The organism is Streptomyces sp. NPDC030838 (assembly GCF_055572035.1).
The window spans coordinates 114,345-171,726 of sequence record NZ_JBVIED010000017.1 but is presented as its reverse complement, the minus strand read 5'-3'; the positions used below and the strand labels follow the sequence as shown (position 1 = coordinate 171,726).

Annotated in this window: 47 protein-coding genes, 1 pseudogene and 1 riboswitch (2 of these 49 only partly in view); of the genes and pseudogenes, 28 read left to right on the top strand and 20 right to left on the bottom strand. The window is 72.4% G+C overall.

What is annotated here, in order from left to right; genetic code table 11:
* A protein-coding gene (locus ACZ42A_RS33955; RefSeq protein WP_468531158.1) for an nSTAND1 domain-containing NTPase crosses the window boundary here: on the bottom strand, positions 1 to 3,722 show its 5' portion. Its footprint begins 625 nt before the window's first position; the window shows 3,722 of its 4,347 coding nt (coding positions 1-3,722); it begins with the start codon at positions 3,720 to 3,722; its stop codon lies off the left edge, out of view.
* Between the two features lie 178 nt (positions 3,723 to 3,900).
* Positions 3,901 to 4,043: riboswitch (cobalamin riboswitch) on the top strand.
* Positions 4,044 to 4,145: 102 nt separating this feature from the next.
* Between ACZ42A_RS33955 and ACZ42A_RS33950 the strand changes: the two genes are divergently transcribed.
* The 7 genes from ACZ42A_RS33950 to cobI are packed head-to-tail and all read left to right on the top strand — an operon-like array spanning position 4,146 to position 14,909.
* On the top strand, positions 4,146 to 5,087 hold the full coding sequence (locus tag ACZ42A_RS33950) for a cobalamin biosynthesis protein (protein ID WP_468531157.1): 942 nt from the start codon (positions 4,146 to 4,148) through the stop codon (positions 5,085 to 5,087).
* Positions 5,084 to 6,592 (top strand): cobyric acid synthase, encoded by a 1,509-nt coding sequence (locus ACZ42A_RS33945; protein ID WP_468531156.1) that lies wholly within the window; start codon positions 5,084 to 5,086, stop codon positions 6,590 to 6,592. The genes ACZ42A_RS33950 and ACZ42A_RS33945 overlap by 4 nt, the downstream gene beginning before the upstream one ends.
* Positions 6,589 to 10,245, top strand: a complete 3,657-nt coding sequence (cobN, locus tag ACZ42A_RS33940) for a cobaltochelatase subunit CobN (protein ID WP_468531155.1) — start codon at positions 6,589 to 6,591, stop codon at positions 10,243 to 10,245. The genes ACZ42A_RS33945 and cobN overlap by 4 nt, the downstream gene beginning before the upstream one ends.
* Positions 10,242 to 12,230, top strand: coding sequence for a putative cobaltochelatase (locus ACZ42A_RS33935; protein ID WP_468531154.1), 1,989 nt, complete (start codon positions 10,242 to 10,244; stop codon positions 12,228 to 12,230). The genes cobN and ACZ42A_RS33935 overlap by 4 nt, the downstream gene beginning before the upstream one ends.
* On the top strand, positions 12,230 to 12,829 hold the full coding sequence (gene cobO, locus ACZ42A_RS33930; RefSeq protein ID WP_468531153.1) for a cob(I)yrinic acid a,c-diamide adenosyltransferase: 600 nt from the start codon (positions 12,230 to 12,232) through the stop codon (positions 12,827 to 12,829). The genes ACZ42A_RS33935 and cobO overlap by 1 nt, the downstream gene beginning before the upstream one ends.
* Entirely contained in the window at positions 12,826 to 14,181 is a 1,356-nt protein-coding gene (locus ACZ42A_RS33925; protein WP_468531223.1) for a cobyrinate a,c-diamide synthase, read from the top strand. Before cobO ends, ACZ42A_RS33925 begins: the two co-directional genes overlap by 4 nt.
* The gene (gene cobI / locus ACZ42A_RS33920) at positions 14,178 to 14,909 is read left to right on the top strand and encodes a precorrin-2 C(20)-methyltransferase (RefSeq protein ID WP_468531152.1); all 732 of its coding nucleotides are present in this window, start codon (positions 14,178 to 14,180) and stop codon (positions 14,907 to 14,909) included. The genes ACZ42A_RS33925 and cobI overlap by 4 nt, the downstream gene beginning before the upstream one ends.
* Positions 14,910 to 14,929: 20 nt before the next feature.
* Here the strand turns inward: cobI and ACZ42A_RS33915 are convergent, their stop codons facing one another.
* Positions 14,930 to 15,658, bottom strand: a complete 729-nt coding sequence (locus ACZ42A_RS33915; protein WP_468531151.1) for a ZIP family metal transporter — start codon at positions 15,656 to 15,658, stop codon at positions 14,930 to 14,932.
* Positions 15,659 to 15,752: 94 nt separating this feature from the next.
* Between ACZ42A_RS33915 and cobM the strand changes: the two genes are divergently transcribed.
* The 6 genes from cobM to cobC are packed head-to-tail and all read left to right on the top strand — an operon-like array spanning position 15,753 to position 22,097.
* Complete coding sequence (gene cobM, locus ACZ42A_RS33910; protein ID WP_468531150.1) at positions 15,753 to 16,571, top strand: precorrin-4 C(11)-methyltransferase; 819 nt, start codon at positions 15,753 to 15,755, stop codon at positions 16,569 to 16,571.
* Entirely contained in the window at positions 16,568 to 17,815 is a 1,248-nt protein-coding gene (gene cbiE / locus ACZ42A_RS33905) for a precorrin-6y C5,15-methyltransferase (decarboxylating) subunit CbiE (RefSeq protein WP_468531149.1), read from the top strand. Before cobM ends, cbiE begins: the two co-directional genes overlap by 4 nt.
* Positions 17,812 to 19,521: a precorrin-3B C(17)-methyltransferase gene (gene cobJ / locus ACZ42A_RS33900; RefSeq protein ID WP_468531148.1), complete on the top strand. Its 1,710-nt coding sequence runs from the start codon at positions 17,812 to 17,814 to the stop codon at positions 19,519 to 19,521. The genes cbiE and cobJ overlap by 4 nt, the downstream gene beginning before the upstream one ends.
* Positions 19,518 to 20,111 carry a precorrin-8X methylmutase gene (locus tag ACZ42A_RS33895; RefSeq protein WP_468531147.1) on the top strand — a complete coding sequence of 198 codons (594 nt, stop codon included), beginning with the start codon at positions 19,518 to 19,520 and terminating at the stop codon, positions 20,109 to 20,111. The genes cobJ and ACZ42A_RS33895 overlap by 4 nt, the downstream gene beginning before the upstream one ends.
* Positions 20,108 to 21,049, top strand: coding sequence for a sirohydrochlorin chelatase (locus ACZ42A_RS33890; RefSeq protein ID WP_468531146.1), 942 nt, complete (start codon positions 20,108 to 20,110; stop codon positions 21,047 to 21,049). The genes ACZ42A_RS33895 and ACZ42A_RS33890 overlap by 4 nt, the downstream gene beginning before the upstream one ends.
* Positions 21,039 to 22,097 carry an Rv2231c family pyridoxal phosphate-dependent protein CobC gene (gene cobC, locus ACZ42A_RS33885; RefSeq protein ID WP_468531145.1) on the top strand — a complete coding sequence of 353 codons (1,059 nt, stop codon included), beginning with the start codon at positions 21,039 to 21,041 and terminating at the stop codon, positions 22,095 to 22,097. Before ACZ42A_RS33890 ends, cobC begins: the two co-directional genes overlap by 11 nt.
* A 783-nt stretch (positions 22,098 to 22,880) precedes the next feature.
* Here the strand turns inward: cobC and ACZ42A_RS33880 are convergent.
* The 5 genes from ACZ42A_RS33880 to ACZ42A_RS33860 form a co-directional block, all read right to left on the bottom strand.
* Positions 22,881 to 23,774 carry an SCO1860 family LAETG-anchored protein gene (locus ACZ42A_RS33880; protein ID WP_468531144.1) on the bottom strand — a complete coding sequence of 298 codons (894 nt, stop codon included), beginning with the start codon at positions 23,772 to 23,774 and terminating at the stop codon, positions 22,881 to 22,883.
* 129 nt (positions 23,775 to 23,903) lie between these two features.
* Entirely contained in the window at positions 23,904 to 24,995 is a 1,092-nt protein-coding gene (locus ACZ42A_RS33875) for an amidohydrolase family protein (RefSeq protein ID WP_468531143.1), read from the bottom strand.
* A gap of 21 nt (positions 24,996 to 25,016) precedes the next feature.
* Positions 25,017 to 25,808 carry an amino acid ABC transporter ATP-binding protein gene (locus tag ACZ42A_RS33870; protein ID WP_468531142.1) on the bottom strand — a complete coding sequence of 264 codons (792 nt, stop codon included), beginning with the start codon at positions 25,806 to 25,808 and terminating at the stop codon, positions 25,017 to 25,019.
* On the bottom strand, positions 25,805 to 26,647 hold the full coding sequence (locus tag ACZ42A_RS33865) for an amino acid ABC transporter permease (protein WP_468531141.1): 843 nt from the start codon (positions 26,645 to 26,647) through the stop codon (positions 25,805 to 25,807). The genes ACZ42A_RS33870 and ACZ42A_RS33865 overlap by 4 nt, the downstream gene beginning before the upstream one ends.
* A complete protein-coding gene (locus ACZ42A_RS33860; RefSeq protein WP_468531140.1) occupies positions 26,644 to 27,489 on the bottom strand; it encodes a transporter substrate-binding domain-containing protein in 846 nt (281 codons plus the stop codon). Before ACZ42A_RS33860 ends, ACZ42A_RS33865 begins: the two co-directional genes overlap by 4 nt.
* Positions 27,490 to 27,697: 208 nt before the next feature.
* Here ACZ42A_RS33860 and ACZ42A_RS33855 point away from each other — a divergent pair, with 208 nt between their 5' ends.
* The 5 genes from ACZ42A_RS33855 to thpD all read left to right on the top strand — a co-directional run bounded on the left by ACZ42A_RS33855 (position 27,698) and on the right by thpD (position 32,327).
* A complete protein-coding gene (locus ACZ42A_RS33855) occupies positions 27,698 to 28,798 on the top strand; it encodes a pyridoxal-phosphate-dependent aminotransferase family protein (protein ID WP_468531139.1) in 1,101 nt (366 codons plus the stop codon).
* 378 nt (positions 28,799 to 29,176) lie between these two features.
* Positions 29,177 to 29,707, top strand: coding sequence for a diaminobutyrate acetyltransferase (ectA, locus tag ACZ42A_RS33850; protein WP_468531138.1), 531 nt, complete (start codon positions 29,177 to 29,179; stop codon positions 29,705 to 29,707).
* A 13-nt stretch (positions 29,708 to 29,720) separates the two neighbouring features.
* Positions 29,721 to 30,992 carry a diaminobutyrate--2-oxoglutarate transaminase gene (gene ectB, locus ACZ42A_RS33845; protein ID WP_468531137.1) on the top strand — a complete coding sequence of 424 codons (1,272 nt, stop codon included), beginning with the start codon at positions 29,721 to 29,723 and terminating at the stop codon, positions 30,990 to 30,992.
* A gap of 20 nt (positions 30,993 to 31,012) precedes the next feature.
* The gene (locus ACZ42A_RS33840; protein ID WP_468531136.1) at positions 31,013 to 31,417 is read left to right on the top strand and encodes an ectoine synthase; all 405 of its coding nucleotides are present in this window, start codon (positions 31,013 to 31,015) and stop codon (positions 31,415 to 31,417) included.
* A 7-nt stretch (positions 31,418 to 31,424) separates the two neighbouring features.
* Positions 31,425 to 32,327, top strand: a complete 903-nt coding sequence (gene thpD, locus ACZ42A_RS33835) for an ectoine hydroxylase (protein WP_468531135.1) — start codon at positions 31,425 to 31,427, stop codon at positions 32,325 to 32,327.
* Positions 32,328 to 32,410: 83 nt separating this feature from the next.
* Here thpD and ACZ42A_RS33830 read toward each other — a convergent pair whose 3' ends face one another.
* The 4 genes from ACZ42A_RS33830 to ACZ42A_RS33815 all read right to left on the bottom strand — a co-directional run bounded on the left by ACZ42A_RS33830 (position 32,411) and on the right by ACZ42A_RS33815 (position 36,554).
* A complete protein-coding gene (locus ACZ42A_RS33830; protein WP_468531134.1) occupies positions 32,411 to 33,475 on the bottom strand; it encodes an aminotransferase class V-fold PLP-dependent enzyme in 1,065 nt (354 codons plus the stop codon).
* Positions 33,476 to 33,589: 114 nt separating this feature from the next.
* A complete protein-coding gene (locus ACZ42A_RS33825; protein WP_468531222.1) occupies positions 33,590 to 34,306 on the bottom strand; it encodes a DsbA family oxidoreductase in 717 nt (238 codons plus the stop codon).
* A gap of 79 nt (positions 34,307 to 34,385) precedes the next feature.
* On the bottom strand, positions 34,386 to 34,880 hold the full coding sequence (locus tag ACZ42A_RS33820; protein WP_468531133.1) for a GNAT family N-acetyltransferase: 495 nt from the start codon (positions 34,878 to 34,880) through the stop codon (positions 34,386 to 34,388).
* Positions 34,881 to 35,024: 144 nt separating this feature from the next.
* Positions 35,025 to 36,554: an aldehyde dehydrogenase (NADP(+)) gene (locus tag ACZ42A_RS33815; protein ID WP_468531132.1), complete on the bottom strand. Its 1,530-nt coding sequence runs from the start codon at positions 36,552 to 36,554 to the stop codon at positions 35,025 to 35,027.
* A 147-nt stretch (positions 36,555 to 36,701) separates the two neighbouring features.
* Here ACZ42A_RS33815 and ACZ42A_RS33810 point away from each other — a divergent pair, with 147 nt between their 5' ends.
* The 6 genes from ACZ42A_RS33810 (at position 36,702) to ACZ42A_RS33785 (ending at position 42,529) form a co-directional block, all read left to right on the top strand.
* Complete coding sequence (locus ACZ42A_RS33810) at positions 36,702 to 37,475, top strand: IclR family transcriptional regulator (RefSeq protein WP_468531131.1); 774 nt, start codon at positions 36,702 to 36,704, stop codon at positions 37,473 to 37,475.
* A gap of 2 nt (positions 37,476 to 37,477) precedes the next feature.
* Positions 37,478 to 37,951: a GNAT family N-acetyltransferase gene (locus ACZ42A_RS33805; RefSeq protein ID WP_468531130.1), complete on the top strand. Its 474-nt coding sequence runs from the start codon at positions 37,478 to 37,480 to the stop codon at positions 37,949 to 37,951.
* Positions 37,952 to 38,028: 77 nt separating this feature from the next.
* On the top strand, positions 38,029 to 39,039 hold the full coding sequence (locus ACZ42A_RS33800) for a hypothetical protein (protein WP_468531129.1): 1,011 nt from the start codon (positions 38,029 to 38,031) through the stop codon (positions 39,037 to 39,039).
* Positions 39,036 to 40,286 (top strand): sensor histidine kinase, encoded by a 1,251-nt coding sequence (locus ACZ42A_RS33795; RefSeq protein WP_468531128.1) that lies wholly within the window; start codon positions 39,036 to 39,038, stop codon positions 40,284 to 40,286. The genes ACZ42A_RS33800 and ACZ42A_RS33795 overlap by 4 nt, the downstream gene beginning before the upstream one ends.
* Positions 40,283 to 40,960, top strand: a complete 678-nt coding sequence (locus ACZ42A_RS33790) for a response regulator transcription factor (RefSeq protein WP_468531127.1) — start codon at positions 40,283 to 40,285, stop codon at positions 40,958 to 40,960. Before ACZ42A_RS33795 ends, ACZ42A_RS33790 begins: the two co-directional genes overlap by 4 nt.
* A 117-nt stretch (positions 40,961 to 41,077) precedes the next feature.
* Entirely contained in the window at positions 41,078 to 42,529 is a 1,452-nt protein-coding gene (locus ACZ42A_RS33785; RefSeq protein WP_468531126.1) for a peptidoglycan D,D-transpeptidase FtsI family protein, read from the top strand.
* A gap of 56 nt (positions 42,530 to 42,585) precedes the next feature.
* Here ACZ42A_RS33785 and ACZ42A_RS33780 read toward each other — a convergent pair whose 3' ends face one another.
* Entirely contained in the window at positions 42,586 to 44,004 is a 1,419-nt protein-coding gene (locus tag ACZ42A_RS33780) for an NCS2 family permease (protein ID WP_468531125.1), read from the bottom strand.
* A gap of 214 nt (positions 44,005 to 44,218) precedes the next feature.
* On the opposite strand from ACZ42A_RS33780, the gene ACZ42A_RS33775 reads away from it, so the two are divergent.
* The 3 genes from ACZ42A_RS33775 (at position 44,219) to ACZ42A_RS33765 (ending at position 46,607) form a co-directional block, all read left to right on the top strand.
* Positions 44,219 to 44,785 carry a SigE family RNA polymerase sigma factor gene (locus ACZ42A_RS33775; RefSeq protein ID WP_468531124.1) on the top strand — a complete coding sequence of 189 codons (567 nt, stop codon included), beginning with the start codon at positions 44,219 to 44,221 and terminating at the stop codon, positions 44,783 to 44,785.
* Positions 44,782 to 45,660, top strand: a complete 879-nt coding sequence (locus ACZ42A_RS33770) for a hypothetical protein (protein WP_468531123.1) — start codon at positions 44,782 to 44,784, stop codon at positions 45,658 to 45,660. The genes ACZ42A_RS33775 and ACZ42A_RS33770 overlap by 4 nt, the downstream gene beginning before the upstream one ends.
* A 113-nt stretch (positions 45,661 to 45,773) precedes the next feature.
* Positions 45,774 to 46,607, top strand: coding sequence for a pectate lyase (locus ACZ42A_RS33765; protein WP_468531122.1), 834 nt, complete (start codon positions 45,774 to 45,776; stop codon positions 46,605 to 46,607).
* Positions 46,608 to 46,737: 130 nt separating this feature from the next.
* On the opposite strand, the pseudogene ACZ42A_RS33760 reads toward ACZ42A_RS33765, so the two are convergent.
* Positions 46,738 to 47,893: pseudogene (locus ACZ42A_RS33760) on the bottom strand (right-handed parallel beta-helix repeat-containing protein).
* Between the two features lie 199 nt (positions 47,894 to 48,092).
* On the opposite strand from ACZ42A_RS33760, the gene ACZ42A_RS33755 reads away from it, so the two are divergent.
* Positions 48,093 to 50,291: a glycoside hydrolase family 43 protein gene (locus tag ACZ42A_RS33755; RefSeq protein WP_468531121.1), complete on the top strand. Its 2,199-nt coding sequence runs from the start codon at positions 48,093 to 48,095 to the stop codon at positions 50,289 to 50,291.
* Position 50,292: 1 nt separating this feature from the next.
* Here ACZ42A_RS33755 and ACZ42A_RS33750 read toward each other — a convergent pair whose 3' ends face one another.
* From ACZ42A_RS33750 to ACZ42A_RS33720, 7 genes are all read right to left on the bottom strand, one after another.
* Positions 50,293 to 51,405 carry a right-handed parallel beta-helix repeat-containing protein gene (locus tag ACZ42A_RS33750; protein WP_468531120.1) on the bottom strand — a complete coding sequence of 371 codons (1,113 nt, stop codon included), beginning with the start codon at positions 51,403 to 51,405 and terminating at the stop codon, positions 50,293 to 50,295.
* 40 nt (positions 51,406 to 51,445) lie between these two features.
* Entirely contained in the window at positions 51,446 to 52,492 is a 1,047-nt protein-coding gene (locus ACZ42A_RS33745; RefSeq protein ID WP_468531119.1) for a dienelactone hydrolase family protein, read from the bottom strand.
* Entirely contained in the window at positions 52,485 to 53,759 is a 1,275-nt protein-coding gene (locus ACZ42A_RS33740) for a pectate lyase family protein (RefSeq protein WP_468531118.1), read from the bottom strand. Before ACZ42A_RS33740 ends, ACZ42A_RS33745 begins: the two co-directional genes overlap by 8 nt.
* Positions 53,752 to 54,777 (bottom strand): pectinesterase family protein, encoded by a 1,026-nt coding sequence (locus ACZ42A_RS33735; protein WP_468531117.1) that lies wholly within the window; start codon positions 54,775 to 54,777, stop codon positions 53,752 to 53,754. The genes ACZ42A_RS33740 and ACZ42A_RS33735 overlap by 8 nt, the downstream gene beginning before the upstream one ends.
* 2 nt (positions 54,778 to 54,779) lie before the next feature.
* Positions 54,780 to 55,913: a pectinesterase family protein gene (locus ACZ42A_RS33730; RefSeq protein ID WP_468531116.1), complete on the bottom strand. Its 1,134-nt coding sequence runs from the start codon at positions 55,911 to 55,913 to the stop codon at positions 54,780 to 54,782.
* 80 nt (positions 55,914 to 55,993) lie between these two features.
* Complete coding sequence (locus tag ACZ42A_RS33725; RefSeq protein WP_468531115.1) at positions 55,994 to 57,313, bottom strand: pectate lyase family protein; 1,320 nt, start codon at positions 57,311 to 57,313, stop codon at positions 55,994 to 55,996.
* Positions 57,314 to 57,352: 39 nt separating this feature from the next.
* Positions 57,353 to 57,382 carry the 3' end of a rhamnogalacturonan acetylesterase gene (locus tag ACZ42A_RS33720; protein ID WP_468531114.1) on the bottom strand. 774 nt of this gene lie beyond the right edge of the window, so only the last 30 of its 804 coding nucleotides appear in the window; the start codon falls outside the window, past its right edge; the stop codon is at positions 57,353 to 57,355.

Here is a 57,382-nt window from a genome sequence, read left to right as displayed (position 1 = left end):
CCTGAGGCCGTGTCGTAGACGATCAGCCGGTCCCAGGTCAGCACCACGACCTCGCTGCCGTAAAGGGGGGCGGCGAACAGGATGCCACCGGGGAAGCGCTCCGCGCGCTGCTGCGCCCCGCCGTCCACGCCACGGACCGACAGCAGCTCGTATTCGGATTCCCACAGGACGACACGGCGACTGTCCGTGGTGAAGAAGGCGGCCAGGTCGTCGTTGTCTACGCCTTCCCATTCCCGGAGACGGACGGGCTCCGCCGTCATCTCCTCGCCTCGTCGGCTCACGATGAGCCAGTGTCTGAACCGGTCTCGCTCGCCCGAGCGATCCGTGCGTGCGCGATATGCGCCGTCAGGGCTTCTCTCATAGGTGTCGTCGGACGACCACGCCTCGGGCTCCATCTCCAGCAACGGGAGGGTGTTCTGCCGAGTCGTCCGCAGCACCAGCAGCTCGGAACCGACGGCCACCAGCACCCGCGGCGCACCGCCCTTGCCCGGGAGAACGGCGACAGGCGTCACCCACCCCCCTCTGAAGTCGGCTGGGGTGCGGTATCGCCGGCCCGTTCGCAGCTCGGTGACCCAGAGCATGGAGGTCCCGTCCGTGCCGCTGTTCTCCACCCAGTACCGTCCGGTGGCGTCGACGTCGCTCCCCATCGCGGGGAAGACGGGGCCGGGGGCACCAGATCCAGTGAGGGGCTGGAGCACATGGCGTCCGTACTTCCGGTCGACGACGACACCCGAGCCTCCCAGCGCGAGATCCTCCGCGTGGCGGACCGTGCTCAGCGGCTTCCCGGTCTTCAGATCGCGCACGGTGGCGACGCCCGGCTCCGGATCGCCGGAGTTGGTCAGGTAGACGGCCTTCTCACCCTCACCGACCAGCGCGGCGTTGTCCGGGGCGTCTCCCCTCGCGCCGACCGTCAGGGCCTCACCGGTGCCGGTGTTCCAGACCTCGGCGGTCCATTCCTCCCCGCCCGAGAGATCGTGAGCCACTCTCAGCAGACGACCCCCACTGTCCGAGAAGTCGAGTGCCACGGTGTACGGCATGCCGCCGTCCGTCAGCGTCCGCACCGGTCGGCGCCGCCGCAGGTCGTGGACGTGTACCGCACCGTCATCCGTGGCGACGGCCAGCAGGCGCCCGTCGTCGCTGACGGCCAGGTCCTCGGGCACGCCGTCCGGAACGTGCACGTGCCACGACTGCGCCCTGCCGTGGAAGACACCGGTCCACACCCGCACATGGGTGACGTTGGACCTGCCCTCGGCCAGCGACACCACCGTGGAACCGTCGGCCGTCATGTCGAGACTCTCGAAGCGCTCCGAAGCCGGCCGCGGAAGCCCCCTGCCCACGGAGAAACCCCGGAAATAGGCGTCCAGCAAAGCCTGTCGTGCCTCCTTGCTCGGCGCGTTGTGCCAGGCGGCCAGAGCCATGCGTACGGAGGTCAGCGGGTGCGCCTCGGCAAGACGCTGCGCCTCTTCCGCCAAGTTACGGGAGGCCAGGACCCGCACGCGTTCCTCGACGGCCTGCCCGCCACGCCATGTCTGCACCGCCAGATACCCCGCCAGCAGCGCCAGAACGACCATCACCGCCGTCGCCGCCTGCCAGCGCCGCAGCGCGCGTTGCTGGTGCCGGCGGCTCAGTTCGACGTAGTCGCGTTCCGCCTGGGTGATGTCCGCGCGGCGGACCGGGTCCGCCAGTTGTTCCAGTGACGTGGCCAGCATCGTCCCCCGCAGCAGCGCGCCCGGCTCCTCCCCCGTCTCCTTCCAGTGGGCGAGTGCCTGGAGCAGCCGTTCCTGCCAGGCTCGGAAGTCGCGGGACGCCTCCAGCCACTCGCGCAGGCGGGGCCAGGCGCGGACGAGTTCCTCGTGGGCGAGGTCGACGATGGGGTCGTCGTCGGGGCCGTGGGTGATGCGGACGAAGCGGGTGTGGGTGGCCAGGGCCTCCGCGGCCGACCGGAGGTCGGGGGGCAGGGGTGCGAGGCGTACCGGCTTGCGGGTGAAGCCGCCCGCCTCGTCGGGGCGGGCGAGTTGGGTGAACAGGCGGCGCACCGGGGCTTCGCCGTGCGCCGCGATGACCTCGCCGACCCGCTGCTCGGCGTGGGCGGAGAGGGCGCCGGCGACGCCGCCCAGGGCCTCGTAGCCGGAGTGAGTGAGGCGTACGCCCTTCTCGTGCGCCCAGAGTTCCGTGAGGGCGAACTCCACCAGGGGGAGGTGGCCCGGCTCGTCCTCGGCGTCGTCGACGATGCGTTCGGCGAGGCCGGTTTCCAGAGTCAGGCCGGGGACGCGGGCCGCCGGGCCCTCGATGGCACGCAGCAGGCCCGATCGGCCGAGCGGCGCGACGACTTGGGCGCAGTCGCTGAGGACGCGAGCGGTGGCGGGGTCGGCCAGGTCGTCCAGGCAGGCGGAGCGCAGGGTGGCGAGGACGCGCAGCCGTCGCCCTTCCGCCGGGACCGAGACCATGCCGGCCATCAGGGCCAGCAGGGCCCGGGCGGTGGCGGGGTCGGCCGCGACCGTCTCCTCCAGCTGGTTGAGGAAGAAGACATGGCCCTGCGGGCCGCAGTGGTCGAGCAGGCGGCGGCCGAGTTCGGCGGGGGTCGGGCCGTCGGCGGAGTCCAGCAGGTCGGCCAACGCCAGCGCCACGCGTTCGTGTTCCACGGTGGTCAGTGCAGGGTGGCGAGCGGGTTCGGCCCCCCGGGGCGCGGGCACGGCGGCGGGGCCGGAATCAGCGCCGGGATCGAGCGACGACGCCGAGGTGGCGGCGGAATCAGCCTCGGGCGCCGACGCCGAGGCGGCCCCGGCATCAACCCCCGCCCCCAGCACCCCCACCACCGCCCTCGCCACCGTCAGCGACGCCCGCGTCCCGGGCAACGGACGGATCTCGGACACGGTGAACCCCTCGGCCCGCAGGCGCGGCAGCACCCCCGCCCGGACCAGCGACGTCTTGCCACTGCCCGACGGCCCCACCACCGGTACCACCAGGTGCCGTTCGACCGCGTCCAGGAGGCGGTGAGTCTCCTCCTCGCGGCCGAAGAAGTACTCGGCGTCCTCCTCGCGGAAGGCGTCGAGGCCTCGGTAGGGGCAGCGGCGCAGGCCTGGCCGGAGGTCCAGCAACGTGGCCGCCGGGATGAGATACGACGTCACCGCCGAGGCGCCGCGGTCGGTGGCGACGGTCATGCCGATGACCGCGCCCACCTCCTCGTCCCAGACCGGCGCTCCGCTGCAGCCGGGGCCGATGCGGTGGCCGGTGCTGCCGTCCGTCTCCATCGAGATCCAGCCCTGGCCCACCGCGCCGAGCAGCCGTCCGCCGATCCAGGCGCCGTGCTCGGCGGTGGCGGGGAAGCCGAGGATGCGGAAGCGGTGGTGCCAGACGTCGCCGGTGCCGGCGAGCGGGACCGCTCCGGCGGGTGCGCCTTCCGGCAGCCGCAGCAGGGCGATGTCCCCGCTGCCGTCCCCCGCCACCGGCCGCCAGGCCGTCACCGACGCCTCGTAGGTGACCGTGCCGGGCAGGAGCGGGAATTCCACGGTCACCGGTGACGTGGGCGGCGTCGGCGAACCAGCGTCCGTGCGCAGCGCGTCCGCGACGACATGCGCGCAGGTGGCCACCGTCCCGGGCGCCAGCAGGAACCCGGTCCCGACGCGGCGCCCATCGCCGCCGCACACCCGTACCACCGCCGCGCCGAGGCCCTCCGGGGAACGCGCCGCCGCCCCCGGTACGCCCGCTTCATCAATGCTCATACGTTTTCGCCGAGTTCCCCACACCTCGTAGCACTTCGCACGACGTATTGGAGGCGCCCCCCGCCTCCCCCGCAACCGGCTTCACGGAAGGCCACCCGCACGGGGAGGAGCGCGGGCCGGTGCCGGGCATGTGGGGTTCTGCACACTCCCCCCTCGCAGGTCAACGGCAAGTTGACGGCCGTTCCGACCGCGTGGTGGACTGCCGGAGCCATGTACGGCGGCAGGAGAGGAAGCCCGGTGTGAATCCGGCGCGGTCCCGCCACTGTGACCGGGGAAGGACAACCCCCGGGAGCCAGGAACTCTCACCGCCGGTCTCGTCGAACCAGGGCGCGGACACCCTGAGTGAGGACATAACGCGATGCTCGGCTGCCGATCGAGGAACTCCAGAAGGCTCCCCCCCGTCCCCACGGTCGGCTGAGTCCCATGCGTGCCGATCGCGTCTTCGCGTACGGCGCCGCCGCCGGTCTCCTCGGTGATCTGCTCCTCGGCGATCCGCGCCGCGGGCATCCGGTCGCCGCGTTCGGGCAGGCCGCGGCCGCCGTCGAACGTGTCCTGTACCGCGACCACCGGGGGCGGGGCGTCCTGCACGCCGTGGTGTGCGCCGGTGGCGCCATCACCCTGGGGGCCGTGGCCTCGCGGGTCGTACGGTCCTCCCCCGCCGCCTCCGTCACGCTGACCGGCGCCGCCACCTGGGCCGTCGTCGGCGGCACCTCGCTCGCGCGCGAGGCCACCGCCATCGGGCGGGCGCTGGAGGCGGGCGACATCGAGGCCGCCCGGGAGCGGCTGCCCCATCTGTGCGGGCGGGATCCGCAGGCGCTGGACGCCGACGGGATCGCCCGGGCCGTCGTCGAGTCCGTCGCCGAGAACACCTCCGACGCCGTCGTGGGCGCGCTCGTGTGGGGGGCCGTGGGGGGCGTGCCCGGCCTGCTCGGGTTCCGGGCCGTCAACACCCTCGACGCCATGGTCGGGCACAAGTCGCCCCGGTATCGGCGTTACGGGTGGGCGTCCGCCCGGCTCGACGACCTCGCCGGGTGGCCGGGGGCGCGGCTGACCGCCGTACTCGCCGCGCTCGCCGGTGACGATCCGCGCGGGGCCGTGCATGCCTGGCGGGCCGACGCCGCCAGGCATCCGAGCCCCAACGCCGGGCCCGTGGAGGCCTCGTTCGCGGGGGCGCTCGGGGTGCGGCTGGGCGGGACGCTGTCGTACGGGGGGCGCGTGGAGCACCGGCCCGTGCTGAACCAGGCGGGGCGCGCCGTCCACGTCAACGACATCCGACGGGCCGTACGGCTCTCCCGGCGCGTGAGCTGGCTCGCGCTCGGCGTGTGCGCGGGCGCACGCCTCATCAGGAAGGGGCGTAAGCGATGAACGGTGGTCTGCTCGTCGCCGGTACCACCTCCGACGCCGGCAAGAGCGTCGTCACCGCCGGGATCTGCCGGTGGCTGGTGCGACAGGGCGTCAAAGTCGCGCCGTTCAAGGCGCAGAACATGTCCCTCAACTCCTTTGTCACGCGCGAGGGTGCCGAGATCGGGCGGGCGCAGGCCATGCAGGCGCAGGCCTGCCGGGTCGAGCCGACCGCGCTGATGAACCCCGTGCTGCTCAAGCCGGGCGGCGAGCAGAGCAGCCAGGTCGTGCTGCTCGGCAAGCCGGTGGGCGAGCTGAGCGCGCGCGGGTATCACGGCGGGCGGCAGCAGAAGCTGCTCGGCACCGTGCTGGACTGTCTCGCCGAACTGCGGGGCACGTATGACGCGGTGATCTGTGAGGGGGCCGGTTCGCCCGCCGAGATCAATCTGCGGCGGACCGACATCGTCAACATGGGCATCGCGCGCAATGCCGGGCTGCCCGTGCTCGTCGTCGGCGACATCGACCGCGGCGGCGTCTTCGCGTCCTTCTTCGGGACGGTCGCCCTGCTGTCGCCGGAGGACCAGGAGCTGGTCGCCGGCTTCCTGGTCAACAAGTTCCGCGGTGACGTCTCCCTGCTGGCGCCCGGCCTCGACATGCTGAACGGGCTCACGGGGCGGCGGACGTACGGCGTGCTGCCGTTCCGGCACGGGCTCGGCATCGACGAGGAGGACGGCCTGCGGGTCTCCCTGCGCGGGACCGTGCGGGAGTCGAACGTCGCCCCGCCCGTCGGCGAGGACGTGCTGCGGGTCGCCGTCTGTGCCGTCCCCCTCATGTCCAACTTCACGGACGTGGACGCGCTCGCCGCCGAACCGGGCGTCGTGGTGCGGTTCGTGGACCGGCCCGAGGAACTGGCCGACGCCGACCTCGTGGTCATTCCGGGCACGCGCGGAACCGTGCGGGCGCTGGAGTGGCTGCGGGAGCGCGGGCTGGCGGACGCCATCGTCCGAAGGGCCGCGCAGGAAAGGCCCGTCCTCGGCATCTGCGGCGGCTTCCAGGTGCTCGGCGAGCACATCGAGGACGACGTCGAGAGCCGCCGGGGGCACGTCGACGGGCTCGGGATCCTGCCCGTGCGGGTGCGGTTCGCCCGCGAGAAGACCCTGACCCGGCCGGAGGGGGAAGCCCTCGGCGAGCGCGTCGAGGGCTACGAGATCCACCACGGCGTCGCCGACGTCCTTGGCGGGGAGCCCTTCCTGGACGGCTGCCGGGTCGGCCAGACCTGGGGCACCCACTGGCACGGCTCGCTGGAGTCGGACGGCTTCCGGCGCGCCTTCCTGCGCGAGGTGGCCGCCGCCGCTGGGCGCCGCTTCGTGCCGGCCGCCGACATCTCCTTCGCCGCGCTGCGCGAGGAACAGCTCGACCGGCTCGGCGACCTGATCGAACAGCACGCGGACACGGACGCGCTGTGGCGGCTCATCGAGTCCGGTGCGCCGCAAGGACTGCCTTTCATTCCCCCGGGAGCGCCCGCATGAGCACTGGCACTGTGTTGTTGTTGTCGACCGCCGACACCGATCTGCTGGCGGCCCGTGCCTCCGGCGCGCCCTACCGGATCGGCAACCCGACCCGCGTCGACGTCGCCGAGGAGCTTCCGGCGCTGATCGACGGCTCGGACATCGCCGTCGTACGGCTGCTCGGCGGCAAGCGCGCCTGGGAGGACGGGCTCGCCGCGCTGCGGGCGTCCGGCGTCCCGACCGTGCTGCTCGGCGGCGAGGCCGTGCCGGACGCGGAGCTGATGGCCGAGTCGTCGGTGCCCGCCGGTGTGGTGGCCGAGGCGCTGAAGTACCTGGTCGAGGGCGGCCCCGCCAACCTCACCGAACTCGCCCGGTTCCTGTCCGACACGGTGCTGCTGACCGGCGAGGGGTTCGCCGCGCCGCAGAAGATGCCGGAGTACGGCGTGCACGGCGAGCGTCCCCTGGTGGACGGCCGCCCGACCGTCGGCGTGCTCTTCTACCGGGCCCACGAACTGAGCGGCAACACCGCCTTCGTCGACACCCTCTGCGACGCGATCGAGGCCCGGGGCGCCAACGCCCTGCCCGTCTACTGCGGTTCGCTGCGCGGCGCGGACGCCGGGCTGTACGAGATCCTCCGGCAGACCGACGCCCTCGTCGCCACCGTCCTCGCCGCCGGCGGCACCCACGCCTCGCAGGCCTCCGCGGGCGGCGACGAGGAGGCCTGGGACATCGGCGCGCTCGCGGACCTGAACGTGCCCGTGCTGCAGGGGCTCTGCCTCACCTCCTCGCGCGCCGCCTGGGACGAGTCCGACGCCGCCCTCTCCCCCATGGACGCGGCCATGCAGGTCGCGATCCCCGAGTTCGACGGCCGTCTGATCACCGTGCCGTTCTCCTTCAAGGAGCAGGGCCCCGACGATGTGCCCGTGTACGTCGCCGACCCGGAGCGGGCCGCGCGCGTGGCCGGGATCGCCGTACGGCACGCGGGGCTGAAGCACAAGCCCAACGCGGACAAGAAGATCGCACTGGTCTTCACCGCGTACCCGACCAAGCACTCCCGGGTCGGCAACGCGGTCGGCCTCGACACACCGGCGTCGGCGGTGCGGGTGCTGGACGCGCTGCGGGACGCCGGGTACAGCCTCACGGAGTACCCCTCCGGCGGCGACGAGCTGATCCACCGGCTCATCGAGGCCGGCGGCCACGACGTGGAGTGGCTGACGGAGGAACAGCTGGCCGCCGCGCCCGCGCGCGTACCGCTCGCCGACTACCGGGCGTGGTTCGAGAAGCTGGACCCGGAGCTGCGGGAGGCCATGCGGGAGGCGTGGGGCGAGCCGCCGGGCTCCCTCTACGTCGACGGCGACGACATCGTGCTGGCGTCCCTGCGGTTCGGGAACGTCGTGGTCATGATCCAGCCGCCGCGCGGCTTCGGCGAGAACCCGATCGCGATCTACCACGATCCCGACATGCCGCCGTCCCACCACTACATGGCGGCCTACCGCTGGCTGGAGAACAGCTTCGGCGCCGACGCGATCGTGCACATGGGCAAGCACGGCACGATGGAGTGGCTGCCGGGCAAGGGGCTGGGGCTGAGCGGGGCCTGTGCTCCGGACGCGGTCCTCGGCGACCTCCCCCTGATCTACCCGTTCATCGTCAACGACCCCGGCGAGGGCACCCAGGCCAAGCGGCGCGGCCACGCGACGGTGGTGGACCACCTCGTCCCGCCGATGGCGCGCGCGGACACCTACGGTGACCTGGCCAAGCTGGAGCAGCTGCTCGACGAGTACGCGCTGGTCAGCGACCTGGACCCGGCTAAGGCGCCGGCCGTGCGGGCGCAGATCTGGACGCTGGTCAAGGCGGCCGAACTGCACCACGACCTGCATGTGGACGAGCAGCCGGACGACGACGAGTTCGACGAGTTCGTCATGCACATCGACGGCTATCTGTGCGAGATCAAGGACGTGCAGATCCGCGACGGCCTGCACATCCTCGGCGGCGGACCGGTGGGCGAGCCGCGCGTGAACCTGGTGCTGGCCGTGCTGCGGGCGTCCCAGGTGTGGGGCGGGCAGGCGAACGCGCTGCCGGGACTCCGGGCCTCGCTGGCGGCCCATTTCGGGCTGGTCGAGAAGGACCTGCTGGCCGAGCCGGGGGCGCCGGTGAAGGTGCCGGTGGAACTGACGGACCTGGTGGAGGGTCCGGCGCGGACGGCCTCCGACGCGATCGACCTGCTGGAGCAGCTGTGCCGGCGGATCGCGGAGGGGATGGAGGAGCGCGGCTGGGACGCCTCTCAGAGCACCGCTCTCCTGAGGAACGTACTCGGCACCGAACTGCCCGACGCGGTCGCCGTCTTGGAGTTCGCCTGCACGGAGGTCGTACCGCGGCTCGCCCGTACGACGGACGAGATCGGGCACATCCTCAAGGCGCTCGACGGCGGATACGTCCCGGCGGGCCCGTCCGGCTCCCCCACCCGCGGTCTGGTCAACGTCCTGCCGACCGGCCGCAACTTCTACTCGGTCGACCCGAAGGCGATCCCGTCCCGGCTGAGCTGGGAGGTCGGGCAGTCGCTGGCGGACTCGCTGGTGCAGCGCTACCTCGCCGACAACGGCGAGTACCCGAAGTCCGTCGGTCTGACGGTCTGGGGTACTTCGGCCATGCGGACCCAGGGCGACGACATCGCCGAGATCCTGGCGCTGCTGGGGTGTCGGCCCGTGTGGGACGAGGCGTCCCGGCGGGTCACCGGGTTCGAGATCATCGGCCTGGAGGAGCTGGGCCGGCCCCGCATCGACGTCACCGTCCGTATCTCCGGCTTCTTCCGGGACGCGTTCCCGCATGTGGTCGGCCTGATCGACGACGCGGTGCGGGCGGTGGCCGAGCTGGCCGAGCCCGCCGACGCCAACTACGTGCGGGCGCACGTGGACGAGGACACCGCCGAGCACGGCGACCGCCGGCGGGCCACGGCCCGGATCTTCGGATCGAAGCCGGGGGCTTACGGCGCGGGCCTGCTGCCCCTGATCGACGCCCGCAACTGGCGCTCGGACGCGGATCTCGCCGAGGTGTACGCCGTCTGGGGCGGTTACGCCTACGGGCGCGGGCTCGACGGGCGGGCGGCGCGCGGGGACATGGAGACGGCGTTCAGGCGGATCGCGGTCGCGGCGAAGAACGTGGACACGCGCGAGCACGACCTCGTCGACGCGGACGACTACTTCCAGTACCACGGCGGCATGGTCGCCATGGTCCGGCACCTGACGGGCGCCAACCCCGAGGCCTACGTGGGTGACTCGGCGACCCCGGACCAGGTGAAGACGCGCACGCTCGGCGAGGAGACCCACCGTGTCTTCCGCGCCCGGGTCGTCAACCCGCGCTGGATGGCGGCCATGCGCCGGCACGGCTACAAGGGCGCCTTCGAGATGGCGGCGACCGTCGACTACCTCTTCGGCTACGACGCCACCGCCGGGGTCGTGGACGACTGGATGTACGAGAAGCTGAGCGCGGAGTACGTCTTCGACCCGGAGAACCGGGACTTCATGAAGCAGTCCAACCCGTGGGCGCTGCGCGGCATCACCGAGCGGCTGCTGGAGGCGGCGGACCGGGGCCTGTGGGCCGAGCCGGACGCGGACACGCTGGAGCGGCTGCGCGCCACTTACCTGGAGCTCGAAGGCGACTTGGAGGGCGACCAGTGACGACTCCCTTCCCTTTCACGGCCGTTGTCGGCCAGGACGATCTGCGGCTCGCGCTGCTGCTGAACGCCGTGTCCCCGGCGGTCGGCGGCGTGCTGGTGCGCGGCGAGAAGGGCACCGCGAAGAGCACGGCGGTTCGTGCGCTGTCGGCGCTGCTGCCGGAGGTGGCCGTCGTTCCCGGGTGCCGGTTCTCGTGTGACCCGGCCTCCCCGGATCCCGGCTGCCCGGACGGGCCGCACGAGCCGGGAGCCGGGGCCGCGCGCCCCGCCCGCATGGTCGAGCTGCCCGTCGGCGCCTCCGAGGACCGGCTGGTCGGTGCGCTGGACATCGAGCGGGCGCTCGCGGAGGGCGTGAAGGCGTTCGAGCCCGGTCTGCTCGCCGACGCGCACCGGGGGATTCTGTACGTCGACGAGGTCAACCTCCTCCACGACCACCTGGTCGACCTGCTGCTGGACGCCGCCGCGATGGGCGCCTCGTACGTCGAGCGCGAGGGCGTCTCCGTGCGGCACGCCGCCCGCTTCCTGCTCGTCGGGACCATGAACCCGGAGGAGGGCGAGCTGCGGCCGCAGCTGCTCGACCGGTTCGGGCTGACCGTCGAGGTCGCCGCCTCCCGGGAGCCGGAGCAGCGGGTGGAGGTCGTGCGGCGGCGGCTCGCCTACGACGACGATCCCGCCGGGTTCGCCGCGCGCTGGGCCGACGAGGAGGCCGCCGTACGGCAGCGGATCGTCGCGGCGCGGGAGCTGCTGCCGCAGGTGCGGCTCGGTGACGGGGCGCTGCGGCAGATCGCGGCGACCTGTGCCGCGTTCGAGGTGGACGGCATGCGCGCCGACATCGTGATGGCGCGTACCGCGACGGCGCTGGCCGCGTGGGCGGGCCGCACCGACGTGCTCGCGGAGGATGTGCGGCAGGCGGCGCTGCTGGCGCTGCCGCATCGCAGGAGGCGCAACCCGTTCGACGCGCCCGGCCTTGACGAGGACAAGCTCGACGAGACGCTGGAGCAGTTCTCCGGCGAGAGCGACGATGATCCCGACCCCGGCCCCGACGGGCCCGGTGGCGGCGGTGGGGAGCCCGCTCCCGACAGCGGCCCGCAGGGCGGTGACACCGCCGCGCGTCCCGAGGCCGGGGAGGGCGGCGAGCCGCAACCGTCCGGCGCGGGTGAGCAGTCCGCCGTACGAGCCGCCGAGCCGTTTCGGACCAAGGTGCTGAGCGTCCCCGGCATCGGGGAGGGCGCCGCCGGGCGGCGGTCGCGGGCGCGGACCGAGCACGGGCGGACGACCGGGGCCCGGCGTCCGCAGGGCGCGCTGACCAAGCTGCACCTGGCGGCGACCGTGCAGGCGGCGGCCCCGCACCAGCGGGCGCGCGGCCGGTCCGGTCCGGGGCTGGTGATCCGCCGGGACGATCTGCGGCAGGCGAGCCGGGAGGGCCGCGAGGGCAATCTCGTGCTGTTCGTCGTCGACGCCTCCGGGTCGATGGCGGCGCGGCAGCGGATGAGCGCGGTGAAGGGCGCCGTGCTGTCGCTGCTGCTGGACGCCTACCAGCGGCGGGACAAGGTGGGGCTGGTGACCTTCCGGGGGTCGGCGGCCGAGGTCGCGCTGCCGCCGACCTCGTCCGTGGACGCCGCCGCGGCTCGGCTGGAGTCGCTGCCCACCGGTGGGCGGACTCCGCTCGCCGCCGGTCTGCTGAAGGCGCACGACGTGCTGCGGGTCGAGCGGCTGCGGGATGCCGCGCGCCGGCCGCTGGTCGTCGTGGTGACGGACGGGCGGGCCACCGGTGGCCCCGAGCCGGTCGCCCTCGCCTCCCGCGCGGCGCGGCTGTTCGCGGCCGACGGGGTCGCGTCGGTGGTCGTGGACTGCGAGTCGGGGCCGGTGCGGCTGGGGCTCGCGGGGCAGCTCGCGGGTGAGCTGGGCGGTACGGCGGTCACGCTGGACGAGCTGCGGGCCGAGTCGATCGCCGGTCTGGTGAAGGACGTACAGAGGAGGGCCGCGTAATGCCGCAGGGACAGCCGAGTGTCATTCCCGACGATGGTCTGACGACGCGTCAGCGGCGCAACCGGCCGCTCGTCGTCGTGCACACCGGCGTCGGCAAGGGCAAGTCCACCGCCGCCTTCGGGCTGGCGCTGCGCGCCTGGAACCAGGGATGGCCCATCGGGGTGTTCCAGTTCGTCAAGTCGGCGAAGTGGAAGGTCGGCGAGGAGCGGGCGCTGCGGGTGCTCGGCGACTCCGGCGAGGGCGGTTCGGTCGCCTGGCACAAGATGGGCGAGGGCTGGTCCTGGGTCCAGCGCGACGCGCAGATGGACAACGAGGAGAAGGCCCGCGAGGGCTGGGAGCAGGTCAAGCGGGACCTGGCGAACGAGACGTACAAGCTGTACGTGCTCGACGAGTTCGCTTACCCCATGCACTGGGGCTGGGTGGACACGGACGAGGTCGTGGACGTGCTGCGCAATCGTCCGGGCACCCAGCATGTCGTCATCACCGGGCGGAACGCGCCGGAGAAGCTCGTCGACTTCGCCGACCTCGTGACCGACATGTCCAAGGTCAAGCACCCCATGGACGTCGGGCAGAAGGGGCAGAGGGGCATCGAGTGGTGAACCCCTCCTCGTCCGTCCCCCGGCTGGTCGTCGCCGCGCCCTCCTCGGGCAGCGGCAAGACCACCGTCGCCACCGGGCTGATGGCCGCGTTCGCCGCGCGGGGGCTCGCCGTGTCCCCGCACAAGGTGGGGCCGGACTACATCGACCCCGGGTACCACGCGCTCGCGACCGGGCGGGTGGGGCGCAACCTCGACGCGTATCTGTGCGGGCCGGAGCTGGTCGCTCCACTGTTCCTGCACGGGGCGCGGGGCTGCGACCTGGCCGTGGTCGAGGGCGTGATGGGGCTGTACGACGGGGCGGCCGGGGAGGGCGAGCTGGCGTCCACCGCGCAGGTGGCGAAGCTGCTGCGGGCGCCGGTGGTGCTGGTGGTGGACGCCTCGTCGCAGTCGCGGTCGGTGGCAGCGCTGGTGCACGGCTTCGCGTCCTGGGATCCGGAGGTGCGGATCGGGGGCGTGATCCTCAACAAGGTCGGCTCGGACCGGCACGAGGCGTTGCTGCGGGAGGCGCTGGACTCGTCCGGGGTGCCGGTGCTCGGGGTGCTCAGGCGCGTACAGCAGGTGGACACGCCGTCGCGGCACCTCGGGCTGGTGCCGGTCGCCGAGCGGCGTACGGCCGCGGTGGAGGCCGTGGCGGCGATGGCCGCGCAGGTCGAGGCCGGGTGCGATCTGGAGGCGCTGGCGGGGCTGGCGCGCGGTGCGGGCCCGCTGTCGTGCGCCGCCTGGGAGCCGCCGGAGGTCTCCGTCGGCGAGCGCGCGGTGGTCGCCGTCGCCGGTGGTCCGGCGTTCACGTTCTCCTACGCCGAGCACGCCGAACTGCTCACCGCCGCCGGTGCCGAGGTGGTGACCTTCGATCCGCTGCGGGACGAGGAGCTGCCGGAGGGGACGCGCGGGCTGGTGATCGGCGGCGGTTTCCCCGAGATGTACGCCAGTGAGCTGTCCGCCAACGAGCCGCTGCGCAAGGCGGTCGGCGAGCTGGCGATGAGCGGGGCCCCGGTGGCGGCCGAGTGCGCGGGGCTGCTGTATCTGTGCCGGGAGCTGGACGGGCAGCCGATGTGCGGGGTGCTGGACGCCTCCGCGCGGATGAGCGAGCGGCTGACGCTGGGCTACCGGGACGCGGTGGCCGTGGGCAACAGTGTGCTGGCGCCGGCCGGGACGCGGATGCGGGGGCACGAGTTCCACCGCACGGTCGTCGAGCCCGGCGCGGGGGCCGCCCCGGCGTGGGGGATGCGGGCGCCCGAGCGGCGCGTCGAAGGTTTCGTACAGCGCGGTGTGCACGCGAGTTATCTGCACACGCACTGGGCGTCCGAGCCCGGTGTCGCCCGTCGGTTCGTGGAGAGGTGCCGGACGTCATGAGCAGCAGGCTGATCGGAGTCGGGGTCGGTCCGGGCGACCCGGAGCTGGTGACCGTGAAGGGCGTGAACGCGTTGCGGGCCGCCGAGGTCGTGGTCGTCCCCGTGATGGACACCGGCGAGCGCGGGCGCGCGGAGGCGACCGTGCTGCACTACGTGCCCGAGGAGAAGGTCGTCCGGGTGGTGTTCGCGCTGAACGAGCGGACGGACCGGGCGCGGCGCGAGGCCGCCTGGGACGCGGCCGGCGAGCGGGTCGCCGAACTGCTGCGGGCCCGGGGCACGGTGGCGTTCGCGACCATCGGGGACCCGAACGTGTACTCGACGTTCACCTATCTCGCGCAGACCGTCGCCGAGCTGGTGCCGGGGACGGTGGTGGAGACGGTGCCGGGGATCACCGCGATGCAGGATCTGGCGGCGCGCTCCGGTGCGGTGCTGACGGAGGGCACCGAGCCGCTGACGCTGGTGCCGGTGACCGCGGGCGCGGCCGTGCTGAAGGACGCGCTGAACGGGCCGGGGACGGTCGTGGCGTACAAGTTCGGCCGGCAGGCGGGCGAGGTCGCCGAGGCGCTGCGCGACAGCGGGCGGATCGACGGTGCCGTGTGGGGTTCGGCGCTGGGGCTGCCGGAGGAGTCGATCCAGCCCGCCGCCGAGCTGGACGGGGCTCCGCTGCCGTATCTGTCGACGCTGATCGCGCCCGCGCGGCGGGACGGCGGACGGGGCGGCAAGCTGTGAGCCGTGGTCCGCGCGGGCGGTCACTCGGCGATGCCGACCACCAGCCAGATGAACCCCGCGCCCGCGACCGTGCACAGCAGGGTCGAGCGGGCGGGGTGCTCGTGGTGGGCCTCGGGCAGGATCTCGGCCGCCGCCAGATAGAGCAGCGCGCCGCCGAAGAAGCCGAGGTAGCCGCCGAGCAGGGGCTCGGGGATGGTGAACAGCAGCGTGGAGGCCGCGCCGGCGACGGGCGCGACCGCGTCCGCCACCAGCATGGCGATGGCACGCCGGCGGGCGTTGCCGTAGACGGTCGTCAGCGTGAACGTGTTGAAGCCGTCCGCGAAGTCGTGGGCGATGACGGCCAGCGCGACGGCGACGCCCATGCCGTGGCCGACCTGGAAGGCCGCGCCGATGGCGACGCCGTCCATGGCGCTGTGGCCGACCATCGCGGCGGCGGCCGTCAGGCCCACCTCGGGCGTCCGGCCGTCGTGCTCCTCGGCTCCGTGCGCAGCCTGCCGAGCCGCCAGCAGACGTTCCACCAGATGGGCTACGAGGAAACCGGCCACGAACAGCAGCAGGGCCGCCGGTACGCCGTGCACCTCGGTGCCCGCCGCCTCCAGCGCCTCCGGCAGCAGGTCCAGGCCGACGACGCCCAGCATCAGGCCGCCGGCCAGGCCCAGGACCAGATGGCGGCGGTCGGTCACGCGCTGCGCCGTCCAGCCGCCGGCCAGCGTCATCAGGAACGCGCCGAGCGCGACGAACACCGCCATGTGCCCTTGCTATCCGATCGGCGCCGGGTCGCGCACGTACGACCCGGCCCGCGTTGAACTCGCGTTGAACTCCCGTACGAGAGGAACCGACCCCATGGCCGACACCCCTACCGGCAAGGTGACCTTCGTCGGTGCCGGCCCCGGCGCCGCCGATCTGCTGACGTTCCGTGCCGCCCGCGCGATCGCCGAGGCCGACATCGTGATCTGGGCGGCGAGCCTGGTCCAGGCGGAGGTCCTGGAGCACGCGCGGGAGGGCGCTCAGATCCTGGACTCGGCGACGATGTCGCTGGAGGACGTGGTCGCCGTCTACGAGCGGGCGCACGCCGAAGGGCTCAAGGTGGCCCGGATCCACTCCGGCGACCCGGCCCTGTGGGGCGGCACCCAGGAGCAGCTGGACCGGTGTCACGCGATCGGCATCGAGACGGAGATCGTGCCCGGTGTCTCGTCCTTCTCCGCGGTCGCCGCGCTCGCCCAGCGGGAGCTGACGATCCCGGAGGTCGCGCAGTCCGTGGTGCTGACCCGGCTGGGCGGCGGCAAGACGCCGATGCCGCCCGGCGAGGAGGTGCGCGAGTTCGCCAAGCACGGCACGACCATGGCGGTCTTCCTGTCGGCGGCGCGCAGCGGGCAGCTGGTGCGGGAGCTGCTGGAGGGCGGCTATCCGACGACGACGCCGGTGGTCGTCGCGTACCAGGCGACCTGGCCGGAGGAGCTGGTCGTGAAGTGCACGATCGGCACGCTGGAGGAGACGGTCAAGGAGCACAAGCTCTGGAAGCACACGCTGTTCCTGGTCGGCCCGGCCCTCGACGCGCACGGCACCCGCTCGCACCTGTATCACCCGGGGCACTTCCACGGGTACCGCAAGGCCGACCCGGAGGCCCGCAGGGCGCTGCGCGCGCGGGGTGCCCAGCAGTGATCACCGTCATCGGGACGGGGACCGGGGCGCCCGTGCCGGAGGAGGCCGTGGCGGGGGCCGACCTGGTCGTCGGCGGGCGGCGGCACCTGGACGCCGTACGGCTGCCGGAGGGTGCCGAGCGGATCGTGCTCGGGCCGCTGGCGGCGGCGCTGGACGCGATGGAGGCATACCTCGAAAACGGCGCGAAGGACCGGCCGGTCGTGGTGCTGGCCTCGGGCGACCCCGGGTTCTTCGGGATCGTGCGGGCGCTGGCCGAGCGGTTCGGGGCGGAGCGGCTGGACGTGCGGGCCGGGGTGTCCTCGGTGGCCGCCGCGTTCGCGCGCGTCGGCCTGCCGTGGGACGACGCGGTGGTGGTCAGCGCGCACGGGCGCGAGCCGCGTACGGCGGTGAACGTGTGCCGGGCGCATCCCAAGGTGGCGGTGCTGACCGGGCCGGGCGCCGGACCGGCCGAGCTGGGCGCGGCGCTGCGGGACACCGGGCGGGTCCTGGTCGTCGCGTCCGCGCTGGGCGATCCGGAGCGGGAGCGCGTGGAGCGGGTGACGCCCGCCGAGGCGGCGGCCCGGGACTGGGGTACGGCGGTGAGCGTCGTGCTGTGTCTGGACCCGGCGCGGGCGCTGGGCGCGGTGCGTACGGTGGCCGGTGCCGCGCCGGGGCCCGCCGGCTGGGCGCTGGACGAGGGCGACTTCGCGCACCGCGACTCGATGATCACCAAGTTCGAGGTGCGGGCGCTGGCCCTGGCCCGGCTGGGTCCCCGGCTCGGCGACCTGGTGTGGGACGTCGGCGCGGGCTCCGGCTCGGTGGCCGTGGAGTGCGCCCGGCTCGGCGCGGCGGCCGTCGCCGTGGAGAAGGCGGCCGACGGGGTGGAGCGGATCCGCGCCAACGCCGCCGCGCACGGCGTGGACGTGCACGTGGTGCACGGCGCGGCGCCGGACGCGCTGGCGGGCCTCGCCGACGACCCGGACGCCGTGTTCGTCGGCGGCGGCGGGCGCGAACTGCCCGCCGTCGTCACCGCCTGCGCGCGGCGCGCCCGGCGCGCCGTGGTCGTCGCGATGGCCGCGCTGGACCGGGTGCCGGCCGCCCGTGAGGCCCTGACGAGCGCCGGGTTCTCCTGCGACGGGGTGCTGTTGCAGTCGTCCCGGCTCGCACCGTTGCCGGGGGACGTGACCCGGCTCGCGGCGACCAATCCCGTTTTCCTGCTGTGGGGCGAGCGGCGTCCCGCCTGTACCGAAGGAGTTGTCCAGTGATCGGCCTCATTTCCGCCACCGCGGCGGGGGCGGCGGCGCGGGACCGGCTGGCCGCGGCGTGGCCGGACCGCACGCGCGTGTACGACGGACCCGTGGGGGACGCCGTGCGGCGGGCGTTCGCCGAGTGCGAGCAGCTGGTGTGCTTCCTGGCGACGGGCGCGACGGTCCGGCTGATCGCGCCGCTGCTGGGCGACAAGACGTCCGACCCGGGTGTGGTCTGCGTCGACGAGGGCGGGCGGTACGCCGTGTCGCTGGTCGGCGGGCACGGCGGCGGCGCCAACGAGCTGGCCCGCGAGGTGGGTTCGGCGCTGGGCGCGGAGCCGGTGGTGACGACCGCGACGGACGCCGTCGGCATCGCGGGCCTCGACACGCTCGGGCTGCCGGTGGAGGGCGAGGTCGCCGCCGTGTCGCGGGCGCTGCTCGACGGCGAGCCGGTGGCGCTGCGGGCGGAGGTGGCGTGGCCGCTGCCGCCGCTGCCGGTCGCCGAGGACGGGGCGTACGCGATCCGGGTGACGGACCGTCTGGTGGAGCCCGGCGAGCGGGAGGTGGTGCTGCGTCCGCCGACGCTCGTCGTCGGGGTCGGCGCGTCGAAGGGCGCCCCCGTCGAGGAGGTGCTCGGGCTGGTCGAGGAGGCGCTGCGGGACGCGGGGCTGTCGGTGGCGAGCGTCGCCGAGCTGGCCACCGTGGACGCCAAGGCCGAGGAGCCCGGCATCGTGGAGGCCGCGGCCCGGCTGGGTGTGCCGCTGGTGACGTACGCCGCCGAGGAGCTGGCCGGGGTCGAGGTGCCGAACCCGTCCGACGCGCCGCTCGCCGCGGTGGGCACGCCGTCGGTGGCGGAGGCGGCAGCGCTGGTCGGCGGCGGGGAACTGCTCGTACCGAAGCGGAAGTCGGCGGCGCGGCCCGCCATGGCGACCTGTGCGGTCGTACGGCGGCCCGGGCGCGGTCGGCTCGCGGTGGTCGGGCTCGGGCCGGGCGCCCGGGACCTGCTCACCCCGCGCGCCAAGGCCGAACTGGAGCGGGCGTCGGTGCTCGTCGGGCTCGACCAGTACGTCGACCAGATCCGCGATCTGCTGCGGCCCGGCACCCGGATCCTGGAGTCCGGTCTCGGCGCCGAGGAGGAGCGAGCGCGGACGGCGGTCGCCGAGGCCCGCAAGGGGCAGGCGGTCGCGCTGATCGGCAGCGGGGACGCGGGGGTGTACGCCATGGCCTCCCCCGCGCTCGCCGAGGCGTCGGACGACATCGACGTCGTCGGCGTGCCGGGGGTGACGGCGGCGCTGGCGGCCGGGGCGATCCTGGGCGCGCCGCTGGGCCACGACCATGTGTCCATCAGCCTGTCGGACCTGCACACGCCGTGGGAGGTCATCGAGCGGCGGGTGCGGGCGGCGGCGGAGGCGGACATCGTCGTGACCTTCTACAACCCCCGTTCGCGCGGCCGCGACTGGCAGCTGCCGAAGGCGCTCGCGATCCTCGCCGAGCACCGGGAGCCGACGACGCCGGTGGGTGTCGTACGGAACGCCTCGCGGCCGGACGAGTCGAGCCGGCTGACGACGCTGGGCGAACTCGACCCGGCGACGGTCGACATGATGACGGTCGTGACGGTGGGCAACACGGCGACCCGGGAGATCGCGGGGCGCATGGTGACGCCGCGCGGCTACCGCTGGCAGGCATCGGAGCTGTCGGGGCTTTCCGAGGAGGACGCCAAGTGAACCGTGTGGTCCACCCGATCGAGCAGGAGTCCTTCCGGCGGCTGCGCGCCCGCCTGGACACCTCGCACTTCCCGCCGCTGACCCGGGCGGTGGTGGAGCGGGTCATCCACTCCGCCGCCGACCTCGACTACGCCACCGACCTCGTCACGGACGAGGCCGCGCTGGAGAAGGCGTACGCCGCGCTGCACGCCGGGGCGCCCGTCGTCGTGGACGTCGAGATGGTCGCCGCCGGGATCACCCGGCGGGAGACGGTCTGCCGTCTGAAGGACGCGAAGGCCGGTCCCGGCGGCCTGACCCGCTCCGCGCACGCCATGCGGCTGGCGTACGAGCAGGTCGGGCCGGGCGCGCTGTGGGTGATCGGCTGTGCGCCGACCGCCCTGGAGGAACTGCTCACGCTGGATGCCGATCCGGCGCTCGTCATCGGTCTGCCCGTCGGTTTCGTCGGCGCGGCCGAGTCCAAGGCCGCGTTGCGCGAGAGCGGGCTGCCCGCCGTGAGCAACGTGTCCGAGAAGGGCGGCTCGGCGGTCGCCGCCGCCGCGCTCAACGCCCTGCTGTACCACCCCACTTCATACTCCGAGGAGAAACCGTGACCACCCCGCCGCCCGCCCTGCTCATCGCCGGCCATGGCACCCGGGACGATGCCGGAGCCGAGGCGTTCCGCGACTTCGTCCGGGAGCTGGGGCGCCGCCACCCCGACCTGCCCGTCGCGGGCGGCTTCATCGAGCTGTCCCCGCCGCCGCTCGGCGAGGCGGTGACCGAGCTGGTGGAGCGGGGCGTACGCCGGTTCGCCGCCGTACCGCTGATGCTGGTGTCCGCCGGGCACGCCAAGGGAGACATCCCGGCGGCGCTGGCCCGCGAGAAGGAGCGGCACCCGGGGATCTCGTACACCTACGGCCGTCCGCTCGGCCCGCACCCCTCGCTGCTGTCGGTGCTGGAGCGGCGGCTCGACGAGGCGCTGGGCGGTGCCGGGCGCACCCCCGAGGACCGGGCGGACGTGACCGTGCTGCTGGTCGGGCGCGGGTCCACCGACCCCGACGCCAACGCCGAGGTGCACAAGGCGGCGCGGCTGCTGTGGGAGGGGCGCGGGTACGCCGGGGTGGAGACGGCGTTCGTGTCGCTGGCGGCGCCGGACGTGCCGAGCGGGCTCGACCGCTGCGTGCGGCTGGGCGCGAAGCGGATCGTGGTCCTGCCGTACTTCCTCTTCACCGGCATCCTGCCGGACCGGGTGCGGCAGCAGACGGAGGGCTGGGCGGCGGCGCACCCGGAGATCGAGGTGCGGTCGGCGGACGTCATCGGTCCGGAGCCGGAGCTGCTGGACCTGGTGATGGAGCGGTACGAGGAGGCCCTGAAGGGCGATCTGCGGATGAACTGCGACTCGTGCGTGTACCGCATCGCGCTGCCGGGGTTCGAGGACAAGGTGGGGATGCCGCAGCAGCCGCACTTCCACCCCGACGACGACGGCCACCACCACGGGCACGGCCACGGTCATCACCATCACGGGGGGCACGCACACACCCATGCGCACTGACGACGGGCACGACCTGCGCCACCACGGTGACGCGGAGGTACGCGACGACGGCTCGACGCTCACCGACCTGGCGGTGAACGTACGCTCCGACACGCCCCCGGCGTGGCTGCGGGAGGTGATCGCCGGCTCGCTGGACGGGCTGGCGGCCTACCCCGACGGGCGGGCGGCGCGGGCCGCGGTGGCGGCGCGGCACGGGCTGCCGGTGGAGCGGGTCCTGCTGACGGCCGGCGCGGCGGAGGCGTTCGTGCTGCTGGCGCGGGCGCTGAAGGTGCGGCGGCCGGTCGTGGTGCACCCGCAGTTCACGGAGCCGGAGGCGGCGCTGCGGGACGCCGGGCACTCGGTCGACCGGGTGCTGCTGCGGGAGGCGGACGGTTTCCGGCTGGAGCCGGGGCTGGTCCCCGAGGACGCCGACCTGGTGGTGATCGGGAACCCGACCAATCCGACGTCGGTGCTGCACTCCGCCGACGCGATCGCCGGGCTCGCTCGGCCCGGGCGGACGCTGGTCGTGGACGAGGCGTTCATGGACGCGGTGCCGGGTGAGCGGGAGGCGCTGGCCGGGCGGACGGATGTGCCCGGACTGATCGTCCTGCGCAGCCTGACGAAGACCTGGGGCCTGGCCGGGCTGCGGATCGGCTACGTCCTCGCCGCGCCCGAGACGATCGCGGAGCTGGAGCGGGCGCAGCCGCTGTGGCCGGTGTCCACGCCGGCGCTGGTGGCGGCGGAGGCGTGCGTGGCGCCGCGGGCGCTGGCCGAGGCGGCCCACGCGGCGCATCGCATCGCGGCGGATCGGGCGCATCTCGTCGCGGGGCTCGGCGCGTTCGCGGAGGCGGGGCTGCGGGTGGTGTCCCCTGCGGAGGGGCCGTTCGTCCTGGTCCGCCTGCCGCAGGCTGCCGCCGTGCGTCACCGGTTGCGGAAGCTCGGCTTCGCCGTGCGGCGCGGGGACACGTTCCCCGGGCTGGGCGAGGAGTGGCTGCGGGTGGCGGTGCGGGATCGGGGGACGGTGGATCGGTTGCTGGACGCGTGGGGGCGGGCCCTGGTGGGTGGCTGAGGCCGCGGTTCCTCGCCCCCGCCGCCCCTACCCATTCCCATCCCCAGGGGCTCCGCCCCTTCGCCCCCGCCAGGGGCTCCGCCCCTGAACCCCGGCGGGGGCTCCGCCCCCAGCACCCCCCTCGGGGGCTCCGCCCCTCCGACCCCGGCGGAGGCTCGGCCCTCAGCATCCCCCTCAGGGGCTCCGCCCCTCCGACCCCGGCAGGGGCTCGGCCCCCAGCATCCCCACCGGGGCCCTGCCTCAGCACCCCACCGGGGGCTCCGCCCCTCAACCCCGGCGGGGGCTCTGCCCCCAGCCCCCCTCAGGGGCTCCGCCCCTTCGACCCCGGCTGGGGCTCCGCCCCCAGCACCCCCCTCGGGGGCTCCGCCCCTCCGACCCCGGCGGAGGCTCGGCCCTCAGCATCCCCACCGGGGGTCCTGCCCCAACACCCCCACCGGGGGCCGCCCTCAGCTGGCTCCGCCCCGCCCGGCAGGGGCTCGGCCCCCAGCGCCCCCACCGGGCGTCCTGCCTCAGCACCCCACCGGGGGCTCCGCCCCCAGCACCCCCATCAGTGGCTCCACCCCTTCGACCCCGGCGGGGCTCGGCCCCCAGCACCCCCACCGGGATCCGCCCGCACCCCCACAAGGGTCCGCCCCCAGCACCCCCACCGGGATCCGCCCCCACCCCCACCAGGCTCCGTCCCCAGCAACCCCACCGGGGCCCCGCCCCCTGCACCCCTGTCGGCCTGAACGGCCTCGTCCTCAGGTGCCGGACGGGATGAGTGGAGTCCCGTCGGTCCGGAAGTCAGCCTCGGCGGCGGGACCTTGCGGCTGCTGCCGCTCCTGTGGCCAGGAGGGCTACCGCTGCTGCTGCCAGGTAGGGGGTCGTCGAGTTGCCGCCGGTGTCGGCGAGGTCGGCCTGGGCGGGGGCGCCCTGGGGTTTGACGTCGGGGGCGGGGCTCGGGTCGGCCGGGTGAGTGGGCGGCGGGGTCTCGCAAGTGGCCTTCGCCAGGGTGATCGTGCCCTGGACCTCGGCCACGTTGAGCTTCAGGGGGTTGACGGAGACCGTCAGTTCGAGGGCGGTGGCGGCGGCCGTGCGGGAGGTGGTCTCGCGTTTCGACAGGTCGAGGCGGACCTCGCCGACGCCCGGTACCTGGACGTCGGTCGTACCGCCCGTGGTGAGGGTGACCCGCTTGCCGAGGGCCGTCACCGAGCCGAGCAGGTTGGAGTCGGCCACCGGCGGCTTGCCCGCCTCGCAGGTCGCCACAGACGTGACCTGTTCCACCTCGATGAGGGACAGCAGTGGCAGGCCGGGGACGTGGAGTTGGGCGTGGGTGAGGTGGGTGCTGCCTTCCGCCTTGCCGTTCCCCACCGTCGCCTTCGCCTGGGCCACGTCCGCGCGCAGCACGCTGAACGGCCTGCCGCCGTCGACGCCGTCCAGTCGTGCTGTCAGCGCGGTCTTCTCCGCGCTCCGCGGTGCCTGGACCTCGTTGAGGGAGACCGCGAGGGGGACGGTCACGGTCTTGTTCAACAACGAGACGTCCAGTTCGGTACGCAGGACCGCCGCGGTGGCGCGGCCCTCGCCTCCGGTGTCGGGGGTCGCGTGAGCGAGGGCCGCCGGGCCGGTGGCCAGGGCCGTGGCGGTCGCCAGCGTGACGAGTCTGCGTGCGGGCATGCGGAAGCGGGTGGTGCCGTTCAAGGTGGGACTCCCTGGAGAGACGTGCTCGGGACCCGGAAAGAATTTCGTACCGCGGGTGAACCGTCAGCGATCCGACGGGAGTTCACCCCAACGGGGGTTCGCCGCATGTCTCTTCGAATCGGGTGTCCCTCAGTCGATCACCCGTCCGTTCAGCACCACCCGTCGCGGTGCCGTCAGCACCCGTACGTCCGCGCGCGGGTCCGTCTCGTAGACCACCAGGTCGGCCGGGGCGCCCTCGTCGAGGCCGGGGCGGCCGAGCCAGGCGCGGGCCGACCAGGTCCCGGCGGCGATCGCGTCCACGGCAGGGATGCCGGCGGTGACCAGTTCCGCGACCTCGGCGCCGGCCAGACCGTGGGCGAGGGAGCCGCCGGCGTCCGTGCCGACGAAGACCGGGATGCCGGCGTCGTAGGCGGAGCGGACCGTGTCGTAGCGGCGGGCGTGCAGGCGGCGCATGTGGTCGGCCCAGCGGGGGAACTTCGTCTCGCCGCCGTCCGCCAGCCTGGGGAAGGTGGCGATGTTGACCAGGGTCGGGACGATCGCGACGCCCCGGTCCGCGAAGAGCGGGATGAGGTCCTCGGTCAGGCCCGTCGCGTGTTCGATGCAGTCGATGCCCGCCTCGACGAGGTCGCGGAGCGAGTCCTCCGCGAAGCAGTGCGCCGTGACCCGCGCCCCCAGGCGGTGGGCCTCCGCGATCGCCGCCTCCGCCGCCTCGCGCGGCCAGCACGCCGAGAGGTCGCCGAGGTCGCGGTCGATCCAGTCGCCGACCAGCTTGACCCAGCCGTCGCCGCGCCGGGCCTCCTGGGCGACGTACGCGACGAGGTCCTCCGGCTCGATCTCCCAGGCGTAGTTACGGATGTAGCGGCGGGTGCGGGCGATGTGCCGGCCCGCGCGGATGATCTTCGGCAGGTCCTCGCGGTCGTCGACCCAGCGGGTGTCGGAGGGCGAGCCCGCGTCGCGGATCAGCAGGGTGCCCGCGTCCCGGTCGGTCAGCGCCTGCTTCTCGGCGACGTCGCGCGGCACCGCGCCGTGCGCGTCGAGGCCCACATGGCAGTGGGCGTCGACCAGGCCGGGCAGCACCCAGCCGGACACCGTGCGCACGTCGCGGGCGCCGACGGGACGGTCGTAGGAGATCCGCCCGTCGACGACCCAGAGTTCGTCCCGGATGTCGTCGGGGGAGACGAGCACCCGGCCCTTCACGTGCAGCACCGCTCCATCGCTCATGCACTGCACCCTAGTGAGCCGCTAGTCGGACTTCCCCACCTGGTCCGAGGTCTCCTCCTCCACCTCCGCCATCGCGGGGTCGAGGAGGCGGGAGAGGAAGTGGCGGGTGCGGTCGTGGGCGGGGCGGGTGATGACCTGTTCGGGCTCGCCGTCCTCGACGATCACGCCGCCGTCCATGAAGACGACCCGGTCGGCGACCTCGCGCGCGAAGGTCATCTCGTGGGTGACGACCATCATCGTCATGCCGTCCCGCGCGAGCATGCGCATCACGGCCAGGACGTCCCCGACCAGCTCCGGGTCGAGCGCCGACGTCGGCTCGTCGAACAGCATCACCTCGGGGCCCATCGCCAGCGCGCGGGCGATGGCGACGCGCTGCTGCTGGCCGCCGGAGAGGGAGGACGGGTAGGCGTCCGCCTTCTCCGCCAGGCCCACCCGGGCCAGGTTCTCGGCGGCGACCCGGGCGGCCTGCGCCTTGTCCCGCTTGAGGACCCGGCGCTGCGGCAGCGTCAGGTTCTCGGTCACGGTGAGGTGCGGGAACAGGTTGAACTGCTGGAAGACCATGCCGATACGGCGGCGTACGGCGTCGATGTCGACGTCCGGGTCGGTGACCTCCGTACCGCCGACGAACACCTGGCCCTTGGTCGGCTCCTCCAGCAGGTTCACGCACCGCAGCAGCGTGGACTTGCCGGAGCCGGACGGGCCGATGACGCAGACGACCTCGCCCTGGGCGATCTCCAGGTCGATGCCGCGCAGCACCTGGTTGTCGCCGAAGGACTTGTGCAGGTCGCGGATCTCGATCTCGGGGCGGCTCATTTCACGGCCTCCTGGGCCTTCGCCTCCATACGGCGCACGACGAAGCCGAGCGGGATCGTGACCAGCAGATAGCACAGGCCGGCGACGAGGATCGGCGTGGAGTTGGCGGTCTGGCTGGCCAGGTCCCGGCCGAACTTGGACAGCTCGCGCTCCTCCAGGGTGACACCGAGGAACAGCACCAGCGAGGAGTCCTTGAAGAGCAGGACCAGTTCGTTGGTGAGCGGCGGGAGGATGACCCGGAAGGACTGCGGGAGGATGATCGAGATCATCGCCCGGGCGTGGGAGAAGCCCAGGGAGCGGGCCGCCTCCATCTGTCCCTTCGGGATGGCCTGGATGCCCGCGCGGAACGTCTCCGCCATGTAGGCGGCGGCGACCAGGCCGAGCGCGAGGGCCACCTTGCCGTACGTGCCGCCGATGATCTCCGTGCCTGGGAAGGCCAGCGGGACGGCCACGCCGATGAAGATGAAGATCAGCAGGGCGGGCAGGCCGCGGAAGATCTCGATGTAGACGCCCGCGAGCCAGCGGTACGGCCCGACCGACGACAGCCGCATCAGCGCGATGACCATGCCGAGCACCAGACCGACGGCGAAGCCGGACAGGGTGTACAGCACGGTGTTCTTCAGCGCCAGCGTGATGACCTCGGGGAACATCTGCTCCGCGATCTCACGCTGGGCGAACTGGTTCTGCAGCCGGTCCCAGTCGGCCGCGACCGCGAAGGCGATCACGGCCGCGACGAAGACGACGTACTGGACGCCGCGCGACAGGCTGCGCTTCTGGCGCCGGGTCAGGCCCTTCTTCTTCGGCTGGAGTGCTGTGTCCGGGGTGTCCGGGCTCGTCATGAGGCGGACGGGGAGGCCGCGGACTCGTCGTACGGGCCGATCCACTGCTCGTAGAGCTTCTTGTACGTCCCGTCGGCCTTGGCGTCCGCGAGGGCCTTGTTGATGGCCTCGCGCAGCTTGTCGTTGCCCTTCTTCACCGTGAAGCCGTACTGCTCGCCGGTGTTGATGTTGTCGGCGATCTCGAAGGCGTCGGCGTTGGCCTTGTCCTTCAGCCAGCCCTGGACGACCGGGTAGTCGATGACGACCGCGTCGACCTGGCCGGTGCGCAGGCCGTTCAGGACGGCGTCGGAGGACTCGAAGGAGACCGGGTCGAGGCCCTTGCTCTTGGCGTAGTCCTCACCGGTGGTCTGCGCCTGGGCGCCGACCTTCTTGCCCTTGAGGTCCGCGAAGGAGGCGATGCCGCTCTTCTTGTCGGCGAGGACCGCCTGGGTGGCGTTGAAGTACGGGTCCGAGAAGTCGACGTTCTTCTTGCGCTCCTCGGTGATCGTCATGCCGGCGGCGGCGAGGTCGCACTGGCCGGCGTTGAGGGAGCCACCCGTCTTGAAGTTCTCGAACGGCTGGTCGAGGATCTCCTGCTTCACGCCCAGGTCGTCGGCGACCAGGTCGATCAGGGCGACGTCGAAGCCCTGCACCTTGCCGTCGATCTCCGACTGGAAGGGCGGGTACGGCAGGTGGGTGCAGGTGGTGAGCTGACCGGCCTTGACCAGTTCGACACCACCGGCGGCGGTCTTCGTACCGCCGTCGCCGTCGTCGCTGGACGTGCAGCCGGCTACGAGGACCAGCCCGGCCGTCGCGGTGGCGGCGACCAGGAAACGGGCCCGGCGCCCGAGGACGGTGTTCACGGGGGACCTCCTAAGGGAACTGTGCGTTCCGATGATAAGGAAATGTTTGGGTCACTCAAATCAAACCGATGGCTGTGGGGCGGTTCGACCTGAGAAGTCGGCGCTGGGGGCGGTCAGGGGGCGGGACAGGGGGCGGCCGGGAGACATGCCGCGGCTACCCTCGTCTGCGTCCACCCGTGAGCGAAGAGTGACCTGAGAGAGCGCCGCCGTGACCCACCCCTTCCTCGACCTGCCCCCGCTGACCGCCGCGCGCTTCGCCGCGATCGAGGACCGGGTCGCCCGGCTGCTGGACACCCGGCAGGACGTCGTGATCATGCAGGGCGAGGCGCTGCTGCCGCTGGAGGGCGCGATCCGGGGCACCGCCGGGCCGGGCACGACCGCGCTGAACGTGATCACGGGGCCGTACGGGCAGACCTTCGGGGACTGGCTGCGCGACTGCGGGGCGACGGTGTACGACCTCGCCGTGCCGTTCCACACGGCGGTGACCGCCGAGCAGGTCCGGGAGGCCTTCGCCGAGCACCCGGAGATCGACTTCGTCTCCCTGGTGCACGCCGAGGCGGCGACCGGCAACACCAACCCGGTCGCGGAGATCGGCGAGGTGGTCCGGGAGCACGGCGCGCTGTTCTACCTGGACGCGGTCGCTTCCGTCGGCGCCGAGCCGGTGCTGCCGGACGCGTGGGGCGTGGACCTGTGCGTCATCGGGGCGCAGAAGGCGATGGGCGGCCCGGCGGGTGTGTCGGCGGTGTCGGTGAGCGAGCGGGCGTGGGCCCGGATGGCGGCGAACCCGCGCGCGCCGCGCCGCTCCTACCTCTCCCTGCTGGACTGGAAGGAGCGCTGGGTCGACGGCGGCCGCAAGGCGCTGCTGCACGCGCCGGCGCAGCTGGAGATGCTGGCGCTGGAGGCGTGCGTCGAGCGGATCGAGGCGGAGGGCCTGGAGACGGTGATGGGCCGCCACCGGTCCGCCGCGGCGGCGGCCCGCGCGGGGGCGGTGGCCCTCGGCGGGGGCCTGGAGCCGTACGTCCACCAGGCGGCGGAGGCGGCTCCCGTGGCGACGACGCTGCGCGCCCCGGCGGGCGTGCCCGCCTCGGACCTGGTCGGCCGCGCCCTCGCGAGCGACCCCGCGCTGCCGCTGGCCGCGGGCGGCGGCGCCCTGGCCAAGGAGATGATCCGGGTCAACCACTACGGGCCCGACGCGACGCCGGGGGCGGTGCAGGCGAGCCTCGCGGCGCTGGGCGCCGCGCTGGCCGAGCAGGGCGTCACGGTGGATCTCGAGGCGGCTCGGCGTGCGGCGGAGGGTGCGTGGGCCTGACCGCGGCCGGGCCGTCGCAACGGCCACGCGTGCATCGTTCGGGAACATATTGACGGGTTTACCGGAGACTGAATTCCCGTCCTTTATATAAACCAAATCCGGGGTAGCTTCCCGTATTCTTCTGCCCCGTTTCCCCGACCCTAAACGCAAAGATTCTGCGAACGCGAACAGGCGTGATTCGGGCAGATCTCGTGAGGGTTACGCGGCTGTGACGCGTTCCACACCACATCCCTTTTGCGCGGTATGTGACGGGCAAAACCGCACATAGCGCACCCAGCTCGCGCGACCGTACGCGCCCGCGTGATAACACAGGACGCCTTCACACCCAACCCCCTGCGGCCATGCAATTTTGAATTCCACTCGCTAAATTCAATTCGCATGACTGCCGCACCAGCAGACACATCAGCAGACCTGCACATCGACCGCCCGTCGGTGGCGGACGGAGCCGCTTTCTGGCGGCTCGCCAAGGAATCCGGAACCCTCGACCTGAACTCCTCCTACAGCTATCTGCTGTGGTGCCGGGACTTCGCCGCGACCTCCGCGGTGGCGCGCGACGGCTACGGGGAGCCCATCGGGTTCGTCACCGGGTATCTGCGGCCGGACCGTCCGCGGACCCTGCTCGTGTGGCAGGTGGCCGTGGACGCCGCGCACCGCGGCCGCGGGATCGCGGCCCGGCTGCTGGACGGGCTGGCCGCCCGGGTGGCCGCGGAGCACGAGGTGATCTGCGTGGAGACCACGATCACCCCGGGGAACACCGCCTCGGAGCGGCTGTTCACCTCCTTCGCCGCCCGGCACGGCGCCCGCGTGGAGCGTGAGGTCGTGTTCGACACGCCCCTGTTCCCGGACGGCCCGCACGACCCCGAAGTCCTGTACCGCATCGGCCCGTTGACCCCCCACCTCTCGCACTGAGGAGCGATTCGTCGTGACCATCACCCAGCCCGACCTGAGCGTCTTCGAGACCCTGGAGTCCGAGGTGCGCAGCTACTGCCGCGGCTGGCCCACCGTCTTCGACCGGGCGCACGGCAGCCGTATGTACGACGAGGACGGCCACGAGTACCTCGACTTCTTCGCCGGGGCCGGTTCGCTGAACTACGGCCACAACAACCCGGTACTGAAACGGGCGCTGCTCGACTACCTGGAGCGGGACGGCGTCACCCACGGCCTCGACATGTCGACCACCGCCAAGCGCACCTTCCTGCAGACCTTCCAGGACCTGGTGCTGCGCCCGCGCGACCTGCCGTACAAGGTCATGTTCCCGGGCCCGACCGGCACCAACGCCGTGGAGTCCGCGCTGAAGCTGGCGCGGAAGGTGAAGGGGCGCGAGGCGATCGTGTCGTTCACCAACGCCTTCCACGGGATGTCGCTCGGCTCCCTCGCCGTGACCGGCAACGCCTTCAAGCGGGCCGGCGCGGGCATCCCGCTGGTGCACGGCACGCCCATGCCGTTCGACAACTACTTCGACGGCACGGTGCCGGACTTCCTGTGGTTCGAGCGGCTGCTGGAGGACCAGGGCTCCGGGCTCAACAAGCCGGCCGCCGTGATCGTGGAGACCGTGCAGGGCGAGGGCGGCATCAACGTGGCCCGCCCGGAGTGGCTGCGGGCGCTCGCCGATCTGTGCGCGCGGCAGGACATGCTGCTCATCGTCGACGACATCCAGATGGGGTGCGGCCGTACCGGCGCCTTCTTCTCCTTCGAGGAGGCGGGCATCACGCCGGACATCGTCACCGTGTCCAAGTCCATCAGCGGCTACGGGCTGCCGATGTCGCTGTGCCTGTTCAAGCCGGAGCTGGACGTCTGGGAGCCGGGCGAGCACAACGGCACCTTCCGCGGCAACAACCCGGCGTTCGTCACGGCCAGCGCCGCCCTGGAGATGTACTGGACCGACGGCTCCGCCATGGAGAAGCAGACCCGGGCGCGCGGCGAGCAGGTCGAGCAGGCGCTGATCGCCGTCACCGAGGAGAACCTGGCCGACGTCAAGGAGTACCGGGGCCGGGGGCTCGTGTGGGGCCTGGAGTTCCACGACAAGGGCCGGGCCGAGCGGGTGGCGCGCCGCGCCTTCGAGCTGGGGCTGCTGATCGAGACCTCCGGCCCGGAGAGCGAGGTCGTCAAGCTGCTGCCCGCCCTCACCATCACCCCCGACGAACTGGACGAGGGGCTGACCACGCTCGCCCGCGCCGTCCGTGAAACCGCCTAGCCAGGAGGCTGTGAAAGACCATGATCGTCCGTTCCTTCAAGGACATCGAAGGCACCGACCGGCACGTGAAGGCCGCGTCCGGCACGTGGGAGAGCAAACGCATCGTCCTCGCCAAGGAGCGGGTCGGCTTCTCGCTGCACGAGACGATCCTCTACGCGGGCACCGAGACGTCGATGTGGTACGCCAACCACATCGAGGCCGTCGTCTGCGTCGAGGGCGAGGCCGAACTCACCGACCACGAGACCGGGCAGAGCTACACGATCACGCCCGGGACCATGTACCTCCTGGACGGCCACGAGCGTCACACGCTGCGCGTCAAGGAGGACTTCCGCTGCGTCTGCGTGTTCAACCCGCCGGTGACCGGCCGGGAGGACCACGACGAGAACGGCGTCTACCCCCTGCTCACCGAACCCGAGGAGGTGTGAGAACCCCATGACCACCACCACGAACACGACCGTCACCGATCTCTACCCGACCCGAGGCACCAGCGAGGCGCTGATCCCGCGTCAGGACCCGGTCGTCTGGGGCGCCCCGGACACCCCCGGTCCGATCGCGGCGCCCGGCCTCCAGGCGTTCGAGCGCGACGGCTTCCTCGCCGTCGACCAGCTCATCACCGAGGACGAGGTCGCCGTCTACCGGCAGGAACTGGAGCGGCTGATCACCGATCCGGCGATCCGCGCCGACGAGCGGTCGATCGTCGAGCCGAAGTCGCAGGAGATCCGGTCGGTCTTCGAGGTGCACCGGATCAGCGAGGTCTTCGCGAACCTGGTGCGCGACGAGCGGGTCGTCGGCCGGGCCCGGCAGATCCTCGGCTCGGACGTGTACGTCCACCAGTCGCGGATCAACGTCAAGCCCGGTTTCGGCGCGAGCGGCTTCTACTGGCACTCCGACTTCGAGACCTGGCACGCTGAGGACGGTCTGCCGAACATGCGGACGGTGTCCGTCTCGATCGCGCTGACCGAGAACTACGACACCAACGGCGGACTCATGATCATGCCCGGGTCGCACAAGACCTTCCTGGGCTGCGCGGGTGCCACGCCGAAGGACAACTACAAGAAGTCCCTCCAGATGCAGGACGCGGGCACGCCGTCCGACGAGGCGCTGACCAAGCTGGCCTCCGAGTACGGCATCCGGCTGTTCACCGGGAAGGCCGGCTCGGCGACCTGGTTCGACTGCAACGCCATGCACGGCTCCGGCGACAACATCACGCCGTTCCCGCGCAGCAACGTCTTCATCGTGTTCAACAGCGTGGAGAACGCGGCGGTGGAGCCGTTCGCCGCGCCCGTGCGCCGGCCGGAGTTCATCGGGGCGCGGGACTTCACGCCGGTCCGGTGAACCCGGCCGGGGGTCCGGGGGTTGCCCCCGGGAAACACAGCATCGGGGCGCGGGACTTCACACCGGTGCGCTGACCGGACCGGTCAGCCGGACAGCGCGTCCAGCAGACGGTCCACGTCGGCGGCCGTGTTGTACAGGTGGAAGGCCGCGCGCAGGTTGCCCGCGCGGTTGGAGACCTCGATGCCCGCCTCGCTCAGCTCCGGCTGACGGGAGCCGAGGCCGGGCACCGAGACGATCGCCGATCCGGGAGCGGGCACGGGCTCGTGGCCGAGCGCCGCGAGCCCGGCCCGGAACCGGTCGGCGAGCGCCACGTCGTGGGCGTGGACGGCGGACACGCCGAGTTCCTCGATCAGGTCGAGGGAGCGGCGCAGGCCCGCGAAGGTGAAGAGGGCGTGGGTGAGGTCGAACCGCCGGGCGCTGTGGGCGTATTCGGCCACCGGCCCGTAGCAGCTGTCCCACGGCTTCTCCGCCGCGACCCAGCCCGCCAGCAGCGGGGTGAGCCCGCCGAAGTCCTCCGGGACGACGAGGAAGGCCGTGCCGTGCGGGCCGAGCAGCCACTTGAAGGACACCGAGACGGAGAAGTCGTAGGCGTCGGCGTCCATCGGCAGCCAGCCGGCCGCCTGGGAGAAGTCGACGTAGGTGCGCGCCCCGTGGGTGCGGGCCGCCTCGCGCAGGGCGGCCAGGTCGGCGATCCGCCCGTCGGCCGACTGGACGGCACTGACCGCGACGAGCGCGGTGCCGGGGCGGACGGACTCGGCGATCCGCTCCAGCGGGACCGTGCGGACCTTGAGGTCGCCGCGGACGTGGAAGGCGTTCAGCACGGAGGTGAAGTCGTCCTCGGCGGTGAGGACTTCGGCGCCGGCGGGCAGCGAGGCGGCGATCACCCCGGTGTGCGCGGCGACCGACGCGCCGGCGGCGACCCGCGCGGCCGGGACGCCGGCCAGCCGGGCGAAGGCGGCCCGGCAGGCCTCGACGTCCTCGTACAGCGAGGTCAGCGGCCTGCCCTCGGCCCGCAGCAGCGCCGCCTCGTGCAGGGCGGTGACGGTGCGGGCGGGCAGCAGGCCGTTGCTCGCGGTGTTCAGGAAAGTGGACTTGGGGCTGAACTCGGCACGGACGAGGTCGTCGAAGGCGCTCGCGGAGATCTCCATGGCTCCACTGTGGGCCCGGAACGTTCTCTCGTCCATTGCGAATTTTTTCGCAGTTTCTCTAAGAGACGCTTATGGATCAGCCCCGACCTGCGGCTTGGCCGCCGTCAGCTGCCGTTACGACGGCTGAGGCACCGCGCATCCGTCCGGACCGCACGCGTCGGCGTCCCCCTGGTCGATGAGGGTGAGCGGCGAACGCTCTCCCCAGGCCTGCTGGAGGGCCTGGCCGAAGACCTCGGCGGGCTGCGCGCCGGAGATGCCGTACTTCCGGTCGAGGACGAAGAACGGCACACCGGTGGCACCCAGCTGGGCGGCCTCCTGCTCGTCGGCGCGGACCTCGGCGGCGTAGGCCTCGGGGTCGGCGAGCACGGCACGGACCCCCTCGGCGTCCAGCCCGGCGGCGACGGCGATCTCCACCAGCCGCTCGGTGTCGTCGAAGACGGACCGCTCCTCGGCGAAGTTGGCCTCGTACAGCAGCTGGATCAGCTCGCCCTGGCGGCCGTACTCCTTGGCGTGGTGGAGCAGCCGGTGCATGTCGAAGGTGTTGCCGTGGTCCCGGCCGCGGGTGCGGTAGGCCAGGCCCTCGGCGGCGGCCTGGGCGCCCAGGTTGTCCTCGGCGGCCTCGGCCTGCGCCTCGGAGATGCCGTACTTGCGCGCCAGCATCGGAATGACCGGCCCGGTGTCCCCCTTGGCCCGCCCCGGGTCCAGCTCGAACGACCGGTGCACCACCTCGACCTCATCCCGGTGCGGGAAGGCCGCCAGCGCCTTCTCGAAGCGGGCCTTGCCCACATAGCACCAGGGACAGGCGATGTCGCTCCAGATCTCGACGCGCATCTTCTCGGCTCTCCAGCTCATCCGTACTCGGCACGGAGACTCCCTCCGCGAAAGTACGTGAACCTTCAACCGGCCGGATTCATTCCCCGCCGACCGCGAACCGCAGCCGCAGATGGTGTCCGGGCTCGCTCCCGGGATCGGGCACCCAGCCCTGCCGGGCGTAGAAGGCCTGGGCGCGCGCGTTGTCCCCATGCACCCGCAGTACGGCCGTGCGCCGGCCGTCGGCCCGCCACTGCTCGACGCAGGCGGCGTGCAGAGCCGTTCCGACACCGGTCCGCCAGTGATCGGGATCGACGTGGAACTGGAACAGTTCGACCGTCTCCGCGCCGGCGCCCTCCGGCGTCCGGAAGGAGGCGAGCCCGACCACGCGCCCGCCCTCCACGGCGCACAGCACATGCCCGTCCGGCCGTTCGACGGCGGCCCGCCAGGCGGCGGACCAGTCGGTGCCGTCGTCGGGGATCCCGTCCGGGTAGTACGTGGCCCGGGCGCGGGCGTGCAGCGCGACGAGGGTCTCGGTCTCGGCGGGCACGGCGGTACGGATCACCGGGGCGGCGCCGACACGATTGCTGATCATGCAGGGGAGGACGCGACTCCGGCGGGCGCGGTTTCAGCCGGGAGGCGCAAGGGGTGCGGGGCTGTATCGATATGCGGCTCCGCCGCGTGGGCGCGACAAGCCACACACAACCCGCACCCCGAAGCACACCGCACCCCTACGGCGCTACCGCTCCAGCACCCCGTTGAACCGCCGGGGCAGCCCCAGCGGATTCTCGTCCCGAAGCTCCTGCGGCAGCAGCGCCGCAGGCGTCCCCTGATAGACAACAGGCCGCAGCCACCGCTCGATCGCGGTCCCGCCCACCGACGTGGACGTCGAAGTCGTCGCGGGGTACGGCCCACCGTGATGCTGGGCGGGCGCCACCGCGACACCCGTCGGCCAGCCGTTCACCAGCACACGCCCGGCGAGCGGCGTCAGCTCGGCCAGGAGTTCCGCGCCCCGCCCCGCACCGGCGGCCTCCTCCGCCGACAGGTGAACCGTCGCCGTGAGGTTGCCGGGCAGCCGGGACAGCACGGCCTTGGCCTCGTCGGGGTCCTGATAGCGGGCGACGACCGTCACCGGCCCGAAGCACTCCTCCAGCAGCAGGTCGTGCTCCCCTTCCTCCGCCAGCTTCCCGGCCGGCACGGTCAGGAAGCCCGGGGCGACGGTGTGCTCCCCGCCCGCGCCCGGCGTCACCGGCGCCTCGACGTCCGGGAGTTCCGCCCGCTCGGCGACCCCGGCGACGAAGTTGTCCCGCATCCGGTGGTCGAGCAGCACTCCGGCGTCGACGGCGCTCACCGCGTCCGTGAGCGACTTGACGAGCTGGTCGCCGGCGTCACCGGCCGGCGCGAGGACCAGACCCGGCTTCACACAGAACTGACCGACGCCCAGCGTCATCGAGCCCGCGAGCCCGGTGCCGATCGCCTCCGCGCGCTCGGCCGCCGCGGCCTCGGTGACGAGGACCGGGTTGAGGGAGCCCAGCTCACCGTGGAAGGGGATGGGCACCGGACGGGCGGCCGCCGCGTCGAAGAGGGCACGGCCGCCTCGTACGGAACCGGTGAACCCGGCCGCGGCGACCAGCGGGTGCTTGATCAGTTCGATGCCCGCCTGGAAGCCGTGCACCAGCCCCAACACGCCCACGGGGATGCCGTGCTCGGCGGCGGCCTCCCGCAGCACCCCGGCGACCTGTTCGGACAGCGCCGGGTGGTCGGGGTGGGCCTTGACGACGACCGGGCAGCCCGCGGCCAGCGCGCTCGCGGTGTCGCCGCCCGCGACGGAGAAGGCGAAGGGGAAGTTGGAGGCGGAGTAGACGGCGACGACGCCCAGGGGGACCTTGTAGCGGCGCAGGTCGGGGATGGGCGGGGTGGCCGTGTCGTCGGGGTGGTTGATGACGACGTCGAGGAAGGCGCCCTCGTCGACGATGTCCGCGAAGGCCCGCAGCTGGTAGCAGGTGCGGGCGAGTTCGCCGGTCAGCCGGACCGGGCCGAGCGCGGTCTCGGCGTCGGCGGTCTCGACGAGCCGGTCCTTGGCGGCCTCCAGCCGGCCGGCGGCGGTGCGCAGGAAGGCGGCGCGGACCGTGCGGTCCGTCAGCGCGCCGCGGGCCTCGTGCGCGGCGCGGACGGCGGCGTCCACCTCCTGGGCTGTGGCCTCCACCGCAACCTGTTCACGCTGCTTCCCGGTACGGGGGTCGACACTCCAGACTGGTGCTGCTGCCACCGCGGGTCCCTCCACACATGTATTGCCGCAGTATTTGGGTCATCCACTGGGTCATCCACCAGGGTCGTTCGATATACTGAACGCTGTCTCTGATGATGAATACGCATGTCGGAGACTATTTCCCGTCGAACGAAGGGGTCAAGGGCGATGTCGGCAGGCGAGACGGGCGGCGGGGCGCAGGTCAAGTCGGCGGTACGGACGGTCGAACTCCTCGAGTACTTCGCCGGACGCCCCGGGATGCACTCCCTCGCATCGGTCCAGGAGGCCGTCGGGTACCCCAAGTCCAGCCTGTACATGCTGCTGCGCACCCTCGTCGAACTGGGCTGGGTGGAGACCGACGCGACCGGCACGCGCTACGGCATCGGGGTGCGGGCGCTGCTGGTCGGCACCTCGTACATCGACGGCGACGAAGTCGTCGCGGTCGCCCGGCCGACCCTGGACCGGCTCTCCGACGACACCACCGAGACCATCCACCTGGCCCGCCTGGACGGCACCAACGTGGTCTATCTGGCCACCCGCCAGTCCCAGCACTATCTGCGCCCGTTCACCCGGGTCGGCCGGCGCCTCCCCGCCCACTCGACCTCTCTGGGCAAGGCCCTGCTGAGCACGTACAGCGACGAGCAGGTCCGCAAGATGCTCCCGGAGACGCTGCCCGCGCTCACCGAGAACACCATCACCGACCGGGAGAAGCTCATCGAGGAGCTGCACCAGGTGCGGGAGCAGGGGTACGCCGTCGACCGCGAGGAGAACACGCTGGGGCTGCGCTGCTTCGGCGTGGCGATCCCGTACCGCACCCCGGCCCGCGACGCGATCAGCTGCTCGATCCCGGTGGCCCGGCTCACCCCCGCGCACGAACAGATGGTCAAGGACGCCCTGTTCGACGCCCGGGACCGGCTGACCCTGGCGACGCGGAGGCTCTGACCGTGAAGGTGGCACTCCGTCCGGTGCACGACAGCGACCTGCCGGTCTTCTACCGGCAGCTGAACGACCCCGAGTCCCTGTGGATGGCCGCGTTCACCCCCGAGGACCCGGCCGACTGGTCCGCCTTCGAGGCCCGCTGGCAGCGCCAGCGCTCCTCCCCCGACGTGCACGCCCGCACGGTGCTGCTCGACGGTGACGTCGTGGGGAACGCGGCGGTGTACGGCGAGCCCGGCGAGCGCGAGGTCACCTACTGGGTGGACCGTGCGTACTGGGGGCGCGGCGTGGCCACGGCCGCCCTGCGCGCCCTGCTCGCCGAGGTCCCCGAACGCCCGCTGTACGCCCGCGCGGCGGCCGACAACGCCGGGTCGCTGCGCGTGCTCCAGCGGTGCGGATTCCGGGTGCGCGCCCGGGAGCGTGGTTACGCGCAGGCGCGCGGCGAGGAGATCGACGAGGTCGTGCTGAAGCTGGAGGGCTGACGTCTCCCCCGTGCGGCGGAGGCGGATCGTCGTGGGGCAGGACGTGTGTGGTGCGGTCCGCGCGGGAGCGTAAGGCCATGACGCAGACAGTCGCCGTTTCCGCCCCGACCGGCAGCTCCCCCGCCCCCTCCGACCGGCCCCGCAGGATCCTGCGGGCCGTCGCCGTCGCCGCGTGCGTGCCGTATCTGAGCCTGAAGGTCGCCTGGCTCGCCGGGAGCCGGATCGGGATACCCGACGGCAGCGCGCTGCTGGAGCACCGCACCGCCGTGGCCGTGGCCAACGGCGTCACCGTCCTGATGGACGCGTGCGTGATCGTGCTGGCTTTGATGCTGACCCGGCCGTGGGGCCTGCGGCTGCCCGCGTGGCTGCTCGCGGTCCCCGTGTGGGTGGCGACCGGCCTGCTCACCCCGATCATGACCGGCTACCCGGTGCAGCTCCTCGTCAGCGCCTTCGGCGGAACCGTGGACACGACCGACGACGGGGGCGAACCGTTCCTGCACAGCTGGGTGTTCGGCGTCGTCTACGGCGGTTTCATCGTGCAGGGCCTCGCCCTCGGGGCGCTGTTCGCGCTCTACGCCCGGGACCGCTGGGGGCATCTGTGGCAGGGCACGGTGTGGGACCTGCCGCGGGCCGTCCTCGGCACCGCCGCCCAGAAGACGGCCGCCGTCGCCGCCGCCGTCCTCGCCCTGCCACCGCTGACCGCGCATCTGCTGTGGGCCTGCGGCGGCACCTACGGCCTCAACGACGATCTGATCGCCGACCGGTCCGGCGACTTCCACATCGTGGAGGCCCAGTCCGCCGTCTTCCTCGCCGTCGCCGTCGCCGCCGGCCTGACGCTCGCCTTCCGCCGCGGCCTCGCGCTGCCGGTGAAGGTGCCGCTCGCCCTCGCCTGGATCGCGTCCGCGGCCGCGGCCTGCTGGGCGGGCTGGCAGGCGGTGGCCTCACTGGTGCTCACGGAGAGCGCCGCGGAACGGCCCACGCCGCTGATGAACCTCACCTACGCTGGCGGCATGATCGCCGGCATCCTCGTCGCGGGCCTGGCCGTCCGCTTCCTCGTCGCGCGCTCGGCCGGCCGGCGTACGACGTGAGCGCGTTCACCCGGGCCCTGTTCGGGCGGCGGGCGCGCCGGCGCTGGATCCATCTGATCCTCGGCGGCGCGCTCGCCATGCCGTACGTCTTCGTCGGCCAGCTGATCGTCGGACCCGCCACCGACTCCCGGTACGTCTTCCAGGACCTGTTCCTGCAACTCGCCTCGTTCGCCCTCGGGCTGCCGCTCGCCGCCGTCACCGCGCTGTTCCCGCTGACCCGGCCCCTGGAGTCGGGCGCCGTGCGCTGGCTGTGCGGGGTGGACGCGGACCGGCTCGCCTACGGCCCCGCCCGCACCCGCGCCGCGAAGGGCAGGACGGCGGCCTGGTTCACCCTGCATCTGGGGCTGGGCGGGATCATCTCCGGGATGTCGCTGGCGGTGCCGCCGTTCGCCGTCTTCCTGATCCTGCTGCCCGCGCTCGCCGGGCTCCGCGTGGAACAGGCCGAGCTGCCCGAATCCCTCGACCAGGCCTGGGTGTTGGCGCTCTCACCGGTTGCGGGCGTGGCATGTCTGGTCGCGCTGGCGGCCTGCGCCGCCGGGTGCGGCGCGCTGCTCGCCCGCTGGGCGCCCGCGCTGCTCGGACCGGCGCCCGAGGACCTGCTGGCCGCCGCCGAGCGGCGCGCCGCCGACCTGGCCGTGCGCAACCGGCTCGCCCGCGAGCTGCACGACTCCGTCGGTCATGCGCTCAGCGCGGTCACCCTCCAGGCGAGCGCCGCCCGCCGGGTGCTGGACAGCGACCCGGAGTTCGTCCGTGAGGCGCTGGCGGCGATCGAGGACACCACTCGGCGCACGGTCGGCGAACTGGACGCGCTGCTGGGCGTGTTGCGGGACGGCGACGCGCCCGGCACGGCCCCCGCGCCGACCCTCGGCGCCGACCTGGACGGCCTGCTGCGCCGCACCCGCGCGGGCGGCCTGCGGGTGGCCTGCGACCTCGGCGTCGATCCGGCCGCGCTGCCGCCGCTGCTGTCCCGCGAGGCGTACCGCATCGTGCAGGAGGGGCTGAGCAACGCCCTGCGGCACGGCGGCGACGGCGCCCGGGTGGCGCTGCGGATCGCGCGGGCCGGCGACCGGCTGGAGATCACCGTCGAGAACCCACTGGCCGGAGACGCCCCGTGCCGCCCCGGCGGCGGGCACGGCCTGCGCGGCATCGCGGACCGGGCCCGGCTGCTGGGCGGCAGCTCCGAGGCCGGCCCGGCCGACGGGCTGTGGCGACTGCGCGTACGTCTGCCGATGAAGGGACCCGTATGAGCGACACCACCGATACGACCGGCCCTCTGCGCATCGTCCTCGCCGACGACGAGCGGATGGTCCGCACCGCCCTGCGCGCGATCCTCTCCGCCGAGCCGGACCTGGAGGTCGTCGGCGAGGCGGCGACCGGCGCGGAGGCGGTGTCGGTGGTCCGGGAGCTGCGGCCCGACGTCGTGCTGATGGACGTACGCATGCCGGAGATCGACGGCATCCGGGCCACCGAGCAGATCCTCGCCGGTCTCGACGCGCCGCCCCGGATCGTGGTCGTGACCACCTTCGAGAACGACTCGTATGTGTACGACGCGCTGCGCGCCGGTGCCGCCGGGTTCCTGCTGAAGCGGGCGGACGCGGACGCGCTGGTGCAGGCGGTCCGGCTGGTCGCGCGCAGCGACACCCTGCTCTTCCCGTCGGCCGTCCGGGCGCTGGCCGTACGGCACGCGGACGCGCACCCCGCGCCTGCGGCGTGGGTGACGAAGCTCACGGCCCGGGAGAGCGAGGTGCTGCGGCACATGGCGACCGGGCTCACCAACGCGGAGATCGCCCGGCGGATGGAGGTCGGTCCGGCGACGGTGAAGTCGCACGTGGCGGCGGTCCTGGCGAAGACCGGCGCCCGGGACCGCACCCAGGCGGTGATCGCGGCGTACGAGGCGGGGTTCCTCAAGCGCGACGGGTGAAGGATTCCGAGCGAGGGGTGAGCTTTCCTGAGCGAGGGGTGAGCGTTTCTGAAGAGCGGATGAGAAAACGGACGGAAGGGAACGTTCCGGCCGGTCCCGCTCGTCTGTCCGAGCGGCATGAACAAGACGATCAGGCGCGCGTCGGTCTTCACGCTGCTCCTGGTGCTCGCCCTGCTGGTCAGGGCGACCTGGGTGCAGTTCTACGAGGGCCAGGCGCTGGCGGACGACAAGGACAACCGGCGGAACGCGATCGAGCTGTACAGCGAGCCGCTCGGCAACATCATCGTGGGCGGCGAGGCGGTCACCGGCTCGGCGCGGACGACGAGCGGCGACCTCAGATACAAGCGGACGTACAAGGACGGCGCGCTCTACGCCGCGGTGACCGGCTACAGCTCGCAGGTCTACGGCGCCACCCAGCTGGAGGGCGTCTACCAGGACCTCCTGGACGGCACGGACACCCGGCTGAAGACCGTGCTGGACACGGTCACCAACAAGCGCGCCGACCCCGGTGATGTGATCACGACGATCGACCCGGAGACCCAGCGGGCGGCGTACGAGGCGCTGGGCGACAAGAAGGGCGCCGCCGTCGCCATCGACCCGAGGACCGGGCGGATCCTGGCGGTCGTCTCCACCCCGTCGTACGACCCGTCGAAGATCACCGCGGGCAACTCGGAGGTCTGGACGCAGCTCACCAAGGACGAGGACAAGCCGATGACCAACCGGGCGCTGCGCCAGCCGCTGCCCCCGGGCTCCACCTTCAAGCTGGTGGTCGCGGCGGCCGCGCTGGAGGACGGACTGGTCTCGTCGGTGGACGAGAAGACGGACAGCCCCGACCCGTACGACCTGCCGCTGTCCAGCGACGACCTGACCAACGAGAACCCGAACGCGCCCTGCGAGAACGCCTCGATCCGGGTCGCGCTCCAGTACTCCTGCAACAACGTCTTCGGCAAGATGGCCGTCGACCTCGGCCAGGACAAGGTGCGCGCGATGGCGGAGAAGTTCGGCTTCAACGACGCCGAGCAGGACGTCCCGGTGCGCGCGTACGAGAGCGTGTACCCGGAGGACATGGACGAGGCGCAGACGGCGCTGTCCGGCATCGGCCAGTTCGACGTCACCGCGACGCCGCTCCAGATCGCCATGGTGTCGGCGGCCATCGCCAACGGCGGCAAGCTGGTCGAGCCGCACATGGTGTCGCAGATCACCGACCACAGCGGCGATGTGCTGGAGGACTACGACGACCGGGCCTCCACCAAGGAGATCGTCAGCTCCGACACGGCCGAGCAGCTCCAGTCGGCGATGCGGACGGTCGTCGAGGAGGGCACGGGCAGCAACGCCCAGATCTCCGGCGCGACGGTCGGCGGCAAGACGGGCACGGCCCAGCACGGCGAGAACAACAGCAAGACGCCGTACGCCTGGTTCACCTCGTACGCCAAGTCCGACAGCTCGGACAAGGAGGTCGCTGTCGCGGTCGTGGTCGAGCAGTCGGACGCGGCCCGCTCCGAGGTCTCCGGCAACGGGCTGGCCGCTCCGGTGGCCAAGAAAGTGATGGAGGCGGTGCTGAACGGCTAGGGCCTGTCGTTTGGATCAGGCCCCAGGGGCGCCCACGCCCGGGGCGCCCCTTCCCCTCACCGCGCGCCGAGCAGCTGCTCGATCGGGTCGATCGCGAAGTACACCAGGAACAGCGCCGAGGTCCCCCACAGCAGCCAGTGGACCTCCCTGGCCTTGCCCAGCACCGTCTTGATCACGACGTAGGCGAGGAAGCCGGCGCCGATGCCGTTGGTGATGGAGTACGTGAACGGCATGACGGCGACGGTGAGGAACGCCGGGATGGCGATCTCGTACCGGTCCCAGTCGATCTGCTTGACCTGCGTCATCATCAGGAATCCGACGGCGACCAGGGCCGGGGCGGCCGCCTGGAGCGGGACGATGGTGAGCAGCGGCGTGAAGAAGAGGGCGAGGCCGAACAGGCCGCCGGTGACCAGGTTGGCGAGGCCGGTGCGGGCGCCCTCGCCGACGCCGGCCGCCGACTCGATGTACGAGGTCGCGGAGGAGGCGGAGGCGGCGCCGCCCGCGACGGCCGCTGCGCCGTCGATGAGCAGGACCCGGCTGAGGCCGGGCACCTTGCCGTCCTCGTCCAGCAGTCCGGCCTCCGCGCTGATGCCGACGACCGTGCCCATGGTGTCGAAGAAGTCGGACAGGATCAGCGTGAAGACCAGCAGGACCACGGTGACGACGCCGACCTCGGGCGCGCTGAACGCGCCGAACAGGCTGAAGTCGCCGACGAGTCCGAAGTCGGGGGTGTCGACGATCCGGTCGGGCCACTCGGGTGTGGTCAGGCCCCACGTCTTGATGTCGGCGAGGGCGTTGACGACGATCGCGACGACCGTCATGGTCACGATGCTGATGAGAATCGCGCCCTTGACCTTGCGGGCGAGCAGTCCGATCGTCAGCAGCACGCCGAGACAGAAGACGAGAATCGGCCATCCGGTGAGGCTGCCGGAGCCGCCGAGCTGAACCGGCACGGTGGTGTTGGCGGCGTCGGGGATGCGGCTGACGAAGCCGGCGTCGACGAAGCCGATGAAGGCGATGAACAGGCCGATGCCGACGCTGATGGCCTGCTTGAGCGGCTGCGGGATGGCGTGCATGACGGCCTCGCGCAGCCCGGTCACCACCAGCACGCAGATCAGCAGGCCTTCGAGGACGACCAGGCCCATCGCGTCGTCCCAGCTCATCAGCGGAGCGATCTGGAAGGCGACGACGGCGTTGAGACCGAGCCCGGCGGCGAGGGCGAGCGGCAGATTGCCGCCGATGCCCATGATGACCGTCATCACCGCGGCCACCAGGGCGGTGGCGGTGGTGAGTTGGACCGGGTCGAGCAGCTCGCCGTTCTTGTCCTTCGCCGTGCCCAGGATGATGGGGTTGAGGACGAGGATGTAGGCCATGGTGAAGAACGTGGCGAATCCGCCGCGTATCTCTCGGCCGATGGTGGATCCCCGTTCGGAGACCCGGAAGTATCTGTCGAATATGCCGGATGTGGCGGACATGGCGGCAACTCCTCGGCGCCTGCTTGATCGTGTGCGGATGCTGGCTGGATTGTTCCCGCGTTGAACCCGATTCAGGTTTTCTCCGTGTTACGGATTCAGGTTCGGTCCGCCATACGGCATTCGAAACCTCGTACGACCCGCTGGTACAGTTCCGGATCTCGTCCTGGCGTACGGCTGTTCGACGCCGGGGAATCGCTGCGAGGAGAGACCGCCCGTGGGCACAGTCGTCGACGACGCCGCCTCCGTGGAGTTCCATGCCTTCTTCGAGCGCCACTACGCCGAACTCGCCCGCCTCGCCCACCTGTTGACGGGTGAGGCGGACGCCGCCGACGACCTCGCGGCGGACGCGCTGCTGGCGCTGTGGCACCGCTGGGACCGGGTGCGCGCGGCCGACCATCCGGTGGCGTACGCGCGCGGGGTGGTCGCCAATCTGGCCCGCACCCGGATCCGCAGCGCGGTGCGCGAACGGCGCCGGATCGCCCTGTTCTGGTCGCAGCGCGAGGAGAAGACCGAGAACCCGGACGTCGCGGGCGTCGTCGACGTCCAGGACGCGCTGCGCCGGCTGCCGTTCCGCAAACGGGCCTGTGTGGTGCTGCGGCATGCCTTCGACCTGTCGGAGAAGGACACCGCGCTCGCCCTCGGCGTGTCGGTGGGTACGGTGAAGAGCCAGACCTCCAAGGGAATGGCCGAGCTGCAAAGATTGCTCGGCACACAGCAGGCTTCGCAGAAGGTGCATGCCGCCATGGCGCGGACCGGCCAGGCCGCGGGAAGGGACCGATGATGCAGCGGGACGTGCACGACGAGCTGCGCGCCCGGCTGCACGAGGCGGCCGAGGCGCACCAGCCGGACCGGGCGCGCATGCTGGCCCGGATCGAGCGCGGCATGACCGAGGAGGTCCGTCCGGCCGGCCACCGGGCCACGCTGCGGCCGGTGTTCGGCTGGCTGCGGGTGGCCGGGGCCACGGCCGCCGTCGCGGGCGTGCTCGCCGTCGGCGGGTACGCGGTGGCGTCCGCGGTGAAGTCGGACGACGCTCCCCCGCAGGGCACGGTCGCGGTCACCGCGACGCCCACGCCGTCGCCGGAGGCGACCAGCAGGCCGCCCGCCTTCCCGGCGGACCCGTCGCCGAGCGCCCCGCCGAGGCAGCCGGAGAAGCCCAGCGCGCCGCCGTCGTCGCCGCCGAGCTCCAGCCCTTCCCCGTCGGCGCCCGCGCGGCTGCCCGCCGACGCCGGCGTCGAGGACGGCCCGCTGTGGTCGGACGGCTCGGTGGACCCGCACAGCAACGAGTTCTGGGCGCAGAGCAACGTCACCCTGAAGACCTCCGAGCAACTGACCGCGCTGACCGTGCGGTTGCGGGTGGCGCAGACCGGCGGGGTGTCCTCCACCGGCGCCTGGCGCTCGCTGCCCGAGGACGACTTCGAGCTGACGGTCGGCGAGCGGGACGGCTTCCTCGTCTACACCTGGCGGCTGAAGGAGGGCCGTACGGTCCCGGCGGGCGAGTGGGTGTTCGCGGGGCAGTACGACCATGAGCGCGGCGGCCGGGACGCGAAGGACGACGGGTACGCGGCGACGGCCCGGACGGGGTCCGAAGAGCTGGCCGTGGCGGGCGACTTCGCGCCGCGGGACGGGGACGAGGAGTCCTCCGAGGGTGACTCCTGACGCACGCCGTCACAGAGGTCACAGAGGTCGTGAAAAAAATCTGAAGACGCGGCAACCCCTTCCTCACCGGTGGCGACCAGGAGACGCAAGGATCCCCCACGCAAGGAATGGGCATGACAGTACGAGCCGAACAGCGCGTCCGCCATCGCCGCCGGGTCACCACACGACGGGCGGCGATCGCCGGCGCCACCGCTCTCGGCATCACCGGGGCGGCGATCGTCACCACGACGATGCTGTCCTCCGCGGGCGCGGCCTCCTCCTGGCCGACGGCCAAGGGCACCAGGGCCGTCGGCAGCACGATCTCCGTCTCCGGCACCTACGACGGGGGCTACCAGCGCTTCTACGGCAGCGGCGCACTCGGCGGCACCGGCCAGGACGAGGGCCAGGACCCCATCTTCAAGCTCGCCGACGGCGCGGTGCTGAAGAACGTCATCCTGGGCTCCCCGGCCGCCGACGGCATCCACTGCCAGGGCAGCTGCACCCTGCAGAACGTCTGGTGGGAGGACGTCGGCGAGGACGCCGCCACCTTCAAGGGCAAGTCCTCCTCGGCCGTCTACACGGTGCACGGGGGCGGCGCGAGGAAGGCCGACGACAAGGTCTTCCAGTTCAACGGCGCGGGCAAGCTGGTCGTGACCAGGTTCCAGGTCTCCGACTTCGGCAAGCTGGTGCGCACCTGCGGCAACTGCTCGACGCAGTACAAGAACCGCCAGGTGATCATCAACGACGTCGACGTCACCGCGCCCGGCAAGTCGATCGTCGGGATCAACTCCAACTTCGGCGAGACGGCCGCCCTGCGCAACGTGCGGATCCACGGCGACAGCGGCAAGAAGATCAAGCCGTGCACCCGCTTCCAGGGCAACAACACCGGTGCGGAGCCCAAGGAGCTGGGCACCGGCCCGGACGGCACGCACTGCCGCTACACGGCCTCTGACCTCAGCTACCGGTAAGCATCCCGAGACGCCGGCCCGAGCCCCCCTCGGGCCGGTTCCCCGGTGCCGGTGCGAGCCCCCCTCGCCCGGCACGCGGAACGCCCCCGCCGGTGACGACCGGCGGGGGCGTTCTTTCCGCGTGTCCGGCTCACTTCATCGTCGCGCCGATGGTCGTGGAGCCGGTGGTCAGGAAGGTGGTCGCGGGCAGCGACCCGTCCGCCCCACGCGCCCCGTACGCGCTCACCGCACTGGTGGAGACGAACGCGGGCGTGGCCACCCCGGCGTCCCAGTTGTTGGCAGCCGAGACGGTCGACGACCCCAGCTTGGCCTTGGCGTCCCCGTTGCCCACGGCGAGGTTCCGGGCGAGCCGCGCCTTCCCCGTGGCGAAGTAGAAGCCGTCCTCCGCGTTGGCGTACGCGGTGTTGCGGTACAGCACGATCGCCCCGGTGTTGGAGTTCTCCGTGAACCCGTGCAGGGTGTTGTCCCAGGCGGCGTTGTTCCGCACCTTGTGGGCGACCGACGCTCCGCCGCCCCCCCAGCTTGAAGCCGTTGCCGTTGCCCTCGAAGGCGGTGTCGCTCCAGCGGTTCTCGCCGTTGCCGAACGCCCAGGAGTTCTTGATGGTGACCGGCGAGGAGAACTGCCAGAGGTCGAGGCCGTCGTCGGAGTTGTTGTAGAGGCGGGCTCCGTCGAGGACGTTGCCGGTGCCGGAGCCGAACTTGATGGCGATGCCGTCGGCGTTCTGGCCGTGCGCGGCCGGGTCGTAGTTGCCGTGGCTGTCGAGGTTCTGCACGAGGTTGTTCACCGTGCCGTCGCCGCGCAGGGTGAAGCCGGAGTCGCCGTTGTCCGCGGTGACCAGGTTCCTGAAGACGCCGCCGGTCGACGAGGTGATCACGAGGCCCTGGGCGGGGGCGTTGCGGAAGGTGAGGTTCTGGATGGTCCAGTAGCTGCCGTGGATCCCGGCGAGCCAGGAGCCGTCGGGCAGCCTGGAGCCGTCGATCGTCACCTTCTCGCTGCCGTAGGCCCTGAGCGTGATGCGGTTCGCGGCGGTGCCGTCGGCCGTGGACTTCAGGGTGGCGGTCGGCTGGTAGGTGCCGCCGCGGACCTGGATGACGGTGCCCGCGGCGGCGTTCCTGACGGCCGACTCCAGCTGGGCGGTGCTCGAGACGGTGACGGTCGTCGACGCGGCCTCGGCGCCGCCGTCCGACAGGCCGAGGTAGACGCCGCCCGCGCCCGCGGCCACGGCCACCGCCGCGGCGATCGAGAGGGTGCGGGTCCTGCGGTGGCGTCCGGTGCTCTGACGCACTGAGGCGTTCCTTTCCTGGGGAATGGGGACACCCACCGGTCGCCACCGGGCCGGGAAGGGTTGCCGTCACCGCGCGAAAGCACCCGAAACTTTCGCTCCCCGCTGCCCCGCCCGCACCGATTGACCCGCTGTCCCCCACCGGTGACACTCCGAAGGCACCGTCTTCCAACAGAATCCCCCAGACTCACACAGGAGTGCCATGAGCCGCCCCCGCCTGCTCCTGCTCCCCTTCCTGGCCCTCCTCCTCGCCCTGCTCACCGCCCCACCGGGCACCGCCGACTCTGGAGCACCACCCGTGAGAGCCCCGAAGTACGCCGGCTACCTCTTCGCCTACTTCACCGGCGAGGGCACCGCCGACGGCGAACAGATCCGCTACGCCCTCAGCCGCGGCAACGACCCCCTGCACTGGCGTGAGCTGAACGCGGGCAAGCCGGTCCTGACCTCCACCATCGGCGAGAAGGGCCTGCGCGACCCGTTCGTGATCCGCTCCCCCGAGGGCGACAGGTTCTACCTGATCGCCACCGATCTGCGGATGTACCGGAACAGCAGCGGCAGCTGGGACCACGTCCAGCGGCACGGCAGCAAGTCGATCATGGTGTGGGAGTCGACGGACCTGGTGCACTGGACCGACCAGCGCCTGGTGAAGGTCTCCCCCGACACCGCGGGCAACACCTGGGCACCGGAGGCCTACTGGGACGAGACGCTCGGCAAGTACGTCGTCTTCTGGGCGTCGAAGCTGTACGCCGACGACGACCCCGAGCACAAGGGCTCGACGTACAACAAGATGCTGTACGCCACCACCGAGGACTTCCGCACCTTCAGCGAGCCGAAGGTGTGGAACGACCCCGGCTACTCGGTGATCGACTCCACGGTGGTCGAGCACGAGGGCACGTACTACCGCTACACCAAGGACGAACGCGACCCGAGCAGCTCCAGCCCGTGCTCGAAGTTCATCACGGCGGAGAAGTCGACGACGCTGACGTCAACGACGTACGACTTCGTGGCGGACTGCGTCGGCAGCGGCGCGATGGACCGCGGCGAGGGCCCGACCGTGTTCAAGTCGAACACTGAGGAGAAGTGGTACCTCTTCATCGACGAGTACGGCGGCCGCGGCTACATCCCGTTCGAGACCACCGACCTCGACTCCGGGAAGTGGACGCCTTCGACGGACTACCAGCTCCCGGCCAGCCCCCGGCACGGCACGGTCATCCCGGTGACCCAGGAGGAGTACGACCGGCTGCTGGCCGCCTACCCCGTGACCCCCACGTCGGTCGTGGAGGCGACGGCGAAGGGCCAGAAGGGGTACGCCGTCGTCACCGAGGCCGCCTCGAAGGTGGTCCTGCCGATGAAGCCGAACGCTGACCTGCGGCACCTCGCCCCGAAGTTCGCCGTCGGCGCGGGCGCCACGCTCACCCCGCCGTCCGGCACCCGCCGGGACTTCCGCACCCCGCAGACGTACACGGTGACGGCCGCCGACGGCACCACCCGCACCTGGACGGTCGAGGCCGTCCCCACCCGCAGCCCGGTCCTGCCCGGTCTGTACGCCGACCCCGACGTCCGGTACATGGACGGCCGCTACTGGATCTACCCGACGACCGACGGCTTCCGAGGCTGGGGCGGCACCCGGTTCAAGGCGTTCTCCTCCAAGGACCTGGTCCACTGGGAGGACCACGGCGTGATCCTCGACCTGGGCCCGGACGTGGCCTGGGCGGACAAGTACGCCTGGGCCCCGGCGATAGCCGAGCGGAACGGCAGGTACTACTTCTACTTCTGCGCCGAGCAGCAGATCGGCGTCGCCGTCGCCGACTCCCCCGCCGGCCCCTTCAAGGACGCGCTCGGCAAACCCCTGGTCGCGAAGGGCCAGTTCAGCGGCCAGATGATCGACCCGGCGGTGTTCACGGACGACGACGGCACGTCGTATCTCTACTGGGGCAACGGACGCGGCTATGTCGTCCCGCTGAACGACGACATGACCTCCTTCGACGCCGCCCAGGTGAGGGACATCACCCCGGCGAACTTCCGTGAGGGCTCCTTCGTGGTGAAGCGGCAGGGCACGTACTACTTCATGTGGTCCGAGGACGACACCCGCAGCGAGAACTACCACGTCGCCTACGCGACCGGCCCGAGCCCGCTCGGCCCGTGGACCAAGCGGGGCACGATCCTCGCCAAGCGCCCGGAGTACGGCATCCTCGGCACCGGCCACCACTCGGTGGTGAACACGCCCGGCACCGACGACTGGTACATCGTCTATCACCGCTTCGGCCTCAACGGCCCCGGGCGGCCGGGCGGGGACGGCACGCACCGGGAGACCACGATCGACCGCATGGAGTTCGCGGCCGACGGCACGATCAAGCCGGTGGTGCCGACCCTGGAGTCGATCACGCCCGTGCGGCGATAGCTCAGTCCATCGTCGCGCCGATGGTGGTGCTGCCCGTGGTCAGGAACGTGGTCACGGGCAGCGAGCCGTCGGCCTGCCGGGCGTTGTACGTCGTCGAGGCGTCGGTGGACCGGAAGGCGGGGGTGGCGATCCCGCTGTCCCAGTTGTTGCCTGCGGAGACCACCGACGAGCCCTTGTTCACCAGCCCGCTGCCGTTGCCCACGGCGAGGTTCTTGCCGAGGCGGGCGGCGCCGGTGGCGAAGTAGTAGCCCCACTTCGCGTTGGCGTAGGCGGTGGTGCGGTTGATGACGATGGCGCCCTTGTTGCTGTTCTCGGTGAAGCCGTTGCCCGCGTTGTCCCAGGCGGCCGAGTTGTTGACGACGTGCGCGACGGTCTCGCCGTCGCCGCCCAGCTTGTAGCCGTTGCCGTCGCCCGCGAAGGCGGAGTCGCCCCAGCGGTTGTCGCCGTTGCCGAAGGCCCAGGTGTGCTCGATGGTGACCGGGGAGGAGAAGGACCAGAAGTCCAGACCGTCGTCCGAGTTGTTGTAGAGGCGGGCGCCGGTGATCAGGTTGCCGGTGCCGGAGCCGAACTTCACGGCGATGCCGTCGGCGTTCTCGCCGTGGGTGGCGGCGTCGTAGTGGCCGTAGGAGTCGATGTTCTTCACGGTGTTGTTCACCGTGCCGTCGCCGGTCAGCGTGAAGCCCGAGTCGCCGCCGTTGATGGTCTTGATGTTGTTCCAGTTCGTCCCGGTGCAGGACTGGCAGACGACCGCGCTGTCCGGGGAGTTCTGGAAGGTGATGCCGGAGACGTTCCAGTAGTCGGCGGTCAGCTTGAAGATCCAGGAGCCGGCCGGCAGCGACGAGCCGTCGATCTTCACGGTCTCCGAACCGTACGCGGTGAGCGTGACGGGCGCGGACGAGGTGCCGTTGGCCGTGGACTGGAGGGTGGCCGTCGGGTAGTAGGTGCCGCCGCGGACCTGGATGACGGTCCCGGCGGTGGCGTTCCTGATGGCGTTCGCCAGGTCGGTGGAGTTGCTCACGACCACGGTGGCGGCCTGCGCCTGGGTGGGGAGTACGGCGAGTGAGGCGCCGAGGGTGAGCGCCGCGACGGCCGTGAGAGCGGTACGACGAGACATGGAGTGCGGGTCCTTTCTCGTACGGGTGGGGTAAGGGGAGTCACAGGACGGTGTCGAGCCAGGCGAAGACCTCGTCCTGCATACGGGCGGTGAAGACATGGCCGAGGTGCGGCCAGGTCTTCAGCCGCAGCCGCTCCTCGGCGTGGTGGGACCGCCACACGGCGCGCAGCCTGTCGTGGGCCACCCGTACGCCGTCGGCGGTGAAGAGGGTGTCCAGGGCGCCGTGGAAGAAGAGCATCGGCCGCGGTGCGGCGATGCTCGCCACGTCGGGGATGTCGAGGTGCCGGGCGAGCCCGGGGTGAAGCATGTAGTACGAGGACTGCCCGCGCAGGGTGTTGTTGCCGGGCACCATCATGTCCTTCAGGCCGGTCATCCAGCACACGCTCGCCGCTGCGGCGATGTCGTCGCTGAGCGCGGCCGTCTGCCAGGCCCGGTAGCCGCCCATGGAGAACCCGAGGGCGGCGACCCGGCGGGCGTCCACGCGGTCCAGTCCGGCGAGGAACCCCGCGGCGCGGGCGTCCTCCCGGGCCATGAGGCCGGCCAGGGAGGAGCCCAGGTTGAAGAAGTGGGAGGCCAGGGCCTGCTGCTGTTCGTAGGCGAGGGGGCCGCGGTCGCCCCAGCCGAGGGCGTCCAGGCAGAGCACGACGTACCCGCGCCGGGCCAGTTCGTCGCCGACGAACCGGCCGCTGAAGTACCGGTCCGCCCAGGCCTGGGCGGAGGCCGGCCGGGTGTCGTCGTACCAGGGCCGGACCAGCTTCTCCTTGCCGATGTCGAACCTGGACCCGTGGTCGTGCAGGAGCAGGACGGCGGGGAAGGGGCCGGGCCCGTGCGGGGTGAGCAGGGCGCCGCGGACGCGTTCGTGGCGGGTGAGGGAGAGGGTCACCGACTCCCGTGTGTAGCCGTCGGCTTGGACGGGCGCGCCGTACGCGGGGTCGTACGGCGTCCCCTCCTGCCGGTCGACGAGCAGATGCTCCTCGACCACCGCGCGGGCCGCCCGCCGCCAGGCCCCGAAGTCGCGGACGGGAGAGGTCCCCCAGGCGAGCGGGAAGGTCAGTTCCTCCTTGAGCGCGGCCAAGGGCTCACGCATGAGGCTTCCCGGCGCCCGCGTGGTGCAGGACGTGGTGCTCGACGGCCGCCGGGGAGGTGAAGGCCCGGTAGGCGTAGACGTCGGCCGGGTGCCAGCCGACGTCGTCGGTGAGGCCGAGTCCGCTCGCCACCTCGTTCAGCCCGGCCGGGCGGCCGTCGAACCAGGAGCCGGTGTCGTGGAAGTGCGCGCCGCCGTAGGCCGCGACCGCGAGAGAGGGTCCCCCGGTGCCCGGGTGGCGGAAGACATTGCGCTCGGAGAAGATCGCCGACTCGACGCCGACCCCCAGGGCGTAGAGCGGCTCCCGCCCCCGGTAGACGTTGTTGACGACGTGCACCTGCCCGAAGCGGACGCGGGGAGCGCGCTGCGTGATGTCGGTGAAGAGGTTGCGGACGAAGGTCACCTTCAGATGCCCGCGGTCCCGGTCGCCGCGTCCGTCGCCGGAGCCGATGAGGATCGCCTTGTCGTGGTCGGTGAACCGGCTGTCGGAGACGGTGACGAAGTCGGAGCCGTCCTCGATGTCGAGCAGCCCGTCGTGCCGCTGGACGCGCTTCCCGTGGAAGCCGATCGGGGCCTCGCGGTCGGGGAAGCGGCCGTCGGTGAAGGTGCAGTGGTCGACCCAGATGTGCTTGCCGGTGATGACGGTCAGCGCGTCGAAGCGGGCGTTCCAGCTGCCCTGCGCGCCGTCGCCCGGGGACCAGCTGGTGAAGTGGTCCACGGGGGCTTCGAGGTGCAGGTTCCGCACGATGATGTTCGTGCCGGTGTTGACGGTGAGGAACACCCCGAGCAGCCGGGCGTCGTCGCCGACCCCGACCAGGGTGGTGTTGCTCGGCACGGTCAGCTGGATCTGCGCCTTCTCCCGGTTGGAGCCGGTCTGCCGCAGGGTGCGCTGCTGCTTGCAGTAGTCGTACCGGGTGTCGGACCAGACGGCGCCGTCCTCGCCGAAGCACGACATGTACTTGGCGAGGTCGTAACCGGGAGCGTAGTCCTGCTCGCCGAGCAGCGAACCGTCGTCCGCCTCATGGCCGTCGATGTCGCCCACGACCCGGATCACCTTGGGCGCGGTGGGGTCGCCCCCGTTCGCCAGGGCGGCCTTCAGCTCGGCGCGGGTGTGCACGGTCCAGGTGGTGCCGCCCGCCCCGCCGGTGGTGCCGGGGCCGGTGGCGGCCCAGCCGACGGGACCGTGGCGCGCGGCTTCCGCGGCGGAGGCCGGACCGGACGCCGGCCAGAGCAGACAGACACAGGCGAGGAGAGCGGCGAGCCTACGCATACGGCCGCCAGTCGCCCAGGTAGGTCCGCCGGGTGTGCAGGTCCGCCTCGGCGGGCGTCAGCTGCGGCCGGTTCTCGGGGACGGAGACGACCGAGCCCGGCCCGGTGTTGCGGTACTCCCGGAACCGCATGGTCTGCCAGGGGTAGGCCTCCCGCATGTTGGTGTACGGCGCCACCGCGTCGACGCCGGGCCCGATCCGGGTCTCCCGGACGACCAGCGACGGCCAGGCGGTGGTCTCGTACGACGGCACCCACGGCCGGGCCAGCTTGTACGCCCCGTCCTCGGCACCGGAGGTGATCCGGCAGCGGACGGCGAGGATGCCGTAGGGGTTGGCGCGGGCCGTGGCGGGGGCGAAGACCATGCCCTTGGGGGTGAAGTCGACGTCCCGGGGCAGCGTGTGGAAGTGGCAGTCGTCGAAGACGGCGGTGGCCCGCCCGAAGACGAAGTCGACGTCGCCCTCGACGTGGCAGCGGTGGAAGTACTGCCGGTCGAAGGAGGCGAGGGCGGTGGTGTCGACGAAGAGGGTGTCCTGGTGGCCCAGGAAGCGGACGTTCTCGAAGTGCGACCGGTCCCCGGTCACATAGGCGGCCACCGCCTGGGTGCCGGTGATGTCGGGGTGGTCGGCGCGCAGCCAGTCGTTGGCGAGGGTCAGATCGCGGACGGTCAGCCCGGGGGCCGCCGAGGTGAAGGTGGCGGAGCCCGCGGTGCCGTAGGTGGTGCCGTCGGGCTTCTTCGTGCCGTTGGCGTTGTCGAAGACGATGACGGCGTCGCGAGGATCACGAGTGGCACCGCGCAGAGTCAACTCACCCTTGCTCGCAGGGATGTTGACGACTTCGCGATAGGTCCCCGGGTGCACGACGATCGTCCAGCCCGGCCCGTCGACCGCGTCCACGGCGGCCTGGACGGAGTCGCCGGGCCGGACGTGCAGCACCCGGCGGCCGTGGGCGAAGGCGGCGGGCTGGGTGCCGGCGGCCACGAGTCCGCCGGCGAGGCCGGTGAGAAGGGTCCGCCGGCGCATGCTCAGCACACCTCCTTCCAGGGCTCCCAGTCGCCGAGATAGTCGGCGCGGGTCGCCGCGTCGGCCTGGTCGGCGGTGAGCTGAGGCCGGTTCTCGGGGACGGTGACGCGGGCGCCGGGGCCCACGTTGCGGTACTCGGCGAACCGCTGCTCCTGCCAGGGGAAGGCGTCCGACATGTTGGCGTAGGGCGCGGCCGCGTCGATGCCGGTGCCGAGCCAGGTGTCCCGGACGACGAGGGAGGGCCGGGCGGTGCGGTCGGAGCTGGGCACCCAGGGGCGGGCCAGCTTGTAGGAGGCGTCGGGGGCCTCGCTGGTGATCCGGCTCCTGGTCACCAGGTAGCCGCGTGGGTTGGCGCCCGCGGTCGAGGGCGCGAAGACGAAGCCGTATGGGGCTCCGGCCAGGTCGGTGCGGTCGAGGGTGCGGAAGTGGCAGTGCTCGAAGACGGCCGTGGCGCGGCCGAAGACGAAGTCGACGTCGCCCTCGGCGTAGCAGTGCGAGAAGTACTGGCGGGCGAAGGCGGTCAGCGCGTTCGAGTCGGCGTAGAGGGTGTCCTGGTGGCCGAGGAAGCGGCAGTGGAGGAAGGCGGACCGGTCGCCCATCACCTTGATGGCGACGGCCTGGGTGCCGGTGATCTCGGGGTGGTCGGCGCGCAGCCAGTCGTTGGCGAAGGTGATCCGGTAGGCGGTGAAGCCGTCGGCGCGGACGGTGGTGGTGGCCGAGCCGGTGGTGCCGTAGGTGCCGCCGCCGGGCTTGGGGGTGCCGGCCGCGTTGTCATAGACGATCACCACGGCACGCGGGTCGTCGGCGGCACCGATCCAGGTCATCTCGGTCCGGGTGGCGTCGACGGAGACGGTCTCCCGGTAGACGCCGGGCGCGAGGACGAGGGTCCGGCCGCTGCCGGTGGCGGCGTCCACGGCGGCCTGGACGGTGGTGAAGTCACCGCGGCCGTGCGGATCGACGTACAGGGTGTCCGGGGTGCGGCGGGCGGCCGGGGAGCCGTGGCGGCCGAACGGGCGCGGCTCGTCCGCGGCGCGCGCGGGGAGGGCGGTGAGCCCGAGCGCGGCGCCCGCGCCGGCGCTCGCCATCAGGAATCCCCGTCTGGACAGGGGGTAGCGGAGGTGGGGCAGCGAGGGCATGCGGGTGCTCCTTCGGGGACGGCCCGGTCGGGGCCGGGGCTGCGGCACGCCCCGGCTCCCGACGGGTGGGCGGAAGGTCGTCAGCAGACGCGTCCGGCGCCCGCGCGGTGGTCGACGATGCCGGGGACGGCCCGGGGGTGGTCGACCCGGGTGCGCAGGGCGGGCGTCCAGCCGGCGCCGGACTGGAGGGTCTCGGCGGGGATCTCCGCGTTGTGCACGGCGATCAGATCGGTGAGCTTGCCGTTGACGTAGTTGTTCTCGGCGGTGAGCGGCGCCTCGTTCCACTTCTTCAGCACCTTGGCGGTGCTGACGCCGTCCGCCAGGGAGAAGGCGTTGTCGGTGGCGTACAGCCGGGAGTTGGCGCCGATGCCGAAGACGTAGCCGAACTTCTGGTCCTCGGTCACCACGAAGTGGTTGTTGTACGAGTCGACCTGGCCGAACCGGACGCGCGGCGCCCGCTCCACGATGCCCTCGAACCGGTTGTGGTGGAGGGTGACCCGCAGCTTGCCGGAGTCGGTGGCGCCCGCGCCGTCGCTGTTGCCGATGAGCATGGTCTTGTCGTGGTCCTTGAAGGAGTTCCACGACACGGTCACGAAGTCACCGCCGCGCACGACGTCGACGAGTCCGTCGTGCTGCTGGTAGACCTTGCCGAAGTACTCCGGCAGCGAGCTGTCGGGGTAGCGCCCGTCGGTGAGCGTGTTGTGGTCGATCCACACATGGGTGGAGCCGTACACCACGACACCGTCGTACTCGGAGTTCCAGGCGCCGGTCTTGTTGTCGTCGGTCGGGTCCCACTGCGGGAAGCAGTCGATCGGGGCCTCGATGGTGAGGTTCCGGATGATGACGTTGTCCACGCCGCGGATCTGGAGGCTGCCGCCACGGATCCCGGAGTTCTTGCCGACACCGACGATGGTGGTGTCGGCGGGGATGTTCGCCTTGATGACCTTGTCCTGATTGGCGGCGGACGCGGCCCGCAGGTCCTCCTGCTCCCCGCTGACGGGCTTGTCGTGGCCCCAGACGGCCGGGTCGTAGTCGGCGAGGTACCGCTGGAAGTCGTATCCCTCGGCGGCGAAGGCGTCGCAGCCCTCGGCGACGGCGTCGATCATCCCCTTCACCTTGATGATCCGCGGCGCGCTGCCACCATCCGTCAGGGCGGCCTTGAACTCCGCCCAGGTGGTCACCGTGTACACATGCGCGGCGTCGGCGGCCGACCCGCCGGTCGTGCCCGCGCCCTCGGAGGCCCACCCGTCCCCGGCGGCCAGCACCTCACGGCCGAGGTCACGGGACCCGGCGTGGGCGGTGGCGGTCCCGGCGACGCCGAGGACCAGGGCGACACACCCGGCGAGGGCGACGCCCTTCACACTGCTAGCGGCATGCCCATGCCATCTCTGTACGTCCATACTGCGGCTCTCTCTTCTGCCATCTGCTGATCGGACGGATTACGCGGCGGCCGGCGGCCAGCTGATCCA

Coding starts and splice junctions, on each gene's coding strand:
- cobM (WP_468531150.1), top strand. CDS start 15,753: ATGGCCGACACCCCTACCGGCAAGGTGACCTTCGTCGGTGCCGGCCCC.
- ACZ42A_RS33785 (WP_468531126.1), top strand. CDS start 41,078: ATGAACAAGACGATCAGGCGCGCGTCGGTCTTCACGCTGCTCCTGGTG.
- ACZ42A_RS33870 (WP_468531142.1), bottom strand. CDS start 25,808: ATGAGCCGCCCCGAGATCGAGATCCGCGACCTGCACAAGTCCTTCGGC.
- cobI (WP_468531152.1), top strand. CDS start 14,178: ATGAGCAGCAGGCTGATCGGAGTCGGGGTCGGTCCGGGCGACCCGGAG.
- ACZ42A_RS33770 (WP_468531123.1), top strand. CDS start 44,782: ATGATGCAGCGGGACGTGCACGACGAGCTGCGCGCCCGGCTGCACGAG.
- ACZ42A_RS33735 (WP_468531117.1), bottom strand. CDS start 54,777: ATGCGCCGGCGGACCCTTCTCACCGGCCTCGCCGGCGGACTCGTGGCC.
- ACZ42A_RS33725 (WP_468531115.1), bottom strand. CDS start 57,313: ATGGACGTACAGAGATGGCATGGGCATGCCGCTAGCAGTGTGAAGGGC.
- ACZ42A_RS33790 (WP_468531127.1), top strand. CDS start 40,283: ATGAGCGACACCACCGATACGACCGGCCCTCTGCGCATCGTCCTCGCC.
- ACZ42A_RS33765 (WP_468531122.1), top strand. CDS start 45,774: ATGACAGTACGAGCCGAACAGCGCGTCCGCCATCGCCGCCGGGTCACC.
- ACZ42A_RS33830 (WP_468531134.1), bottom strand. CDS start 33,475: ATGGAGATCTCCGCGAGCGCCTTCGACGACCTCGTCCGTGCCGAGTTC.
- ACZ42A_RS33915 (WP_468531151.1), bottom strand. CDS start 15,658: ATGGCGGTGTTCGTCGCGCTCGGCGCGTTCCTGATGACGCTGGCCGGC.
- ACZ42A_RS33740 (WP_468531118.1), bottom strand. CDS start 53,759: ATGCGTAGGCTCGCCGCTCTCCTCGCCTGTGTCTGTCTGCTCTGGCCG.
- thpD (WP_468531135.1), top strand. CDS start 31,425: ATGACCACCACCACGAACACGACCGTCACCGATCTCTACCCGACCCGA.
- cobN (WP_468531155.1), top strand. CDS start 6,589: ATGAGCACTGGCACTGTGTTGTTGTTGTCGACCGCCGACACCGATCTG.
- ACZ42A_RS33825 (WP_468531222.1), bottom strand. CDS start 34,306: ATGCGCGTCGAGATCTGGAGCGACATCGCCTGTCCCTGGTGCTATGTG.
- ACZ42A_RS33840 (WP_468531136.1), top strand. CDS start 31,013: ATGATCGTCCGTTCCTTCAAGGACATCGAAGGCACCGACCGGCACGTG.
- cobO (WP_468531153.1), top strand. CDS start 12,230: ATGCCGCAGGGACAGCCGAGTGTCATTCCCGACGATGGTCTGACGACG.
- cobC (WP_468531145.1), top strand. CDS start 21,039: ATGCGCACTGACGACGGGCACGACCTGCGCCACCACGGTGACGCGGAG.
- ACZ42A_RS33730 (WP_468531116.1), bottom strand. CDS start 55,913: ATGCCCTCGCTGCCCCACCTCCGCTACCCCCTGTCCAGACGGGGATTC.
- ACZ42A_RS33755 (WP_468531121.1), top strand. CDS start 48,093: ATGAGCCGCCCCCGCCTGCTCCTGCTCCCCTTCCTGGCCCTCCTCCTC.
- ACZ42A_RS33945 (WP_468531156.1), top strand. CDS start 5,084: ATGAACGGTGGTCTGCTCGTCGCCGGTACCACCTCCGACGCCGGCAAG.
- ACZ42A_RS33820 (WP_468531133.1), bottom strand. CDS start 34,880: ATGATCAGCAATCGTGTCGGCGCCGCCCCGGTGATCCGTACCGCCGTG.
- ACZ42A_RS33950 (WP_468531157.1), top strand. CDS start 4,146: ATGCGTGCCGATCGCGTCTTCGCGTACGGCGCCGCCGCCGGTCTCCTC.
- ACZ42A_RS33745 (WP_468531119.1), bottom strand. CDS start 52,492: ATGCGTGAGCCCTTGGCCGCGCTCAAGGAGGAACTGACCTTCCCGCTC.
- ACZ42A_RS33865 (WP_468531141.1), bottom strand. CDS start 26,647: ATGACGAGCCCGGACACCCCGGACACAGCACTCCAGCCGAAGAAGAAG.
- ACZ42A_RS33810 (WP_468531131.1), top strand. CDS start 36,702: ATGTCGGCAGGCGAGACGGGCGGCGGGGCGCAGGTCAAGTCGGCGGTA.
- ACZ42A_RS33780 (WP_468531125.1), bottom strand. CDS start 44,004: ATGTCCGCCACATCCGGCATATTCGACAGATACTTCCGGGTCTCCGAA.
- ACZ42A_RS33750 (WP_468531120.1), bottom strand. CDS start 51,405: ATGTCTCGTCGTACCGCTCTCACGGCCGTCGCGGCGCTCACCCTCGGC.
- ACZ42A_RS33875 (WP_468531143.1), bottom strand. CDS start 24,995: ATGAGCGATGGAGCGGTGCTGCACGTGAAGGGCCGGGTGCTCGTCTCC.
- ectA (WP_468531138.1), top strand. CDS start 29,177: ATGACTGCCGCACCAGCAGACACATCAGCAGACCTGCACATCGACCGC.
- ACZ42A_RS33800 (WP_468531129.1), top strand. CDS start 38,029: ATGACGCAGACAGTCGCCGTTTCCGCCCCGACCGGCAGCTCCCCCGCC.